Annotated in this window: 42 protein-coding genes and 1 tRNA gene; 25 read left to right on the top strand and 18 right to left on the bottom strand. The window is 39.9% G+C overall.

Going from position 1 to position 55336, the window contains the following annotated elements; all coding sequences use genetic code 11:
- Nucleotides 1-1035 precede the first annotated feature (1035 nt).
- Both QZ738_RS01645 and QZ738_RS01640 read left to right on the top strand, forming a co-directional pair.
- The gene (locus QZ738_RS01645; protein WP_293783566.1) at nucleotides 1036-1497 is read left to right on the top strand and encodes a VOC family protein; all 462 of its coding nucleotides are present in this window, start codon (nucleotides 1036-1038) and stop codon (nucleotides 1495-1497) included.
- Nucleotides 1498-1555: 58 nt separating this feature from the next.
- Nucleotides 1556-2710 carry a serine hydrolase gene (locus QZ738_RS01640; protein WP_293783563.1) on the top strand — a complete coding sequence of 385 codons (1155 nt, stop codon included), beginning with the start codon at nucleotides 1556-1558 and terminating at the stop codon, nucleotides 2708-2710.
- Here the strand turns inward: QZ738_RS01640 and QZ738_RS01635 are convergent.
- Both QZ738_RS01635 and QZ738_RS01630 read right to left on the bottom strand, forming a co-directional pair.
- Nucleotides 2693-2890 (bottom strand): hypothetical protein, encoded by a 198-nt coding sequence (locus QZ738_RS01635; protein WP_293783560.1) that lies wholly within the window; start codon nucleotides 2888-2890, stop codon nucleotides 2693-2695. The genes QZ738_RS01640 and QZ738_RS01635 overlap by 18 nt on opposite strands.
- Before the next feature lie 3 nt (nucleotides 2891-2893).
- Nucleotides 2894-3118, bottom strand: coding sequence for a DUF3606 domain-containing protein (locus QZ738_RS01630; RefSeq protein ID WP_293783557.1), 225 nt, complete (start codon nucleotides 3116-3118; stop codon nucleotides 2894-2896).
- Between the two features lie 287 nt (nucleotides 3119-3405).
- Between QZ738_RS01630 and QZ738_RS01625 the strand changes: the two genes are divergently transcribed.
- The 8 genes from QZ738_RS01625 (at nucleotide 3406) to QZ738_RS01590 (ending at nucleotide 12706) form a co-directional block, all read left to right on the top strand.
- A complete protein-coding gene (locus tag QZ738_RS01625; RefSeq protein WP_293783554.1) occupies nucleotides 3406-4617 on the top strand; it encodes a glycosyltransferase family 87 protein in 1212 nt (403 codons plus the stop codon).
- A gap of 107 nt (nucleotides 4618-4724) precedes the next feature.
- Nucleotides 4725-4898 carry a DUF3606 domain-containing protein gene (locus QZ738_RS01620; RefSeq protein ID WP_293783551.1) on the top strand — a complete coding sequence of 58 codons (174 nt, stop codon included), beginning with the start codon at nucleotides 4725-4727 and terminating at the stop codon, nucleotides 4896-4898.
- An 11-nt stretch (nucleotides 4899-4909) separates the two neighbouring features.
- The gene (gene ligD, locus QZ738_RS01615) at nucleotides 4910-7606 is read left to right on the top strand and encodes a DNA ligase D (RefSeq protein ID WP_293783548.1); all 2697 of its coding nucleotides are present in this window, start codon (nucleotides 4910-4912) and stop codon (nucleotides 7604-7606) included.
- A gap of 47 nt (nucleotides 7607-7653) precedes the next feature.
- The gene (locus QZ738_RS01610; RefSeq protein ID WP_293783545.1) at nucleotides 7654-7950 is read left to right on the top strand and encodes a Dabb family protein; all 297 of its coding nucleotides are present in this window, start codon (nucleotides 7654-7656) and stop codon (nucleotides 7948-7950) included.
- A gap of 762 nt (nucleotides 7951-8712) precedes the next feature.
- Complete coding sequence (locus QZ738_RS01605; protein ID WP_293783542.1) at nucleotides 8713-8916, top strand: hypothetical protein; 204 nt, start codon at nucleotides 8713-8715, stop codon at nucleotides 8914-8916.
- A 272-nt stretch (nucleotides 8917-9188) separates the two neighbouring features.
- Nucleotides 9189-10334 carry a PAS domain-containing sensor histidine kinase gene (locus tag QZ738_RS01600; protein ID WP_293783539.1) on the top strand — a complete coding sequence of 382 codons (1146 nt, stop codon included), beginning with the start codon at nucleotides 9189-9191 and terminating at the stop codon, nucleotides 10332-10334.
- A gap of 54 nt (nucleotides 10335-10388) precedes the next feature.
- Nucleotides 10389-11762, top strand: coding sequence for an NAD-dependent succinate-semialdehyde dehydrogenase (locus QZ738_RS01595; RefSeq protein WP_293783536.1), 1374 nt, complete (start codon nucleotides 10389-10391; stop codon nucleotides 11760-11762).
- Between the two features lie 14 nt (nucleotides 11763-11776).
- Nucleotides 11777-12706 carry an NADP-dependent oxidoreductase gene (locus QZ738_RS01590; protein ID WP_293783533.1) on the top strand — a complete coding sequence of 310 codons (930 nt, stop codon included), beginning with the start codon at nucleotides 11777-11779 and terminating at the stop codon, nucleotides 12704-12706.
- A gap of 81 nt (nucleotides 12707-12787) precedes the next feature.
- On the opposite strand, the gene QZ738_RS01585 is transcribed toward QZ738_RS01590, so the two are convergent.
- Complete coding sequence (locus QZ738_RS01585; protein WP_293783530.1) at nucleotides 12788-13729, bottom strand: cation diffusion facilitator family transporter; 942 nt, start codon at nucleotides 13727-13729, stop codon at nucleotides 12788-12790.
- Between the two features lie 220 nt (nucleotides 13730-13949).
- Nucleotides 13950-14939, bottom strand: coding sequence for an L-glyceraldehyde 3-phosphate reductase (gene mgrA, locus QZ738_RS01580; protein WP_293783527.1), 990 nt, complete (start codon nucleotides 14937-14939; stop codon nucleotides 13950-13952).
- Between the two features lie 356 nt (nucleotides 14940-15295).
- Here mgrA and QZ738_RS01575 point away from each other — a divergent pair, with 356 nt between their 5' ends.
- Nucleotides 15296-16468 (top strand): aldose epimerase family protein, encoded by a 1173-nt coding sequence (locus QZ738_RS01575; protein WP_293783524.1) that lies wholly within the window; start codon nucleotides 15296-15298, stop codon nucleotides 16466-16468.
- 70 nt (nucleotides 16469-16538) lie between these two features.
- On the opposite strand, the gene QZ738_RS01570 is transcribed toward QZ738_RS01575, so the two are convergent.
- Nucleotides 16539-17231 carry an HAD family phosphatase gene (locus QZ738_RS01570; protein ID WP_293783572.1) on the bottom strand — a complete coding sequence of 231 codons (693 nt, stop codon included), beginning with the start codon at nucleotides 17229-17231 and terminating at the stop codon, nucleotides 16539-16541.
- Between the two features lie 180 nt (nucleotides 17232-17411).
- On the opposite strand from QZ738_RS01570, the gene QZ738_RS01565 reads away from it, so the two are divergent.
- On the top strand, nucleotides 17412-18020 hold the full coding sequence (locus tag QZ738_RS01565; protein ID WP_293783521.1) for a Crp/Fnr family transcriptional regulator: 609 nt from the start codon (nucleotides 17412-17414) through the stop codon (nucleotides 18018-18020).
- On the opposite strand, the gene QZ738_RS01560 is transcribed toward QZ738_RS01565, so the two are convergent.
- Nucleotides 18017-18721, bottom strand: coding sequence for a phosphatase PAP2 family protein (locus QZ738_RS01560; RefSeq protein ID WP_293783518.1), 705 nt, complete (start codon nucleotides 18719-18721; stop codon nucleotides 18017-18019). The two genes, QZ738_RS01565 and QZ738_RS01560, sit on opposite strands and share 4 nt — an antisense overlap.
- Nucleotides 18722-19099: 378 nt before the next feature.
- On the opposite strand from QZ738_RS01560, the gene QZ738_RS01555 reads away from it, so the two are divergent.
- Nucleotides 19100-19600: a very short patch repair endonuclease gene (locus QZ738_RS01555; RefSeq protein ID WP_293783515.1), complete on the top strand. Its 501-nt coding sequence runs from the start codon at nucleotides 19100-19102 to the stop codon at nucleotides 19598-19600.
- Here QZ738_RS01555 and QZ738_RS01550 read toward each other — a convergent pair whose 3' ends face one another.
- A complete protein-coding gene (locus QZ738_RS01550) occupies nucleotides 19601-19951 on the bottom strand; it encodes a hypothetical protein (RefSeq protein ID WP_293783512.1) in 351 nt (116 codons plus the stop codon).
- 383 nt (nucleotides 19952-20334) lie between these two features.
- On the opposite strand from QZ738_RS01550, the gene QZ738_RS01545 reads away from it, so the two are divergent.
- The gene (locus QZ738_RS01545; protein WP_293783509.1) at nucleotides 20335-21024 is read left to right on the top strand and encodes a lysoplasmalogenase; all 690 of its coding nucleotides are present in this window, start codon (nucleotides 20335-20337) and stop codon (nucleotides 21022-21024) included.
- A gap of 687 nt (nucleotides 21025-21711) precedes the next feature.
- Here the strand turns inward: QZ738_RS01545 and pbpC are convergent.
- The 3 genes from pbpC to QZ738_RS01530 all read right to left on the bottom strand — a co-directional run bounded on the left by pbpC (nucleotide 21712) and on the right by QZ738_RS01530 (nucleotide 30549).
- Nucleotides 21712-24084, bottom strand: a complete 2373-nt coding sequence (gene pbpC, locus QZ738_RS01540; protein WP_293783507.1) for a penicillin-binding protein 1C — start codon at nucleotides 24082-24084, stop codon at nucleotides 21712-21714.
- 209 nt (nucleotides 24085-24293) lie between these two features.
- Nucleotides 24294-24845, bottom strand: a complete 552-nt coding sequence (locus QZ738_RS01535) for a transposase (protein ID WP_293783502.1) — start codon at nucleotides 24843-24845, stop codon at nucleotides 24294-24296.
- Between the two features lie 112 nt (nucleotides 24846-24957).
- The gene (locus tag QZ738_RS01530) at nucleotides 24958-30549 is read right to left on the bottom strand and encodes an alpha-2-macroglobulin (protein ID WP_293783499.1); all 5592 of its coding nucleotides are present in this window, start codon (nucleotides 30547-30549) and stop codon (nucleotides 24958-24960) included.
- Between the two features lie 212 nt (nucleotides 30550-30761).
- Between QZ738_RS01530 and QZ738_RS01525 the strand changes: the two genes are divergently transcribed.
- A complete protein-coding gene (locus QZ738_RS01525) occupies nucleotides 30762-31199 on the top strand; it encodes a nuclear transport factor 2 family protein (RefSeq protein ID WP_293783496.1) in 438 nt (145 codons plus the stop codon).
- Nucleotides 31200-31485: 286 nt separating this feature from the next.
- On the opposite strand, the gene QZ738_RS01520 is transcribed toward QZ738_RS01525, so the two are convergent.
- On the bottom strand, nucleotides 31486-31890 hold the full coding sequence (locus QZ738_RS01520) for a hypothetical protein (protein WP_293783493.1): 405 nt from the start codon (nucleotides 31888-31890) through the stop codon (nucleotides 31486-31488).
- Nucleotides 31891-31983: 93 nt separating this feature from the next.
- A complete protein-coding gene (gene topA / locus QZ738_RS01515; protein WP_293783490.1) occupies nucleotides 31984-34548 on the bottom strand; it encodes a type I DNA topoisomerase in 2565 nt (854 codons plus the stop codon).
- 564 nt (nucleotides 34549-35112) lie between these two features.
- On the opposite strand from topA, the gene QZ738_RS01510 reads away from it, so the two are divergent.
- A complete protein-coding gene (locus QZ738_RS01510) occupies nucleotides 35113-35625 on the top strand; it encodes a glutathione peroxidase (RefSeq protein WP_293783487.1) in 513 nt (170 codons plus the stop codon).
- 590 nt (nucleotides 35626-36215) lie between these two features.
- Here the strand turns inward: QZ738_RS01510 and QZ738_RS01505 are convergent.
- Nucleotides 36216-37052, bottom strand: coding sequence for an MBL fold metallo-hydrolase (locus tag QZ738_RS01505; RefSeq protein ID WP_293783484.1), 837 nt, complete (start codon nucleotides 37050-37052; stop codon nucleotides 36216-36218).
- A gap of 229 nt (nucleotides 37053-37281) precedes the next feature.
- Nucleotides 37282-37725: a MarR family transcriptional regulator gene (locus tag QZ738_RS01500; RefSeq protein ID WP_293783481.1), complete on the bottom strand. Its 444-nt coding sequence runs from the start codon at nucleotides 37723-37725 to the stop codon at nucleotides 37282-37284.
- Nucleotides 37726-37894: 169 nt separating this feature from the next.
- Here QZ738_RS01500 and QZ738_RS01495 point away from each other — a divergent pair, with 169 nt between their 5' ends.
- Nucleotides 37895-39124, top strand: a complete 1230-nt coding sequence (locus QZ738_RS01495) for an MFS transporter (RefSeq protein ID WP_293783478.1) — start codon at nucleotides 37895-37897, stop codon at nucleotides 39122-39124.
- Between the two features lie 117 nt (nucleotides 39125-39241).
- Here QZ738_RS01495 and QZ738_RS01490 read toward each other — a convergent pair whose 3' ends face one another.
- Nucleotides 39242-40264, bottom strand: a complete 1023-nt coding sequence (locus tag QZ738_RS01490) for a LacI family DNA-binding transcriptional regulator (RefSeq protein WP_293783569.1) — start codon at nucleotides 40262-40264, stop codon at nucleotides 39242-39244.
- Nucleotides 40265-40516: 252 nt separating this feature from the next.
- Here QZ738_RS01490 and QZ738_RS01485 point away from each other — a divergent pair, with 252 nt between their 5' ends.
- The 5 genes from QZ738_RS01485 (at nucleotide 40517) to QZ738_RS01465 (ending at nucleotide 46850) form a co-directional block, all read left to right on the top strand.
- Nucleotides 40517-42346, top strand: coding sequence for a glycoside hydrolase family 2 protein (locus QZ738_RS01485; protein WP_293783475.1), 1830 nt, complete (start codon nucleotides 40517-40519; stop codon nucleotides 42344-42346).
- A gap of 122 nt (nucleotides 42347-42468) precedes the next feature.
- Entirely contained in the window at nucleotides 42469-43641 is a 1173-nt protein-coding gene (locus QZ738_RS01480) for a glycoside hydrolase family 88 protein (RefSeq protein ID WP_293783472.1), read from the top strand.
- Between the two features lie 112 nt (nucleotides 43642-43753).
- Entirely contained in the window at nucleotides 43754-44578 is an 825-nt protein-coding gene (locus tag QZ738_RS01475) for an SDR family oxidoreductase (RefSeq protein ID WP_293783469.1), read from the top strand.
- Nucleotides 44579-44637: 59 nt separating this feature from the next.
- The gene (gene uxuA, locus QZ738_RS01470) at nucleotides 44638-45801 is read left to right on the top strand and encodes a mannonate dehydratase (protein WP_293783466.1); all 1164 of its coding nucleotides are present in this window, start codon (nucleotides 44638-44640) and stop codon (nucleotides 45799-45801) included.
- 815 nt (nucleotides 45802-46616) lie between these two features.
- Entirely contained in the window at nucleotides 46617-46850 is a 234-nt protein-coding gene (locus QZ738_RS01465) for a hypothetical protein (protein WP_293783463.1), read from the top strand.
- Between the two features lie 373 nt (nucleotides 46851-47223).
- On the opposite strand, the gene QZ738_RS01460 is transcribed toward QZ738_RS01465, so the two are convergent.
- The 3 genes from QZ738_RS01460 to QZ738_RS01450 form a co-directional block, all read right to left on the bottom strand.
- The gene (locus QZ738_RS01460; RefSeq protein ID WP_293783460.1) at nucleotides 47224-47517 is read right to left on the bottom strand and encodes a hypothetical protein; all 294 of its coding nucleotides are present in this window, start codon (nucleotides 47515-47517) and stop codon (nucleotides 47224-47226) included.
- Nucleotides 47498-47641, bottom strand: a complete 144-nt coding sequence (locus QZ738_RS01455; protein WP_293783457.1) for a hypothetical protein — start codon at nucleotides 47639-47641, stop codon at nucleotides 47498-47500. Before QZ738_RS01455 ends, QZ738_RS01460 begins: the two co-directional genes overlap by 20 nt.
- Before the next feature lie 508 nt (nucleotides 47642-48149).
- Nucleotides 48150-48223, bottom strand: a tRNA-Arg gene (locus QZ738_RS01450).
- Between the two features lie 552 nt (nucleotides 48224-48775).
- Between QZ738_RS01450 and QZ738_RS01445 the strand changes: the two genes are divergently transcribed.
- The 3 genes from QZ738_RS01445 to QZ738_RS01435 are packed head-to-tail and all read left to right on the top strand — an operon-like array spanning nucleotide 48776 to nucleotide 55224.
- The gene (locus tag QZ738_RS01445; protein WP_293783454.1) at nucleotides 48776-50011 is read left to right on the top strand and encodes an exonuclease SbcCD subunit D C-terminal domain-containing protein; all 1236 of its coding nucleotides are present in this window, start codon (nucleotides 48776-48778) and stop codon (nucleotides 50009-50011) included.
- 1 nt (nucleotide 50012) lies between these two features.
- Nucleotides 50013-53747 carry an AAA family ATPase gene (locus tag QZ738_RS01440; RefSeq protein WP_293783451.1) on the top strand — a complete coding sequence of 1245 codons (3735 nt, stop codon included), beginning with the start codon at nucleotides 50013-50015 and terminating at the stop codon, nucleotides 53745-53747.
- 25 nt (nucleotides 53748-53772) lie between these two features.
- The gene (locus tag QZ738_RS01435) at nucleotides 53773-55224 is read left to right on the top strand and encodes an AAA family ATPase (protein WP_293783448.1); all 1452 of its coding nucleotides are present in this window, start codon (nucleotides 53773-53775) and stop codon (nucleotides 55222-55224) included.
- The last annotated feature ends 112 nt before the right edge of the window (nucleotides 55225-55336 follow it).

Below are 55336 nucleotides of genomic sequence, written 5' to 3'. Positions count from 1 at the left end.
CGCCGCCGCCGAAGGGCTCTTTCTTTTTGATGTCAAAAAGAAACAAAAAACACCGGCTGAAAATTTATTCATTCGTTTTAATAGTTTTCAGCTGCATTCATGAGGGCTACGCCGTTTTCTTTCGAAGCCAGTGGGATGGCTTTGTCAGTGGAGCCCGAAAAATTTGTTAGGCCGGATTTAAGAGGAACGGAGATACGGTGCTACGGCCTAGCTACGCGGAAATGCATAGGTTTCGCAAGTCACTCATTAATAGACAATTGCAAAATAACGTCAATGGTAGCATAGCGAAGTATCTTTTTTCGTTGGGGAGAGTTTCCCAGTATAATACTTTCCGATTTTAGTGTCTCGCTAAGGCCCTTTTATTAAAAGCTTGTCATCCCGAGGAATAATTACAGTATAATCAATGACAGCAAAATTTATATGAGTGGTATCGTCCTTTCGACTGAAGCTCACCGATTTTTCATCGGTAGCGTAATGGAGAGATCGTTTAAATCGGGTTAAAAGATCTCTCTTCCGAAATTTCGCATAAGCTTCAAGCTAAGCTGAAAATAGTTGGTTTAAATTAGTTCTATTGTCTCTTTTTTCATACCTTTTAATGGTCTTAGCGTCTCGCTAAGACCTAAATTTATTAGGTAACATCCCCTTATAGATCGTCATTTCCAACTTGATCCGATAGCTATCGGATGGGAACCACGAATTACTCATGAATGCTAAAACACTAATGAATAATCTTAGTGCAAGCGTTTTAAGATTCCCGCCTGCGCGGGAATGAAGAGATACTATGGCTTTTGCGATATCGTTTCAGATGCGAAAAAAAAATATGTCGTCCTGAAAGCAGCGAAGGATCTTTTTTGCGTGTAGGAAGATCCTCATTTAATACTTTATTATTTTAGCGTCTCGCTAAGTTTTTTTAGAAAAGATCTCCGTTCCGCACCTTCCAGTCGATACAAGGATTGTCAGCTATTTCATTTGTAAATAAGCCATGACGGAAGCACTTTAATTACAAATATTCGCATTTAAGTGTGATATTTAACCATGAAACAGATTATCCTTACTATAGCTATCCTACTTTTTATCATTTCCCCAAAAGCCATGGCGCAAATTAAAACAGAAAACACAGCTGCTATCTTAAATCATATCGCTGTTTATGTGTCCGACCTGGGAAAAGCGACTGCTTTTTACGAAAGTGTATTTAACCTTAAAATTATCCCGGAACCTTTCAAAGATAACCGGCATACCTGGTTTACTTTAGGGCCTGCCGGACAGCTTCATCTCATACAAGGCGCAAAAGGAAATGAAACTTTTGATAAAAACGGACACCTGTGTTTCAGCGTTCCGTCAGTTGATGACTTTATACAGCAACTAAATGCCAAAAATATCAGTTTCGAAGATTGGGCAGGAAAAGAAAAAGGAGTTACACTTCGGGTTGATGGCGTAAAACAAATTTATTTTAGGGATCCGGATGGACACTGGCTGGAAGTAAATGACGATAAGTAAAATAGGATATCAGAACTTTTCAACTATATTAATATATTCATACCTATCTTATAAGTTTATGAAATTTAAATACTTTTATGCATTTATCTTAATCTTTGGTTTAGTTTCGACAACACATGCACAGCAAGAAAAAACTGAAGCAGATTTTAAATCTGTAATGGACAAATACAATGCTGTTGGCGCTTCAGTAGCCGTGGTAAAAGATGGTCGGATAATTTACAGTCACTCTTTCGGTTTAAAAGATTTAGCGCAACAATTACCATTAACCAACCAGGATATTTTCAGGATTGCTTCCATTTCCAAATCTTTTTCGGCAACAGCCATCATGCAGTTAGTTGAGGCAGGTAAAATTTCCCTTGATGACGATTTTGGAGATTTGGTGGGTTTTAAAATCAGGAACCCAAAATTTCCCGATCAGAAGATTACCTTGAAAATGGCGTTATCCCATACTTCCAGTTTGAACGATTCGCAGGGATATTTAAATTTCGATGTGATCAATCCTGATAAAAATCCAAACTGGGCCAAATGCTATAATGATGATGCGCCGGGAAGCAAATTCGATTATTGCAATCTTAATTTTAACTTAGCTGGTGCCGTTATCGAAAAAAAATCTGGTGAACGTTTCGATAACTACGTCAAAAATCATATCCTAAAGCCTTTGGGACTTTATGCAGGCTACTGTGTTGATTCCTTAGATAGTACACGTTTTGTAAGCCTGTATGAATATCGTCCGGATACCAAAACTTATACACTTTCGCCAACTGCCTATGCCCCAAGGCGGAGCGAGATTGCCAATTATGTAATGGGGTATTCTACGCCAATTTTTTCGCCAACAGGCGGTATGAAGATTTCTGCTATTGATTTAGCCAAATACATGATTATGCACATGAATTATGGCAAGTCAAATGGCGTAAAAATAATGACCAGGAAAAGTGCGAAATTAATGCAAACTGCCTTAACCCCTGAAGAAGGCTATGGCCTGGCCATTAGTACTGCGGATGACCTGATACCGGGCGTTAAGCTAAAGGGCCATACGGGTTCCGCTTATGGTTTGCATAGTACGATGTTTTTTAATCCTAAAGAAAAATTCGGATTTGTGATTATTACCAATGGAATAAATGCAACTTATACAAATGGTCTTCCCGATTTTAGTCGGGCAGCAATAAACAGTCTGTATCAATCATTTTTTAACGACTTAAAGCAAGTTAGATAAACCATTTTTGTGAAAAAAAACCGTTAAATTTCTAAATTCCGCTTTTGGATGGTTTAAATGATTACCCTTAACTTTCTGGTCTAAAATGCCTTTAACCGGTGGTAAATCAATTAAGTGGGTATAGTCAGTAATAGGCTGATCAACCATTACCGCATTTTTGTTTTCGTTTTTATAATCCATATTTTATGATTGATTTACAAAACGTTGGTAGGTACTTCCGGATTTAACTTTCTCCATCATGAAGTGTTCTTTTAGTTTCGAAAATTCCATGCTGTGTAACGCTTTTACCGCTGATTTAAGCCTTTCAGTACTGATGCCCAGTCTATCGGCCCAATAATTGCGATCCTGCTCATCTGCGATTTCGATAAATTCTTTCCTCGAGTTCATCGAATTAACTTGATATTCCATGTTTATGAATTTTGGTTAGTAATCATTCATTTAAACAGGTGGGATTTAATTTGGTTTTGCTTTTTTGTCATTAAAATCTCAGAAAATATATCATCTGTAATTTGGATAACCCAAAATGTTGATGATACTGAAGCTCATAGCTCATAGAATCATCTGTAAAGCCCGTTTAGATCGGCTTAAAGATAATTGAATTTTAATATTATCACTTAACGGAATATTTTCATTTATAAATCATTAGGTTTTATCAATTTACATTTATATAATTGTATTGTAATATATTTTTTACAATGTTAAGTTATTTTGTGGCTAACGGCCAAGATCTATCTCCGGGTCGTAAGTTTTACCAGGACAATCGGTTTGTTTTATTTTTATGGGTATTAATCACCCTTATTTTTGTAATAGATTCATGGATAACAAACCGTTACAATAATTATCTGATCTTCGAAAATACATTTAGAAACTTACTCCATGAACGGTCTCTTTATGCCAATTATCCGGCGTATCATGATGATTCTAATCATTACGGACCTATTTTTAGTTTGTTGATAGCCCCCTTTGCAATTTTTCATAATTGGATAGGATTATTATTATGGAACCTTTTTAATTGCTTCCTGCTCTTTAAGGCCGTGCAAACCTTGCCCTTAACAGCGGACGAAAAAATAGCTGTAGGTTATATTGCCATTCCCTGTTTAATTGAATCGATGCTTAACCAGCAGTTTAATGCAGGTGCCGGGGCACTAATGATTTTAAGTTATACCCTGCTGAATAAAAATAAGGGGATTTGGTCTGCATTTTTTATTGTATTGGGTACTTTTATCAAATTGTACGGTGTTGTGGGCTTGGTTTTTTTCTTCTTTTCTAAAGATAAGCCACGCTTTATATTATGGCTGGTTTTGTGGTCGGTCGTGATTTTTTTACTGCCTATGCTGATCGTTTCGCCTGATTATGTAGTGCACAGTTATGTGGAATGGAAAAACTCTTTAGTGGGTAAAAATATGCAAAATGTAGTTGGTGGCGGGATTGACATTTCCATAATGGGTTTCTTCAGGGAACTTTTTAATCAAAAGAAAATATCAAATTTTCTATTTCTGAGCCTTGGTGCCTTACTCTTTGTTTTGCCTTTTATAAACCTATCGGGTTTCAAAAAACGCAGATTCCAGTTAATGATCCTGTCATCTGTCATGATTTTTCCCATATTGTTTAGTACAGGTGCCGAAGACTGTACTTTTATCATTCCGATTATCGGGGTAGGGGTATGGTATGTTAAAGAGCGGAATAAGTTAATGAAAAAGGTATTATTACCTATTTTATTGGTGATTACGTGTAATTTTCCGCTATTACTATTTCCGGCTTTTGCCAAGTCACATCCATTGTCTTTGGCGATCATCAGCTTTCCTTATTTCCTGGTTTGGTTAAGGATTATTTTTCTCGCTGCCAATAATAGTTTTTCCTATGCTGAAGAAACAGAACCGGAAATGGTTACGGCGTTGACAGATTAAAATTTACAATGTTTATTTTTTTGGGTTTTAATATCGGTTTGAAAAAATGGATGTTAAAACCTTTTTTGTTATGGTACTGTTTTATCCTTAACTAATCAAAAACAGTTATGGACGACAAACAAAAAACAGGCAATGCTGATCGCGCAAGGATCAATGTTAACGAAGGTTATGAACTGGATTATTGGTCTGATAAATTTGGTGTGAGCAAAGATAAGCTGAAGGCGGCAGTTGAAACTGTTGGTAACTCAGCCAGTGCAGTCGAAGATTATTTGAAAAAATAAAAGTTAATTTTATGAGTCTGAAAAAGTATGTTTCCAAACGCGATTTCTCAAAAACCACCGAACCCAAATCAGGCAAAAGCAGCGATCGGAATAAGTTACATTTTGTGATTCAAAAACATGATGCTTCGAGGTTGCATTACGATTTCAGACTCGAAATGGAAGGCGTTTTAAAAAGTTGGGCCATACCCAAAGGGCCATCAACCGATCCTAAAATAAAACGGTTGGCCATGATGGTAGAGGATCACCCTTACGACTATAAAGATTTTGAAGGGATTATACCAAAGGGCGAATACGGTGGGGGGACCGTTATTGTATGGGACGAAGGTACCTACGAACCTATAGAGCGCATTAAAGGCAAAAAAGCACAGGAGAAACATTTGTTAAGCCAGCTAAGAGACGGCTCTTTAAAAATCAAGCTTAACGGAGAGAAACTTCATGGCGAATTTGCACTCGTTAAAACAAATGGTATGGGCGAAAACGGTTGGCTGTTGATCAAACATAAAGACGATTACGCCTCCACAAAAGATATCACCAAAGAAGATAAATCCGTGCTTTCCGGGAAAACGATCGAAAAGATGGAAAAAACTTCAGATAAGGTTTGGAAAGCCGGAAAAGAACAGGATTTAAAAAGTGAAAAAAAAAGTCCGGCGCAAAAAGCAAAAAAGGAAACTAAATCAGTGGGCGATGAGGTAACGGTAGATGTAAAGAGTATCCTGAAAAAAGCTCCGAAAACAGCTTTACCCACCGGCATAAAGCCAATGCTGGCCACATTGGTTAACGAACCCTTTGACGACCCTGACTGGCAATATGAGGTAAAATGGGATGGTTACCGTGCCCTCGCGTTTCTGAATAAAGGAAAGGTTGATCTGTTATCCAGAAATAATAAATCCTTCAATGAAAAGTTTTATCCCATTTACGATTTGCTTTCGGACTGGAAAATGAACGCCGTATTTGATGGTGAAATTTTGGTGTTGAATGAAAAAGGCATATCTGATTTTGGTTCACTGCAGAATTGGAGAAGCGAAGCTGATGGAGAACTTGTGTTTTATATGTTTGATATCCTATGGTATGATGGTAAGAACCTGATGGAGCTGCCACTTTATCAGCGCCAGGCCATATTAAATGAGGTTTTGCCTACCAATGATGATCGGGTACGTTTAGGAAAAGTTTTTAAGGCAAGTGGTGTTGATTTTTTTGATGCGGCTGAAAGGATGGGCTTAGAGGGGATTATAGCAAAAAAAACAGACAGTACGTACAGTACAAATTATAGATCCAAAGAATGGCTCAAAATTAAAGTACATAAACGACAGGAGGTCGTGATTGCAGGCTTCACGAAGAATGCCGATACCGCCAAATCTTTCAGCTCCTTGCTTTTAGGTGTTTACGACAAGGGAAAATTGCAATATGTAGGCAAAGTAGGCACAGGATTTTCAGATAAACTTCAAAAATCGATGATGGAGCAGTTTAAGCCCTTCATTGTAGATAAAAGTCCTTTTGAAAGTATACCTGACGTAAATAAACCCTCCCGTTTCAGGCCGAATCCGCCAAAGGCGAAAGCCACCTGGTTAAAACCCGAACTGGTATGCGAAGTTTCTTTTACTGAAGTAACCGATGATGGCGTTTTCCGTCATCCGTCTTTTCAGGGCATGCGCGAAGACAAAAAAGCCAAAGAGGTGGTTAGAGAAGTGGAAACACCAACTGAAAAGGTTGTAGAAGAAACCGAAGCCCCAAACCCACACGCAAAAGCAATTAAGGCACCTGAAGGTAAAGTTCGGAAGACCTTGTTAAATCCGAAAGATGAAACCCAGGTAAGAAAAATCAATGGGCATGAACTTAAGTTTACCAACCTGAGCAAAATATACTGGCCCGAAGATAAGGTGACGAAAAGAGATATGTTCAATTATTACTATCAGGTTGCTGAATATATTTTACCCTATCTGAAAGACCGTCCACAATCACTTAACCGTTTTCCGGGTGGCATACATGGCGCTAGTTTTTACCAAAAAGATGTAAAAGGAAAAGCACCGGATTGGGCCAAAACTTTTCCTTATGAAAATGGCGAAGGTGAAAAAAAGGAGTACCTGGTTGGAACAGATGAAGCTTCTTTGCTTTGGATGGCCAGCTTAGGCTGTATAGAAATGAACCCCTGGTTTAGCAGGACAAAAAGTCCCGATCATCCCGATTACTGCGTCATTGATTTAGATCCGGATAAACAAACCTTCGATCAGGTAGTGGAAACCGCGTTGGAAACCAAAAAGGTATTGGATGCCATTGATGTTCCCAGTTATTGTAAAACATCAGGCTCAACCGGAATCCATATTTATATTCCTTTGAATGCTAAATACAGTTACGATCAAAGCCAGATGTTCGCCAAAATAGTGGTTAATCTGGTGCACAATCAAATACCAAAATATACCTCTCTTGAGCGGATGATCAGTGCCCGAAAAGGGAAAATGTACCTCGATTTTTTGCAGAACAGACCGGGAGCAACTATAGCAGGGCCTTATTCGCTACGACCAAAAATTGGTGCAACGGTATCCATGCCATTACATTGGGATGAGGTTAAACCAGGCTTAAAAATGAAAGATTTTAATATCTTTAATACCATTGATCGCCTAAAGGTGGAAGGTGATCTGTTTAAGGGTGTATTGGGCAAAGGAATAGATTTGATAAAAGCTGTTGATAAAGCAAAAAGTGTTTTTGGATAAAGCCCGCTTCGTTAATCCTTTCATTATATTTGGCAAAAAATTAAAAGATGATAGCACACCACGTTTTATTCTGGCTAAAAGCCGATACCACCGATGAGCAGAAAGTTGCTTTTCGCAACAGCTTACAAACATTGGAAAACATTGAAGTAGTTAAAACTTTTCATCTCGGCGTGCCGGCACCTATTGAACGTTCGGTTGTAGACACCACCTACACCTTCAGCCTGCTTTTATTATTCGAAGATCTGGCAGCGCACGATGTTTATCAGGTTCATCCACTGCACAAGGCTTTCTTAGATGAATTTAGGCGTTATTTTGAAAAGGTCGTTATTTACGACGCCGAATAAACCACATGCCTTCGATAATCTTTAGTCATATTGCATTTGTCAATACAAAAAAAATGCCTCCGGTTACCACAATAAAAGCTAATCAATAAGCCTGTGTATTAAATCCATTTCATTTGATCTATTCAATATCCCACCTACTTCTTTTTGATATATTTATCGGGGAAGATAGGAGTGAGTTTGATTAACTAGTTTATAACTGGTATTATTTTTGGATTTGAGTTAATTAATGTTGCAACCTCGTGTTTTCAATACTTATTTGTAAGTAATTTATGATCCAATAAAACCAAAGTGTTTTTGAATGCGTAAATGCTTCAAAACGCGATCATTATGGAAAAAAAATCTACATTAATTAAAAGAGCATTACTGAATATAAACCAATTGGATAGCATAAGAATTGGCGATTTTTTGTCTGATGAATACGGTAAGTCTGGTAAAGTATGTGAAATCGAAAAGATAAAGCGACATGGTGAATATCACTATTATTTTAAATTATCCAAGTCGGGAACCATATTAATCATTGTCTGATTTATTTTTCTGGCCGTTGGCTATTTGTTTGAATAGGAATGGTATTGAAAATCTCGTCATTCCGTTTCACCGGGTGCTCGCTGCTTTAGGTTTATTTTCAAAAGGCATGCCCGGGTTATGGTGCCCAAATTATTTCTATTTTAATCCTTGCCCTGCTGTTTTATCGAAACCTAGGCACTGTAGTTCGTGGCCATCGCAGACCCACCATTTGCTTTGATTTGTCACACTAGGTACCCGTTGCTGTCAGATTTATCGCTGGAAGTTTCTTTTGGGCATGATCTTAAAAGCATAGCACCGTTGTTATTAAATCCCGGCGCTTTGAAGGTGGTTAATCAGAATGGTTCAGATCATCCACCGGAAAGAACGGCGAGCGGCGCCGACTTTACCAAAAGAAACGGACTGCTCATTTCTCTTAACCAAAAGAAAAAGTATTGTTCGTAAATGAGCGATTTGTAGTTTTTGGCGGCGATTAGCCCCCACCGTTCGCTTTATGGTGTACCGCATGTTGCTGCTGTGAGGTTTTATAACCGAAAGGTTTGCTCTGCGCATGTTGCCAAAAGCATCCAATTTTTCTTACTGCAAATCAATAACGCGTCATAAAAATCAACAATTTATAGAATAGCCAAACATTTGTGAAGTTAAACTTGTATGATATTTAGTTTATTTAATTTATTCAATATCAGCATAGCCGGGTTTTAATTTCTACTGTATATATGGAAAGTTATTCAAAAGTTTTAAGTAATGATCAGCTTTTAGAGGTCCTTTTCCTATCAAAAGATGCAACAGCCATATATACTTCACAGGATATTGTAATTGAAATGGCTAATGATGCCATGATTGATTTTTGGGGTAAAGACCGCTCTATTATAGGCAAACCTCTGGAAGACGCTGTGCCTGAATTAAAAGGGCAGCCTTTTATCAACATGTTAAAAAATGTGTTACTGACAGGAATTACAGATAAAGGTGATGCCATCCCGGCCGAAACGATGAGGGATGGAAAATTACAAACTGCTTACTATACTTACGAATACCGGCCGATTAAGAATGAATCTGGCATTCCATATTGTATTCTTCATACCGCGAGCGATGTTACTGATATGGTTAAAGCCAAAAATGCCATTAAAGAAACTGAATTACAACGCGAAGCACTGGATCAGGAACAGATTTTAATTGGCATTAAGGAAGAACAGCAAAAAAATGATTTCATCAGCATGGTAAGCCATGAACTGAAAACGCCGTTAACTTCCATAAGTGCCTACATACAATTAATGCAAAGCAGAAATTTAACCGATCTTTTTGTTGTCAATACACTGTCGAAGGTACAAAAGCAGATTCGCAAAATGAGTACGTTAATCAGTTCTTTCTTAAATGTATCGCGTTTGGAATCGGGCAAAATCCAATTGAATTTATCACACGTTGACCTTGATAAAGTAATACTTGATGTAGTGGAAGATTTACGGTTGATTTATCCCACCAACCAGATTGATTTTGAAGCAGGGAACCCTAAATTAATTTATGCCGACAAGGATAAAATTGGCTCAGTTATTTCAAATCTAATCAGTAATGCCGTAAAATATTCAGATCTAAATAGCACAGTTTTGGTTCGATCGGCAATTATAGACCATGAGGTACATGTTTCTGTAACCGACAAGGGTATTGGTATACAGGCTCATGATCTGGAAAAACTTTTTGACCGGTTTTATCGTGTAGCCAGTCAACAGACTAAAACCATTTCAGGGTTTGGAATAGGTTTATACCTCAGTGCAGAAATTATAAATCTGCATCAAGGTAAAATCTGGGCAGAAAGCGATTATGGTGTGGGTTCTACCTTCCATTTTTGTGTTCCGCTGGCTTCATAATCCGATAATATTCAAATAAACAACACAATTAAAATGCTCACTTGTTGTTACTAAATGAGCATTTCATCTATAAACCCGGTAAACGGGTCAATCATAAAACATTACCAGGAGGATTCTGAAAAAGCAATAGCTCAGAAAATAGATCAGGTGCACCTGGCGTGGTTAAATTATAAAGAAACTGATTTTCCAACCCGTTCCGGGTTACTGTTGCAGGTTTCGAAACTGTTAGCAGCGCGCAAAGATCAATTAGCCAAATTAATGGCCTTAGAAATGGGGAAACCGTTAAAAGCCGGTGTTGCCGAAATACTTAAATGTGCTTCCGTTTGCGAGTATTATGCTAAAAATGGTGCGGATTTTTTGGCCGATCAGCTCATTACAACAGATGCGACAAAAAGTTATGTGAGTTTTCAGCCTATCGGTGTGGTACTGGCCATTATGCCCTGGAATTTTCCTTTCTGGCAAGTATTCCGTTTTCTTGCTCCAGCGCTGATGGCTGGTAATGCCGGTGTATTAAAACATTCTTCGGGTGTTACAGGCTGTGCACTCGAAATAGAAAAGATCATCGGAGATGCCGGATTTCCTCAGCATATTTTTAAAACGCTGATTTGCAGCAGTAAGGCCATTCCGAAAGTAATCGAAAATCCATATATAAAGGCTATTACACTAACCGGCAGTACCGAAGCTGGTAAGAAAGTAGCTGAACAAGCCGGTAAATTGATTAAGAAAACAGTGTTGGAGCTCGGTGGCAGCGATCCGTATATCATTTTGGAAGATGCAGATTTGGAAAAAACAGCGAAGATATGCGCAGAAGCCAGGTTGATCAATAATGGACAAAGTTGTATTGCGGCGAAACGCTTTATTGTAATTGAGTCGGTAGAAGAAAAGTTTACCCAGCTTTTTAAGGCCGAAATGGAAAGGAAAAAAACCGGAGATCCACTAAAATCGAATACAGACCTTGGTCCGATGGCAAGGGCAGATCTTCGCGACGAATTACATCAACAGGTTTTAAAAAGTATAGAACAGGGTGCGAAATGTATTTTGGGAGGCGAAATTCCGGCTATGGATGGCAACCATGCTTATTATCAGCCCACTATTTTGAGTCATGTAAAGAGCGGCGTGCTCGCATATCATGAAGAGATATTCGGACCGGTAGCAGCCATTATCACGGCAACGGATACCGATGATGCTATCCGTATCGCCAACGATACCAATTTTGGATTAGGGGCGGCCGTTTTCACTGAAAATGCGTTACTGGCAGAAGATATTGCGCGAAACAGACTGGCAGCCGGCTCCTGTTTTGTAAATGAAGGTGTAAAATCAGATGCAGCTTTGCCTTTCGGAGGGATCAATCAGTCTGGATACGGCCGTGAGCTCAGTAAGTTTGGCATTCATGAGTTTGTAAATATTAAAACAGTGTATATTAAATAATAATCTAACCCGATATGAAAGCAGTAAGAATCCATGATTTTGGTGGCCCGGAAGTTTTATCAATTGATGAAATTCCTGTACCTAAACCGGCACCCGATGAAGTATTGATTAAAGTGCATGCAACCAGTGTTAATCCTGTTGACTGGAAAATTAGAGAGGGATTGCGTAAGGATAAATTTCCGGCTAAATTACCATTAACCTTAGGCTGGGATGTTTCTGGTATCCTTGAAGATATCGGTGAAAAAGTGAGCGCCTTTAAAAAAGGAGATGAGGTGTACGGAAGGCCCGATCCTACAAAAAATGGCGCTTATGCCGAATACATTACAGTAAAAGCCAATATCATTAGTGTCAAACCAACCAGCATAGGGCATACTGAGGCAGCCGCTGTACCACTGGCAGGTTTAACAGCATGGCAAGGCTTATTCGATTACGGTTTGCTAAAAGCAGGACAAAAAGTATTAATTCATGCGGCGGCAGGTGGGGTAGGTACTTATGCTGTACAATTTGCGAAATGGAAAGGTGCTTATGTAATCGGTACCGCATCAGCTAACAATGCCGATTTTCTGAAGCGTTTAGGCGCCGATGAGGTGATAGATTATAAAATGGAAGATTTTGAGTCTGTGTTGAACGATGTAGATCTTGTTTTGGATACCATTGGGAAAGAAACACAGCTTAAGTCATTAAATGTGTTAAAAGATGGTGGGAGGGTAGTGACCACTTTAATGCCTGAATTTACCGCTGAAGCAAAGGCTAAAAAAGTTCACCTGATCGGTTTCACGACACAGTCGGTTCCTGCTCAATTATCGGAAATAGCCAATCTGATCGATTCAGGAAAAGTTAAACCTGTTATTGAAAAGGTTTTGCCTTTTACCAGCGCAAAACAAGCGCAAATAGAAAGCGAACAGGGGCATACGCGAGGAAAAATTATATTGCAAGTCATTTAACACGAATTCCCGGGAAGATCTGATATAAGGAGGAGATTTTCAGCGCTTTGCTTAAGGTCTCCTCCGTAAACAAACAAAAGTCTACTGCAGGTAAATATCTGTGCTAAAATCATTTTCTTTTACTTCAGCAGACTGCGGCTGGATAATTACGAACTTAATTACATTAAATTCTGCTTTAACTTTATCTCTCAGCCTGTCAATTGCATTAGTTAAATCCGTGGTATCCAATTCTGCTCTAAAAGTAAGGATAAGTACCAATAATACCTCCTTTGGTGATTGATATTGAGATAAAATGCTGGTTACCGTAATCACATCCTGATCGTTTTCCACCAGATTTTTAATTTTTTGCTGCGTTTCAGGCGTTAAACCTTCGCCCATTAACAGGCTACGGCTTTCTCTTGCTAATATAAACGATACAAAAATTAAAAGGGTACCTACCAAAACCGAAGCCATGCCATCTAAAAAGGGTAAGTTTAAGTTATGGCTCAGCACCATGAAAATAAAAACAATTACTAATCCTAAAACTGCGGCTCCGTCTTCAAAAAGCACCAAAAAGCCAGAGGGGTCTTTACTTTTGATAATGGCTTTCCACCAGGGTAAACCTTTGCGTGTTTTGTTGAATTCTTTGATTGCAATGAGTAATGAGGTACCTTCAAAAATGAAGGATAAACCCAGTACCACATAATTCCATGTGGGATTTCCTAGAACTTCAGGCCGACGGATATGTGCAATGCCTTGCGAAATTGAAACGACACCACCTAAACCAAAAATCATGATGGATACGATAAACGACCAGAAATACAACTCTTTACCATAACCGAACGGGCGTGATTTATCAGGTGGTTTAACACTTCTTTTGAGTCCGTAAAGCAATAAAAGCTGGTTACTGGTATCTACTGTAGAGTGTATACCTTCTGCGATCATCGATGAGCTGTTGGTAAAAGCCCCAGCTATAAATTTGGTTACTGCGATTAATAAATTTGCCGCTAAAGCGCTATATATAGAATTATTGGCTCTTGCCATAAATGAAGAAATGTAATAGATTCATGTCTTAAACCTTTTTAATCTCATTTGGTTTTATAACACATGATGAAGTTGGTGTCAATCCCTATTCCATCCGATGGCTAACTATCGGATGGGAACCACGAAGTGTTCGTGAATAACGACGGGAAAAGGAAAACTTATAAATCATCTTAACTTTATCCCACAACTATCGGATCAAGATGACGTTTTTTTTTAGTTTTTAACCTAAAATCTCATCAATTAACTTAATTTCCTCTTCGTTAAATATAACATTATCCAATGCTCTAATTGAATCCGTGATTTGTTCTGGTTTACTGGCACCTATCAGTACAGTTGTAACCCTATCATCTTTCAATATCCATGATAAAGCCATTTGTGCCAATTTTTGTCCACGCGATTGAGCGAGGTCATTTAATTTGGCAATTATTGCTAATTTCTCAGGGGTGATATGATCTTCTTTCAGAAAAATGCCGCTGGTAGCTACCCTCGAATCAGGTGGAATGCCGTGTAAATATTTATCAGTAAGTAAACCTTGCGCCAATGGGGAGAACGGAATACAGCCCACGCCATTTTGCGCTAAAACATCGAGCAAGCCACCTTCTACCCAACGTTCAAACATCGAATATTTAGGCTGATGGATTAAACAGGGCGTACCATTATCTTTTAAAATCTTAATCGCTTTTTCGGCCTCGGCGGCCTGATAATTTGAGATACCCACATAAAGCGCTTTTCCTTGCTTAACTAAGAGGCTTAAAGCTCCCATAGTTTCCTCTAAAGGTGTTTCAGGATCTGGACGATGGTGGTAGAATATATCTACATAATCCAGTTTCATCCGTTTCAGGCTCTGATCTAAACTGGAAACCAAATACTTTTTCGAACCCCAATCTCCGTACGGTCCATCCCACATGGTATAGCCTGCTTTGCTTGAAATAATCATTTCATCGCGATAGCCCCTAAAATCTTCCTGAAGTATTTTTCCGAAAACTTCTTCGGCTGATCCAGGGGGCGGTCCATAATTATTAGCTAAATCGAAGTGGGTAATTCCATGGTTAAAAGCCGTGTAGATCAGGTTTTTGCTGTTTTCATAAACATTTACATGTCCGAAATTATGCCACAAACCTAGTGATATGGCCGGTAACTTCAATCCACTGTTTCCACAGCGGCGATAGGCCATTTTGTCGTAACGATTGCTTGAAATGCTATGTTTCATATTTGAGTTTCCGTTGCCGCAATAATAATCAGTTTCGGCGGATTTTTATTGATCTTCATTAAGATATTATCATCTTTAATAAGCAATTGGCGAAACATGTTGCTTTAGTGAGATTTAAATCTGATTAAAGGTTCAGCTTTAGTTAGCAGTGAAACATGAATTGCCCTATCATATTCTTTTCCCAAAACTGAAATTAAGGTTATCCTTCCACATTTTGTAATCAGGTTTCTACAAATTGTGTCGTTGCTGGCCTGTTAAGTAAATAATTGCTGTAAATATACGTTTAAGTTCATCTAAATCGTTTTATTTGTAAGATTAATTAATCTGTTATTTTAAATCTAAACCAAATATAATTTATGAAACCACGATTATTGATGAGCCTGAGCGTATTGGCTACCGTAGGATTTGCATCCTGCCAATCCGGGAACCAGAAATCTTCCACAACAGATACTTTAAAAAGTAAATCTGTAGCCGTTGTTAAATTAGCTGCCGATTCTTTTAGAAAGGAAATTGACGGTAGAAAAACAGCATTGTACACTTTGAAAAACAAGAATGGTGCAGAAGCGATTTTTACCAACTATGGCGGTAGGCTGGTTAGTTTATTAATGCCGGATAAAAATGGTAAAATGGTTGATGTAGTGGTGGGTTTTAAAAGCATAGGCGATTATGAAAAATCTACCGAACCTTATTTTGGCGCTACGATTGGTCGTTTTGGTAACCGTATTGCAAAAGGTAAATTCACACTGGAAGGAAAAACATATTCACTTTTTACCAATAACGGACAAAATACCCTGCATGGTGGGAAAAAGGGCTATCAATATGTGGTTTGGGACGCTAGTCAGCCCAATGCCAATACTTTAGTACTTCAGTATCTGTCAAAAGACGGCGATGAAAATTTTCCTGGCAATTTGGATGTTAAGGTAACCTATACCCTGACGGATGATAACGAACTGAAAATGGACTATGAGGCGAAAACAGATCAAACTACGGTGGTAAATTTAACCAATCACGCATTTTTTAATTTAAATGGAGATGGAAGCGGCGAGATTTTGAATCATGAGGTTAAGATTTATGCAGATGAATATACACCTGTTGATTCTACTTTGATTCCGACAGGGAAAATAGAAAAGGTTAAAGGTACACCTTTTGATTTTACCAAGGCAACTACTATAGGTGCACGGATAAACGATAAAAACCAACAATTAACGTTTGGTAAAGGTTATGATCACAATTATGTGCTTAATAATACCAAAGGAATGGGCATGTTTCATGCAGCCACGGTGAAAGGAGACCAGTCGGGCATCATCATGGATATTTATACGCAGGAACCCGGTTTGCAGTTTTATAGCGGAAATTTTATGCAAAGTAAAAACACCTTTAAAAGTGGCGCTAAAGATGATTTCAGGACTGCAATTGCCATGGAAACGCAACACTTTCCTGATTCACCCAATCAGCCCGCTTTTCCATCAACGGTTTTGAAACCAGGCCAGGTGTATAAAACAAGTTCAATATATAAATTTAGCAAATAAGTTATTGCAACCGTATTGTTATGAAATTTAGCTGATGGATACGGCCTGTGGTGAAAGGCCGTATCCTATCTTAAAAAAGTTTCTGTAAAACGGGATCTGTATAATCTTCTATAAAGGCAATGATGTTATGGTAAGCAGAAAATTCTTCTTTGGTGTGCATGGTAGTCAGCACAACACACTTCATTCCGGCATTTTGTGCAGCTTCAACTCCCTTTGGTGCATCTTCAAACACGATACATTGGTTAGCTGCAACACCTAAAATTTCGGCCCCTTTATTAAAGGTTTCCGGATCGGGTTTACTATTCACCACATCTTCGGCACTTACTATGGCCTCAAAATAAGAGCGGATGTGTAAGTTATCGAGCACAAAGTTAATGTTAAAAGGAATGGCTGCTGAGCCAATGGCCATTTGGATACCTGATTGTTTTGCTTTTTCCAAAAAATCATCTAATCCGGCTATTAATGCCAGATGTTTTCGATATGCTGCCTGATATCTGTGTTCTTTTTCAATGGAAATCTGATCAATTTGTTCCTGCGAGAAATGGCCGACACCAAAAACACGCTCCAGCAGATCTTGATTTTTACCATACATCTGTTTTTTAACGGCATCGAAGCTTATACTTGCACCTAAATCCTGTGTAAGTATAGTGTGCCAGGCATGATTATGAAAATCCATATCATTAATCATGGTGCCGTTAAGATCAAAAAGAAAAGCTTTGGTTTTATCGTGTATCATACCGTCAAAATTATCAGATTTTTTCATCATTACGTTAAAACCTGTTAATTCGATAGCAAATAGATAAAATTCAATGCTCAAAACGTACCAAAATCAGCAAATAAAAAAATATAATTTCAAATGTAATTTTTGGCAGTTAAGCTCGTTTTCATCTTTTGGATCATCTTAAGGATTCATCATTTCACGATTAAACCCATAATAACTAACATGACAGATGCCTATAATGAAGGTGATGCGCTTATCAGGTATTTAAATGAGCTGCAGCCCCTGAAAAAAGAAATAACTGATCTGGGGAAGAAAGCAACTTTTAAGATAGCCATGCGTAAAAATGAGATTTTAGCTAACGCCAGCCATATTTGTGAAGATTGTTTGTTCTTTATTGTTAAAGGTTTGGTACGGGCTTTTATATTTGATGAGGGAAGAGATATTACGGCAAGGTTTATAAATGAGCATCACCTGATGGGGACGATCAGAAATCATGGGACAGTAATTCCAACTTACCAGGAACATTATCAGGCATTGGAAGAGTCAGAATTACTGATTCTCCCGTATCGTTTTATTGACGATATGTATGAACAATTTCCCGAAACCAACATTTTAGCCAGAAAGTTGTTGGCTATACATTACCACCTGTCGCAAGAGCGCTCTGTCCTATCACGAATTCCTTCGGCCGAAATTAGGTACAAGCAGTTTAAAACCGGCTATTCCACAATAAATTCTAGAGTTCCGCTAAAATTTTTGGCTAGCTACTTAGGGATGAGGGTCGAAACTTTAAGCAGGATAAGGAAGAAAGAAAAATTACAGGCAAAAGCTTAATCTTTTTTCTTCTTAAAATAAAAATAGCAGAGTGGGTAAAGGCAGATCAATCCGAGCAGGAAGCCGCCAACGGTATCTGTAAACCAATGTGCACCCAGGTAAATTCTGGATGGGGCAATGCTAACCATTAAAAATGCTGAAGTGTAGGTTACTATGTTTCTAGTCAGCTTTGGCACATCTTTCAGTGTATTCATTAAAATGATCAGAAACCCAAAAAATAGTGTGTAGGAGAGTACGTGTCCGCTGGGATAACTTTGAAAACGGTTTACCTCTACCAGCCGTACGTAAAATGCAGTAGGGCGCGGACGGTTAATTACATTTTTTATGCCCAGGATAATTAATCCGGATAATAGAACAGTCGAAATGAATATTCCTTCGCGTTTAAATTGCTGTTGATAAAATACGATTGCCACTATAACGACCGATAGCAAGGAATAGGGGAGTTCGCCAAAAAAGCTGATGGCCAGCATTAATTTATCTAGCCATTCTGTGTGAAACTGCTGAATGAACAAAGAAGTTTTTATGTCAAAATCAAGTATGGGATGTTGTGCGATAAAGAAACTTAAACAGGTAAAAGCAGCAATAAGTAAGGCAAGTATAAAGAGTAGCGTATTTCGTTTCAAAGGCATAGGTATAAGTTGATAAATACCAAAACTATGGATTTTATACCAATAGATGCAAAAAGTTTTGGCTTTTGCCATGACGGTAATTGATAAACAAGAACTGTAAATTTTAATTTAAGTGATACTTAACTGAAAACTTCAAAAAGATTCATCAAGGAAATTGAACGTTTCATCAAGGAAATACACCTATCTATATAATCTATTGGGAGATCTTGAAATGAATTCTAATATTTGGTTCAGATAATAAGGATATCTATGCTTATGAGGTTGGCAGAATTGAATTCTGCCAACTGAAAAAGCTCACCTTTCGGCAATTTATTTCAAATTATACTTTTTGTATTAACGCTTCGGCCCAAGCCCACCTCCTTCAAAATAAGGAGGTGCTTAGGTTGTTACCTTTTGTTTCGTTGTAACAGCATTCTAAACAATTTGCATTTATCAAGGGTTATCATGATCATGGAGCCCAAACCATATCAGGAAGAAGATATTAAAGTTCCCCGCTTTGAAGAAAGCGCTGGTTTTTATACAACTACGCAGCGAAGCAAAAATATGGCGAAAATTAAGGCAAAAAATAGTTTGCCGGAATTAAAATTGCGTCAGGCACTTTGGGCTAAAAATATTAGGTTCAGGATTCATCCTAAAAATTTTCCAGGCAAGCCAGATGTAGTGATCAATAAATACAGGCTGGCCATATTTGTTGATGGCGATTTTTGGCACGGTTACAAATGGGATGAAAGGAAATCTACTATAAAAACAAATTCTGGTTTTTGGATTCCGAAGATTGAGCGGAACATGCAACGCGATAGATATGTTAATCAACAGCTTGAGGCTAAAGGATATACCGTAATGCGGTTTTGGGAACATGATGTGAATGAACATTTAACTGCTTGCATTAATCAGGTTTTCCTTTATATCGAAGCTGCCAAAGCGTCAACGATACCACAACTTGATAATTGATTATTTTACCACAATCTGCTTCGGATCGGTAACTAAAATCTGTTTTCTGCCTTTGAAATCCGAAACCACTCCGGTAACACAGATATTATTTCCCATAAACATACTAGCCGGCTCAGAGGGGAATTTACGCTCATCTTCTTTATTGATCACAATAGTAATTAGCTCTTTTGGGTATGCACCTCCCAAATTAATTAGCGTTAATTTATCTAAAGCTTTTGTGCTGTACACAGAATCGCAGATGGATACGTTCTTACCGATATATTGAGCCACATCTTTGGTTAATACCATTGTTTGGCTCTTAGCATAAAGTGCCGTGGCAATTAGCAAAATAAGTAAGGATAAATTCTTCATAGAAGGGAAGATTTAATGGGTGCATTTGCACATACATTAGTGATGCCTTTCAAAGTTAAGGTGAATTTGATTAAAATCAATAACTAAAGCCAAAGAAGCATAAATATTACATTGGTCAGTTTTTTGCCAGCTTTAGGTTGCCGGTTCCTCAATCTTGTTTTTATATCATAATATGTAACAGGCTTCGCTTGCTCTTGCGTTTGTTTTTTCCTTATTGGAACAGGGAGTAGGGCAAATCAGGTTTAAGGATCTGAGGTTGCTGTTTGGTGCTTTGTTGTTTTTGTTTTTAAAATTGCCGATTGGTTATCGGGTAATTTTTGTGTGTATCCAGTTAATATCCGTAATTTGGTTTTTAAATTTGTATAAGGCAAATCCCCGCACTGATGAAAACAAAATTGTTCTCCTTTATATTTTTTCTCGTATTTGTAATTCAGTTATATACAGAATATACCAATCATATTCAGCTGCGTTTTGTTAAGCTATTAATTGCAGCTGTACTGTTAATATGGCTTTATGTTGGCACAAATTTAAGAGGACGTTTTCACAAGCGGATTTTTACAGGATTAATTTTTGCGTGGATTGGCGATATCCTGCTGATGTTTCAAAATGACAAAACAAGTTTTTTTGTTTATGGATTAATAGCCTTTGTAGTTTGCCACATTTTTTACATCAGGGCATTTACGCTTGATCATAAATCAAATCCTAATCATAAAACACCTTATTTTTTATGGGTTGTAGGCGCCTTTGCCATTTTTTGTTCAGGTTTGTTCTTCTACTTACAGCCTAAATTAGGGCCCATGCAGTTTCCTGTTTTAATGTATGCCATTATCGTTACCGTTATGGCTATTATGGCTTTCAATCGCTATGGTAAGGTAAATATTTTCAGCTTCAAACTCATTTTTTATGGAGCATTATTTTTCTTGCTTTCAGATAGCATTCTGGCTATTAATAAGTTTGCTCAACCTATTCCACAGGGTGGAGCTTTAGTGATGGCAACCTATATGATTGCACAGTATCTAATGGTGTATGGAACAATTTCGCGGCAGTTGGTGGTGACCAGAACGGAAGTTTAAGATAGGTATTGAGTGATATATGTATTAATCAAGTGCTTTTCTCCAGCTTTTTTGGAACTGTTTGGCTTTTCTGAAAGGTGATTTATTATTAGGAGCGCAAGGCTTGTGCAGCATAAAAAGGATCTTCCTGTTTTTCGCTTGTACGCTTCGCTTCCTCGTGCCTCGTTGCTGCAGGGTACCGCTTCAACCAGGGCTAAATAGCCCATGAGGTATTTCATCTGTAGCTGCAGCAGGTAGCAGAAACCTTTGTTACTAAACCCCCGCCTGCAACGGGCAAGCGATAAAGCGGAATAGCCCGGATTCCAATTCCATGGGGGAGGACTATAAGCGATAGCGGGACCAAAAGTCTCTAAGAACCACGAACGCTCATTTCCTGCTATAATTAAACCGTGAAAGAAATATAAAAATCATATAGGCTTATATTTTCTACAAGTCTTATATGGTAAATCAGCTGATTTTTTTGGGGCAAAAAACATTTAATTTGTGGGATTGCAGGTTACGCAACCCTTGTTTCTACCCCCCCGCCTGCAAGGTGCAAGCGATAAAGCGGAATAACCCGGAGCGCAGGGGGATTATCTGGATATCAGTCATAATTCGGCATAAGTCACTCATTTTCAGATGTTAATATTCAATGTTATCGTTTTAGCTATTTTTTTGTATCACATCAATGAACACAAAAAAATTACCTTAATTCTTTTCTTTATCCAAAATTGTAAAAGTTTGCACCAGCCGCTCTCCATTCTCATCAACCAGGGTTAAGGTATGTTTACCAGGCGGCGGACTGATGGCCAATTGATGAAAATTGGTGGTAGTGCTTACGTATTCATTATCAATGTGCCAGTATATTTTAATACCTGGATTTCGGTGTGCGGCATTGATCACAATTTTACCTCTTGATCCATCCAGTTCTAATGGGATGTAAACGATCGCATTATTTTTAGGGTAAATAACTTCCATAACGGTATTTCCGCCCGAAAGGTTGCAGCCAGCTTTAAAAGGGGGAAGCGATTTATAGTCGCTATTTTTGATTTTGTAATAATATTCCATAGCTGGTGGTAAAATAAACCAGTTTTTATGTTGCATTTGTGTTGGACTTTCACATTGGTCTGTAACCCGGTAATTACCAGTTTTGTCTAAATGAACCAATTTGTGAAAAGGACAAACCGCTGTTTTTTCTCCGGCAACAGGAACGAGTTCTTGCATTATCTCGGTGCAATATTCTCCTGCTTTGTAGCCGCTTTGTTTACATATCTGAAGTTTTTTAAGTTTGGTGGTGGGTATTTCAAACCATTTACCACTGGGTAATAACCTAAAAATATCAAAGAGCACCGGTGCAGCCGCTTCTATTCCTACCAGTCCCGGCCTGCCTTCACCGTCAGCGTTACCTACCCAAACGCATACTACATAATCAGGTGTTAGGCCTATGGCCCAGGCATCGCGGAAACCGAAACTGGTACCCGTTTTCCATGCTACCCTTTGTGAGGAAGAAAATTGTTCCCACAACCCTTCATCACCAGGGCGCATTACCTCTTCCATGGCATTAAAGGTTGCCCATATGGCGCCATGGTCTAAGAATGAATTGCGCTGATAGTCTTTTTCTTCTTTAGCTTGATGAGTAAAGTAAGTTGCCGGTTTATAATCCTGTGGATTGTAAAGTCCCTTATAGGTGTTAAAGTGGTTCAAGGTGCGCACCATACCCATATAGGTATTGGCCAGATCCCACATCGTAACTTCGCTGCCACCTAAAATTAATGATAAGCCATAATGATCTGCAGGCTGATTCAATGTGCCTATCCCCAATTTTTTTAATTTATCGTAAAATCGTTCATATTTATATTGCTGCAACATTTTCACTGCGGGGATGTTTAAGGAACGGCTCAGTGCTTTATCGGCAGCAATAGCACCATCATAGCCCAGATCATAATTTTGTGGGGAGTAACCCGCTATTTGAGTAGGGATATCTGGAATTAAGGTATGCGGCAATATAAAGCCATCATTCATCATACTCGCGTAAAGTATCGGCTTTAAGGTGCTACCTGGGCTTCGCGGTGCCTTGATCATATCCACATGGCTTTGCAATCCGGTATTTTCCGGCTGATAGATGTTGCCTACATAACTTACCACCTGGCCGGTCCTGGTATCGAGTATCAACGCCGCAATGTTGTTAATGTCATTTGCCCGATAACGGTTCTGATATCTTTTTAACAGGGCATTAACTTTTAGTTGTATGTTTTCATCCAATGTAGATGTAATTCTGGTAGAAGGGATTTGAAGATTCCCTCGTTCCGCTTTAAAACGGTTTAACAGGTGTGGGGCATTTTGGGGCAGGGGCATAGGCTTGCCTGGAACAGGTTCCAGTTTGGATAAATTGGCTGTGGCCTGATCGATGTATTTTAACTCGGCCAGCTTATCCAACAGATCATTTCTTTTTTTGACAAGTCTGGATGAATTTTTTCCGGGATGAACCAGCGACGGACTATTGGGAAGAACGGCCAAAGTGGCCATCTCACCCCACGAAAGCGTTTTAGCGTCACGACCATAATATCGCCAACTTGCCGCTTCCAAGCCTACTACATTACTTCCAAATGGTGCATTGGCTGCGTACAGACCTATAATTTCTGCTTTCGAATATTTTATTTCCAAACGGAAAGCTAAAATTACTTCCAAAAATTTTTGCCAAATGGTTCGGTCTTTTTTTCGGGATAAACGGATGACCTGCATCGTTAATGTACTGCCACCGCTTACCACACTTTTTGCCCGCCAGTTTTGTCGCATGGCCCGGCTCATGGCCAATACATCTACACCAAAATGCTTATAAAATCTTTTATCTTCGAAAGCAATAATGCAATCCTTAAATTTTACTGGGACACTGTCTGCCACAGGGAATCGCCACTGCCCGTCGCTGGCAATTGCAGCGCTTAGTAAATGGCCATTGCTGGCCTCAATAACATAAGAGGTAGGCGTCTGGAAAAGTTTTGACGGTAATGAAAAGAGAAAAGCCAAAAGCAATGCAAAACAGATAACATCAGTAAGGAGGAAAGCTTTCGGGAGTTTGTTCATTTAATTTGAAATATAAAATTCGGCCAGTGAAGATACGGAGCGGAACTTATTTTTTAGTATTTGTTCATTATGGTGCGGATCCTCAAGCAGGTTTTTAGCATTTAATAAGCACATTATTTTGAGATATCTTGTTTCAGATCTCAAACATCGCCATGGTCCTTGTCTCTATCCTAGTCGTAGCGTCTCGCTACGACATGTTTTTTTTATTTTCATTCAATAATGATAACCTCAACCTGTCCTTTTCTAATTTGATGATAATCGCCTGCGCTACTGTTAAGCCAATCTTCTTCATTTTCTACGTATCCAGCTTTGACGGGATTTTGGTGTATATAATTTAAGCGCTGATCTAAAATTACATTATTATCTAGTTCTATTGGATGGTTATGTTGTTGCCAAAATTGAAAGTCCTTATTTCTTTCATTTTTACTTCCTGATTTTTTCATCATTTCCAGCATCCACAACTTTCGACTTTCAGTATTGCTATTTTTTATGGCCTTCCTGATATGCCTAGAAGTAAAGCTTTTGAAATCTCTTACAATACCAGATAGCGTTTCCTTTTTGGTTCCAATAATGAGGTGAATATGATTTGTCATAATACAATATGCATATAGATCTAATGCTTTTTCCTTTTGGCAAAATGTTAAACTATCATAAATAATATCTGCATATTCTTGTCTTGTAAACACATCAATCCAATCAACAACAGTGAAGGTCACAAAATAAAGTTTAGAATTATCGTGAAATTTATACTTTCTTCCCATCTATAATATACGATTAAGTCTTAGCGAGACGCTACGACCAATAACGGTGAATAATGATAGTCTCTTTTTTTAGTCGCCAGGGTTCGTGTCTCCACGAACCATTAGCAAGATCCTATTTCACCACCTGTACCCATTTTCCAGGCTCAGTGGCCGATATATCGTTGTTATACATGGCTTCACATTGAACGGCCGATAAATAGTATTTGCCCAGGTAAGAAGCATTGAGCAATACCTTATACACCAGACTTTCGCCTTCCCGTATATTAAAATAGGTAAAAACGCGATCATCCCTAATGTCCTGATAGGTAAAAGGCGATGAAGCTAAGATACTCTGATTATCATTTACACGGGTATTGATAATTTCCCATCCAGAAGGGAAAATCTGGGTTAGTGCCATTTGTTCGTAGTATCCCATCCTACCTGGATTTTTAACGGTAACTTCAGCATAAAAATCTGTTCCTTGTTTAAGCGTAGCAGGATCCAGAATTTTTCCATTTAAACGTTTGTAGGTCACGCTCATATCCAAAACATCAGGACGGTTAGGTAAGAAATTATTCTGACCAGCAACCGGTTGTCCTTCTAAAACCAAACGAACAAAAAGCACATTATTTCCATTATTAGTAACCGAAGCCGTATTTCCTTTAAAAGTTACCGGTGTGCTATTGAGATATTGATTTGAATTTACAGGTGCAGATTTTCCGTCTAGTACATATTGATATTGCAGCTTATTAGCCGATTGGTTAGCACCACAGAATTTAGCGATAGCCAACAAACTATAAGCGGTGGTTTGTGTGCTGTACCAGGTGTTTTCGCCCAATTTGGCTGCCAATGGCTGCAGTAAGCCGGCGGCTTTTGCTTTCTGACCAAGTAGGGTTAACGTTTCTAAAATCATAGCTTCGTCACGCACATCAGAACCATACGTTCCACCAAGTTGTTTGTATGGCTGAATGGTAGCATCCAAACCTCTGATCATATTTTGAGCCACGTCATTTTGGCCAGCCAGTTTATAAGCTGCTGCCAGGCGCCACTTCGCCGCTACAGATAAATATTGGAAGGCTTTTAAACGGTTCATGGCAGCCATTTCCGGTTTTTTAGCCAGTGCCAGCATGTACAAGCGATAGGCCTGCGATAAATCGCCGCCATAAAAATTATTGCTGTTTGGTGCCCAGTTTGTGGCTTTCGATTTTTGAAAGCGCAATAACTCGTCTAAAAGACCAACTGGCAAGGTGTAACCAGCATTCTGAGCCTCTATTAAAAAATGACCAGCGTAATTACTGCCCCACTCATCAGATGAGCCTTCTCCAGGCCAGTAAGATAAACCACCATCAGGAGTTTGGAAACCTTTGAGCCTGTTTATCCCAGCTTTGATATTTTTTTCTGTTTTAGCTTTCTGTTGTTCGTTCAGCGGACTCAACCGATCTAAAAATAACTGAGGGAATATGCCCGATGTAGTTTGTTCGATACAGCCATGCGGATATTGAATCAGGTAACTCAATCTTTTGCCCAGGTTAATTGCCGGGATAGAAGAGACCTCCAGCGAACCAGAGTTGGTACCCGTCATTCCGATCGGTAAATAGTTCATAGTCCATTTGGTATGAGGCTGAACGGTTGCAGAAACTACATTAGTTATGTAGGGGTTTGGATTTCTAATATCCATTTCTACATCATAAGCTGTTTTTTCGGCTCCGCTTTGTGCAATCACTTTCACTTTGGCAATACCTACGGTATTGGGTGCTTTAACCTCAAAATAGGCCATTTGTTCGCCGGTTTGCTTGTAGTAAAGTTGTTGCTTGCTGGTACCCTGAACAATTAAATTACTTGCCTGCAGTTGTACCGATACATTTTTAAGGTTTTTCTCTGTAGCAAATACGGTTACCGGTAAGGTAAAACTTTCACCCGGGCCAATAACCCTCGGCAGGGTGGCCAAAACCATTAAAGGCTTTTTAACCTGGACCGATTTTTCTGCAAAACCATATGCCGCATCCTGTCCGGCAACTACCATAGCCCTTACCGCACCAATATACTGTGGTAATTTAAATTTGTGTGTTTTACTTTCGCCTTTACCAATCGTGAATGGTCCCATAAATTTGACTACAGCTTTAAAACGGTTAGCTTTTGCCGGATTTAAATTTTTGTTGATGCTGCCATCACCGCCAATACTTAAAATTCGTTCTAAATTTCCACCCCATGCACCCAGTACGTAGTCAAATAAATCCCATGTTTTAACGCCTAAACCTTCGCGGGCGTAAAATGCAGCATGCGGATCTGGGGTTTTAAACCGGGTTAAATCAAGTAAACCTTCATCAACCAGGGCGATGGTGTAAGTCATGGCTTTGCCGTTCTGTTCGCCTACCGTGATGGTGTTTTCAGTTTCCGGTTTAATTTTATCGGCCATTTTAATGGTCGGTTTTAATATGGTTTGCGGATCTTCTATAGAAAGCGGGATAGCCCCATACATCCTGATTGGCAAATCGTTAACGGTTTGTGCGTGCGGTTGCAGTAACGTAATGTTCGCAAAAACATTAGGTGCCATCTCTTTCTCCGCCTTGAATTTAAATTGTGTCTGGCCTGCTTTCGTATCTACCCAGAACGTTTTTAATACGCGGCTGCCATTTTCAATCGAAATGAGTGCTCTTCCATTTTTACCCGTAGGTATGGTTAAGGTAATATCTTCTCCAACAGTGAATTTTTCTTTGTTAGCTGTAAAAGATAACATAGAGGCCTCTGTTGGATTACTGCCCTGTTCACGTTGTGCCCAACCCGGCCAATCGATATAAACCGACTTTCCTGTAACATGCCCGCCGTTTGCATCACGTACCAGAATTAAATAACGTCCCCATTCCGGTTCATCAACGCGCAAATTCCAGCTTCCTTTTCCGTTAAGTAAATTTACCTGATGACTTTCAATTAATTTATTGTACTGATTTTGGGTGAAATTTGCATACGTATATTGGTCATCCTGTTCCCACCACCAGCGCCATTGGGTTTTATATAATTCTACCGTAACGGTTTTGGTACCATTCAATAATTTACCGTCGGTATTTACATTTACAATTTCCACCTTGTGTTCTTTTCCGGTAACCAGCATACCACTTAATCGGTCGCCTTTTTCGGTACGGATACCTAAATAACTGTTGTACACGTGATAAGGAATACTAAAATTATCAATACTGAAATTACCTCCAGGTTCGAAAACCTTAGTGGTGAAATTCGCCCTCAACACACCAGGCGCAGTATTGTTCTCATTAAGGTTGGTATTAATCTGAGCGGTACCATTCTGGTTTAAAGTACCTTCAAAAATAGTTTTAACCTGCGATTCGAAATTAACCGTGGGGTTATCGAAACTAAAACCTTCAAAACCTTTGAACTTGGTTTCGGTGGTATTTAAGTTTACATCCACCTTAGCCTTTAAATTCTGCGCAACAGCACCAAACAGCCACCTCGCCGATAGGGTAGCGGAAGAAGTGCCTGCACTTAAATATGTTCTGTTACCAATGTTGAAATCAATTTTCAGGCGGTTTGGCATTACCGTTTCAATTTTTAGGGTTTTGCTAAAAGTAGCACCTCCGGCTTTAACTTTGGCCATCCAGTTACCTGTTGGCGCAGTGTTTTCTGTCGCGGTTTTAAAGGTATAAAACCCATTTAAAGGCTTGCCATTTATTAGTCTCTTATAAAGTTGACCTTTAGGGTTATAAAGCTCCATGGTTACCGGATAATTGGCCGGAAGTTTTTTAAGTTTATCTTCCAGAACGAAAGAAACAAATACACTATCACCTGGCCTCCAGACGCCGCGTTCTCCGTAAATAAAGCCTTTTAATCCACTTTGTACAACATCGCCGCCCACATCAAATCTGCTTAATGGCAATGAGCTGCCATCGTCTAATTTTAGGTAGCCACGTTCCGATCCATTTTTAGCAATCAATAAAAATGGCTGGCGTTTCAGGTCGAACCTGGCAAAACCATCGCCATCAGTTTTGGTGGTAAAAATGATCTGTTTCTGGTAATCCATTAATTCGAGGTTTACACTACTTAACGGTTTGGCCGTTAACAGATCGGTTGCCACAATCAGCATGCTGTTATCATTACCGCGTTTGGCCACCAAACCTATATTTGAAGCAATTAAGTTTCTGCTGGCCCAGCGCTGGCTGGTATAAAAGGATGATGTACAAGGATTGTCTTTATCATTCCACCTGTAATTAGAAGGGTAATAATTGTTGTAACGCTGCCAGAAATCATCATCCTCATCTATTTTCTCACCATAACCTTCGTAGTCATCGTATTCGCTTTCTTCATCAGTACCATTGGCCTTATCTTCCCCGGCTTTACAATTGAAGGCATTATATTCCTGCCTGAATGCAATAGTAACCCTGTACATGGCTCCGGGTTCCGTACGGATCATCTTATCAAGATCAAGTGTAAAACGGTTCTTTTTATGAAGGTTAAGCGCTTTATCTTCATCCAGGCGTACCGTTTTTTGCAGAATAGGTTTGGCCACCCGGCGTAGTTCGTTACCATCTTTGTAACTATTGGTCTGGAAAAACTGCGGAATGTTGTTTTCGTATATTTTAATCACCGTAACATCAACAGCTTTTAGATTAATCGCTTCAAAAGGTAAAACCAGCTTTCCGGAGTTCGGTAAAATGGTACCGGCACCCGCAATGGTCACCGCTGGTAGTTTATCTTCAAAAACAAGATTGGCCATTTTGCCATCAGACAGTTTTTTCCCATTGATATTCTCCACCCCGGTATTTACTTTAAGCGCATAATTGCCCTTCAGTTCTTCTGGTGCATAAACTTTAACCTGACTGGCATCAATAGTATACCGCAGATCGCTCAGATTGCCCAGGGTAATCATACCGGTTAAATCCTGTCCCACACCAATCGGTTCAGAAAACTGTACCAATGCATAATCTTCTTCTCCCTGAATAGCTTTCATATCCAGAATTTCAAATTTGTTTATTGCCGGAACGCGAACTTCTACTTCACCTTTTTGATCTGCATCAATGGCATCACCATCCCATTCTATTTTTAACGTCTGATCGCTGCCGGTCTTTTTGATGCTATCTACAGTAAATTTCGAACTGTTTTTCGCCGGATCATGTTGCCATTTAATGTTTAGTTTCTGATTAAAATCCAGTGAAAGTGTTTTTTCTATTTTACTCGTTTCTTCCACATCAGCAGTGGCTATTTCACCGCTGAGTTTCATATAATCCAATGACGTATTATTTTGAGAGACCAATCCGTTTTGAGTGAGCATCAGCCCCGGTGTAATCACTTTAAATTCGAAATCAAAATCTTCCAGACCTTTTTCTGTAGCAGAAACTTCCGAAAGTTTAAAGGTAGCCTCATAATGTTTACCTGGTTTAAGGTTTTCATCAGGTCTGAACTCAACCGTTTGCGGATCTATCCAATAGGTTTTTCCGGAGATGGAAGGGGAGAAGTCAAAAAGCTCGCGCGTCTCTGCTTTGCCCAGATCCTGCATGCCTGTTGCAGCATTAGCCAGGTGTACACGGATGAAACTTTTTTTAGAGATGGTACCAGAAGTATAAGCTTCAATGTATTTCGCGTAAGCCTGGTTTTCTTCGTTGCTTTTCTTTTTTCTATTGAAATAGATCAATGCAATTGCAGCTATTGAAACAGCAAGCAAGCCGATAAAAATAAATTTCCTTTTGGATGATGATTGGTAGGTAGATGGTTGTTCCATGTATGAAATTCGTTAAGATAAATGAGATATAATCCTGCGTTTCGAGCAATTGCTATGCCGTAATTATTCCTGTTTTTACTGAAAGACCATATTTCATCAGAAAATTAACTAAAATCAATGCTTAATGAAATAATGTTGAAAATTATAACGAATATGTTGCTCATTTAAGGGCTTTTGGATAAGTTTACAACATCAACTTTAAATGACCAGATATGATCAGGAAACTTCTAATTTTCTCATGTTTATTAATTTCTACAACTATTTGTTTTGCACAGGACACAATCGCAGAAAAAGAAGTTGACAAAGCGGTAGACAAACTTATTGGCTTAATGGTTAATCCCGATAGCTTGGGTTTGGATAAATTGTTACTTCATAATTTAAGTTATGGCCACTCCAGTGGGAAGGTACAAACTAAGCATGAATTTATGCATTCGCTGCTTTCCGGTGAATCTGATTTTGTTGGCGATATTATTTTAGGCGACCCAAAAATAATTATTCAGGGAAATACAGCTTTGGTCAGACATAAGCTAATGGCACAAACCAATGATAAAGGTGTTAGAGGGAATGTAAATCTATACATTCTTTTAATCTGGAGTAAAGAAAAAGATGGGTGGAAGTTGCTTGGCAGACAGGCGGTTAAGGTACCTTAAAATAGTTTGGAGTTTTCAGTTTGAAGTTTTCAGTTCTGGGCGCAGAACAATCCAGGTAGTTGAAACGCGTTAGTTCGTTCGAAGTATTGTTTTGGCGTTATGAGTTCTGTGCGCAGAACAATTCAGAATGTTACAATACGTCCTGTTGTTTTTGCGTTTGTAGCTTTAGATGGAATATTGTCATATCCTATTTCATCTCTATTTTATAATATAGACATAGTTCGAAATAGCAACTTTACTTTAAAACTGTGAATGAGACTCAGAACTCGCTACTCCAAACTCTCAACTATTTAATCATCACCCCGGGCTTATTTACTAAAGGTATTTTAATCAGGTTGGAATCGATAATGCTTTCAGGTAAGAAAATAAATTTTTTATCGTAAATGGTACTGCCTATATAATAGCTGAGCCAATATTCGTTGGTTAAACCAAATACTTCGGGATCAATCGACTCTACTCCTGCAAAAGAATTGGCTTCCATATGGCCAATAAAGTGTCTTAATACGGAAGTCTTGACCTGCTTACCCTCTTTTTCACCATAACCTTTAGAGCTGATCAATACATTGGTTATCGGCTCGTTTTTGAGATTAATAAGGTAAACCGTCCAGTTCTTTATTTCGGGCGTTTCACTCATCAACACCACCGCCATGGCAATATCTTCAACTGTATTTTCTGGTAAATCTGCTTTCAACTGGGTTAACTGTTTAAACTGCTTAATCGGTTAATTGTATGATTTATTTTAGGATGAGCGCATCCTGCCATCCTAAAATTATTTAATCCCGGCCTATTTTTTCTTCGCTACAGCCTTTTTTGCCGGTGCCGCTTTTTTCTTAACCGGTGCTTTTTTCTTCGTTTCGAAAGCATTTGGCACTTGCTCCACAATCATTTTCTTAACGCTTTCCAAATCGATGTCGGCCAGTTCTTCCGGCGTATATTTTTGTTTGGTTGCCTCGTTGTTCCGTAATTTAAGCATCTGTTTGCCAAAACGGATAAATGGTCCCCAACGGCCGTTTTCAATAGAAATTTTTTCGGCATCCCAGGTTTTGATATACCTGTTAGCCTCTTTTTCTAACTTTTTGCCAATTAAGGTATTGATATCTTCCTGTGTTAAATTGTCAAAATTATATCCTTTTGCCGGGATATTGATAAAAAGATCGTTCCATTTAATAAACGGACCAAAGCGGCCTTTTCCTTTTGTTACGCCTAAACCTTCGTAGAAAGCAATAGGCGCATCGGCATCCATTTTTTCTTTGATAATTTCAACCGCCCGTTCGTAAGTTACCGATAGTGGTTCTTCGTTTTTAGGAAGAGAAATGAAACTTTCGCCCCATTTAACATATGGGCCGAAGCGGCCAACCCCAACCATTACTTCTTTGCCTTCAAAATCAGGAAGCTGGAAAGGAAGTTTAAACAGTTCCAGCGCTTCCTCTAAGGTTATGGTGGCAACAGATTGCGTACGCATTAAGCTGGCATATCGCGGCTTTTCCTCGTCGTCCAATTCTCCGATCTGTACCAGCGGACCAAATTTACCAACCTTGGTATATACATTTTTACCTGTTGCCGGATCTACACCCAGCAAGCGCTCGCCAGTGGCGCGTTCTGCAGTTTCTAGTGTCGTTTCTACTTCAGTATGAAAAGGGTTATAAAACGAATGTAACATTTTGGTCCATTCCTGTAAACCCTGCGCAATTTCATCAAATTCTTTCTCCACTTTTGCGGTGAAGTTAAAGTCGACAATTCCCTTAAAATGTTCTACCAAAAAGTCGTTTACAACCTCACCAATATCGGTTGGGAAGAGTTTTGATTTTTCAGCACCGGTAATCTCCGATTTGATTTCTTTCTTTACCTTTCCATCGGCTAAAACAATGGCCGTAAAATTACGTGGCTTGCCATCTCGATCACCTTTTACCACATAGCCACGGTTTTGTACCGTAGAAATGGTTGGCGCATAGGTAGAAGGACGACCAATGCCCAATTCTTCGAGTTTTTTAACCAGACTAGCTTCTGTATATCTGGCTGGCGGGCGCGAGTAACGCTCCGTGGCCTGCATTTCTTTTAAAAATAGTTCCTGCCCTTTTGTTAAAGGAGGTAAAATGACACCGCCTTCTTTTTCTTCATTTTCCTCCTCGTCGGTCGATTCCAGGTAAACTTTTAAAAATCCATCGAATTTCAATACTTCTCCTTCGGCAACCAAATGTTCTTTTCTGGTTGAAGCAGTAATTTGGGCGGTTGTTTTTTCGAACAATGCTTCACTCATCTGAGAGGCAATGGAACGTTTCCAGATCAGCTCGTATAAACGTTTCTCTGAGATATCCCCATCTACCGTATGCCGGTCGAAATAAGTAGGGCGGATCGCTTCGTGCGCTTCCTGTGCACCTGCAGATTTGGTTTTATATACCCTTGGCTGATGATATTTTTCACCATAAGCTGACTTAATTTCGGCAGCAGCGGCGTTAACAGCTGTTTCAGATAGGTTTACCGAGTCTGTCCTCATATAGGTAATCTTACCGGCTTCATATAATCGCTGGGCCACCTGCATGGTTCTCGCCACCGAGAAACCTAATTTTCTGGAAGCTTCCTGTTGTAGGGTAGAGGTGGTGAATGGAGCTGCGGGATTTCGTTTGGCAGGCCTGGTTTCTAAACTGGTAATGTCGAATCTGGCATTTACACAGTCCTGAAGAAATTTTTCTGCATCAGCTTCATTTTCGAAGCGTTGCGGCAGTTCGGCTTTCACCATTTCTTTTCCCTTGCCCGTTGAGAACTGCGCAGTAATTTTGTAGGCAGCAGTGGCATTAAAATTTAAAACTTCACGCTCCCTGTCTACAATCAAACGTACAGCCACTGATTGTACCCGGCCCGCAGAAAGAGATGGCTTTACTTTTTTCCATAACACCGGAGATAGTTCGAAACCCACCAAACGGTCTAGTACACGCCGTGCCTGTTGGGCATTTACCAGGTTATAATCAATTCCCCGCGGACTATCAATTGCCTTTAAAATAGCCGGTTTGGTAATTTCATGAAAAACAATGCGTTTTGTTTTCTCCACTTTTAGCCCTAATGTTTCGAATAGGTGCCATGAAATGGCTTCTCCCTCGCGGTCCTCATCGGATGCTAACCATACCATTTCGGCCTCTTTAGCAAGTTTTTTTAATTCGGAAACCACGTTTTTCTTGTCGGCAGGCACCTCATAGGTTTGGGCAAAATTGTTTTCGATATCAATCGCCATATCACCTTTAACTAAATCACGGATATGGCCATAGCTAGATTTCACCAGGAAATCTTTGCCTAGATAGCCTTCTATAGTTTTAGCTTTTGCGGGTGACTCGACGATTAATAAATTTTTGGCCATGAAATACGTTTTTGTGCAAATAAAGCTATAATTAGGGCATAAATCCAAACCTGAGGAGAATTTAATACAAAAAAAATCTTAAATGCTCATAAAATCTTTCGGGTTTTACAGTGATTTTAATCTGGTTTTAATTCTTTTGAAAAGCAATTTCAGTACCGGATAGGTAAGGCCTGATCCCACCTTTTGCTTCAAATCCTCAACCTCGTTCGCCGGCCTCCGGGTTTTCCGCTCCAGTGGGGCTTAGGTGGCCTGGCCGCTGCTGCTATTGAGGTTTTAATAGCTTTGTGCTAAAACTGAATTGATAAAGCGTAACAGGCTGCTGTTCATTAAACCAGATCGCGACATTCCGTCGGGTGAAAACTATAAGCGATAGCGGGAAGGTAAATTCCTGGGAACTGCTACCCGTTCATTTCCGACTCTACAGAAATCATGATTGAGCATAAACGAACTGAGATAGCCAGAATACCTTAAAGGTGCTGAGGATGGATATCGCACAATTTATAGGTAAATCACTCCTTTAAAAACTATTTGTACCTATATTCGTATATTAAAATAAAAACAACGATGATCAGCACAATTTTAATTCTATTAAACCTATTGGTGTCGCCACCGAAAAATGTTTACGATTTCAGCTTCAAAACCATTGATGGCAAGGAAATTAAACTTTCTAAATTTAAAGGTAAAAAAATCCTGATTGTGAATACCGCATCCAAATGTGGTTTTACACCTCAGTATGAAGATCTGGAAAAACTTCAGAAACAGTATGGTCAAAAGGTCGTATTAATCGGTTTCCCGGCAGGTAACTTTGGCGGACAAGAATTTTCTACTAATGCAGAAATTAAAGAGTTTTGTACCGGAAAATATAACGTCTCATTTTTACTGGCCCAAAAAAGCAGTGTTAAAGGCGATGACATCAGTCCCTTGTTTAAGTATTTAACTTCTCAAACCAATACAGAGGAGCAAGGTGATATTAAGTGGAATTTTGAGAAATTCTTAATTAATGAAAAAGGAGAGTTGGTACACCGTTTCCGTTCCAAAACAAAACCTACTGATGAAGCCATTACTAAATTCCTGTAAAAATATTTAAATGTAGGATATAAAATGGAAGATGTGTTATCTTCCATTTTTCAAATAATTGAAGAGGTAAAATGGCGAATAGCCATTTTGCCTTTTTTTTGTTTATTAACTGAAGTTCGGTTAATGTTTGCAAAAGGTATCTGCTTTTTATCCCGCCTGGTCTGTTCGTCGCGTCATATTTTATGAGCTGTTTGTGCCGTTATCAAAGGTTTAATAGCTATTCCCTGGTCAGCATCTTTATCTGAAGAGCCTGAAATAAATCCGATCGTATCGGATCAGGGTAATGATCCGTTTATGCAGAATATCTGTACAGAACATAAAAAAATATTATTAATCGAACTAAGGAATTGTTAACGAATGATTAGGGGTTTAGAAAAAAGAAAGGGGCTTAAATCCATAAGCCCCAAATAAACCAAACAAACTATTTATGAAGTATATATATAACGCCTGTTTAGGTAAATAGTTTTCGGAAAAATTAATTAACCCGATTTTTATATCAATCAAATAATTTAATACGGGTTAATAGGCTTAAAAAGGCCATACTGTAACCTAATTGATAGAAAAATACAGGTGTTTTTGGGTTTAAGCTGTTAAAACAGGTTAAGTTGCGCCGGCTGGTACAGGCCCGGATCAAAAGAATAAGGTTCCGGCGTACGTTGTCCACCGCCAACATAATAAAGCTCCGTTTCTTCATATCTCGAAGCCACTTTGATAAAAGTATCGCCTGCTACTTTTTTAAAAAGGCTCTCCACCAGGGCTGCATCGTTATTATCTTTCGATAAATGGCTTAGCAATAAATGACTCATGTACGGCGCTTTGTGATTGATGAACAGTTCCAGTGCCTGCGCATTGCTCAGGTGGCCATGGCCATTTGTTATTCTTCTCTTCAAAAAATATGGGTATCTGCCGTTTGCCAGCATCTGTGCATCATAATTGGCTTCTAAAAACGCGGCATGGCAATTTTTAAAATGTGCAATCAGGCGATCGCATACCGAACCGATATCGGTAAAAACACCAACACGTACTTCGTTACATTCAACCGTAAAGCTGTAAGGATCTGCGGCATCGTGGAATTTAGAAAAAGCAGCTATCTTCAAACTTCCGATCTGGATATACTGCTGATGACTAAGGGAGAAGGTGTTATTTGCGTCGAGAATAAGCCTGCTGTTTTTTAAAGTTGGCGCACTGATGTAAACCGGGAGTTTATACTTTTTAGCAAAAACAGCCAGTCCTTTTATATGATCGCTGTGTTCGTGCGAAATAAAGATTGCTTTTACTTTACTTATAGACAGGCCCAAACGGTTCATACGGATTTCAACCTCTTTACAGGTCAGGCCGATATCAACCAGAACCGCTTCATGATCGTTACCAATATAGTAACAGTTGCCATTGCTGCCAGAATTAATGGAGGTGAAATATAATGCCATGTTAAGGTTGCAAGATACGGCTTATTTGGCGAAGGAAAAAAGAAAACTCTACTCTTCAGAGAAATCGCTTTTAAAACATTTGCAAAAATTAATTAGCCACTGAAAAACAGAAATCACGGAGTAAATTAAATTTTTTGCGTGTTTTTCGTGCTTCCGTGGCAAACATCATGCTCGGGCACGAAGAGAAAGAAGAAGCATAATGAGCGAAAATTTATATGCGATTTCCCTGTTATACTTTTGTGCTACTGTGTTCTACCAGGCGCGAAAGTAGAGGCAGGAAAGCCTGTATCAAATTGATTTCTTCCGAAGAGAAAATTTTTTCCATGGTTTGTACCAGCCATTCTTCTTTTATCTTTCTGGTGGCGTTAAGATGTTTTTCGCCAAGTTTGGTTAAGCCGATAAAAACTTTTCGCTTATCTTCCTCACTGGGGAAACGTTCTACACACTTAGCATCAAAAAGACGGTTAATGACCTGAGAAATGGCCTGTTTAGATACCCTTTCCATGTCGGCCAGTTCTGTCGACAGCATTTTGCCATGTTGCTCCAACAACGACATGGTTAATAATTCAGCATTGCTAAATGCTGAACTGACGTTCTGTTTGCGCAACGCCCTGGTTAAGCGGGTAACTGTGCTTCTTAACTTTGCGGCAATCTCCTGGGTTTGAGTAGACATCTTTTGGTAAATAAACTTTACAAATATAAGGCTTTATTTTTTAATCATAAATGAAGGTGGCTTTGCTGATGTTTAATTTTTGATTTTAGAATGATAAAAGTGATCTTTTTCGATTTTAATGTTGTTTTGAATTTTTGTACTTTTGTAAAGTTACTTTACTATTTTAATCATGAGTATTTTCCGTTCACTAAGGCATTATAATTACAGGTTGTTTTTTACAGGCCAGGCCATTTCATTAATTGGCACATGGATGCAACGCGTTGCCATAAGCTGGTTGGTTTACCGTTTAACCGGCTCAGCTTTTTTATTGGGATTGATTACTTTTTTAAGTTTGATCCCTTCGCTGGTACTGGCGCCATATGCAGGGAGTTATGTAGACAGGCATAATAAATATAAAGTATTGGTATTTACTCAAGTCATTCTGATGTTGCAGGCTGGCGCGCTGGCATTAATGATCTGGTTTAAAGTGTACGATATGTTCTGGATTGCAGTTCTTTCGCTGGTTCAGGGGCTGGTAAATGCTTTTGATGTAACCGCCCGCCAATCATTAATGGTAAATCTAATTGATGATAAGGAAGATTTACCCAATGCTATTGCACTCAACTCTTCGATGTTCAATGCAGCCAGGTTAATCGGGCCGGCACTGGCAGGGGTAATTTTGAGTACGCTGGGAGAGGATATTTGTTTTATCCTCAATTTTGTGAGTTTTATTGCTGTATTGGCTTGCATGGTGATGATGAAGCTTAAGCTTACCGAACATCAGAAACCGACAGAAAATATCTGGTTTGACCTTAAAAAAGGATATGACTACCTCAAATCATCTCCTGATCTGGCCGCCATGGTATTAACAATGGCCGCATCAAGTTTACTGGTTATTCCTTTTACCACTTTGCTGCCTGTTTTTGCGAAAGATATTTTCAGCGGAGATGCCACCACATTTAGCTGGTTTGAAAGTGCTGCCGGATTTGGTGCTTTTTTCGGGGCCATTTATATGGCTACCTTAAAAGCAGGTCATAATCTGCAGAAAATTGTGATCATGTCGGGTGTTTTGCTGGCTCTCTCCGTTGTGGCACTGGCCATATCGCCCTCGCTTATTCTGGCTTTAATTTGTACCAGTTTAGCTGCTTTGGGTTTAATGGCACAAAATTCATCAATCAACACTTACCTGCAAACCCACGCACATGATGAAATGAGGGGCAGGACCATGAGTTATTATATTATGGCCTACCAGGGGGTGTTGCCAATTGGCAGCTTGCTGATGGGGTATTTAGCCCATCTTTTTGGTACACAGGTAGTGGTCGCTTTCGAGGGAGTTGCAGGATTATTGATTGTTGCGGCATTTGTATATAATGAAAAACACAGGAACCAATTGAACAGAAGTGCTATGTCTTTGAATTAATATGGTTAAATGGCGTTTAAGTGGTGTAAGATGTTTCCATCTTACACTATTGGGAAGATCAGGTGTAAGATAAAGCAAAAATCAGTCAGATCGTAACATCCGACAGCACAAAAAACGCTAACCGCAATGCACCACCAACTTACAATCCACTATCACTTTCTGATGATTTGACATATCAATTTCCTGATTGATTAACCGAAGCAAAAGTTTAATGGCATTTTCTCCTACCGATTCAGGATTCTCTTCAACAGAGGCGATAGGGGGCGAGTCAAGGTAACTGATAAAAGCATTATTCCCAAATCCTATACTTTCAATCTGATCAAAGTGAGGGTGATCAGATGTTTTCAGGTATTTTAAGGCATCAAAAAGGATAGGCTCTTTAAAAGCCACCAGCGCAGTAGGACTGTTTGCCGGATCCGCAAATAATTTTCTGATGGCCGAGATGGTATTTTCCTGATCGAAATCGGTGTAAGCAACCAATGCTGATGAAAAAGGCAGTTGGTTATCTTTTAATGCATGGATATAGCCATTAAAGCGATCATGTGTAAAGTTGATCATTTTCGGACCACCCAAATAAGCAATTTTCTGATGCCCCCTGTCGATCAAAAATTGAGTAGCCTGGTAGCAACCCTGAAAAGTATTGCCCAATACCTTATGGCAGCTCAAATTAAAACTCGGGTTGCGGGTGTAGTACACTACCGGAATGCCCATCTGCTCAAACTGATCAAGGTGTGCAAAGTCTTGTGTCTGTTTTGAAATGGCCACAATCAAACCATCAACGCGGCTTTTTAACAACATATTTGCCGATTGGATTTCCTTTTCCAGCTCATCATGTGATTGACTGATAATCACATTGTACCCGTTTTGTGTGGCAAATTGCTCCACCCCATAAATGCTCCGGGTAAAAAAGTGATCTAACAGGTTGGGTAAAATCACACCAATAATACACGATCTTCTTTCCTTTAAATTAATGGCCGATTTATTGGGCGTAAAACGGAGCTCGCGGGCCATTTCCTGTACACGCTGCTTGGTGTAAGTGTTTATGGTGGGGTAGTTATTAAGTGCTTTTGATACTGTTGAAACTGACATCTTTAACTTCTCCGCCAGGAATTTCAGTGTTACAGGGGTGTGGTTCGTCATCTTTTCCAATCTCAGTACATAGTTAAGAAAAAATGCAATTATTTCAAACGTTTGAAATGTAGTTTCTTCGGATTTCAAGGCGTTTTAACCTATTTAAAACCATTTAATCGGTTCAGCTTTTCTAAATTCGCGATCAGGATTCCAATCCTACAAAAACAGAATTTTGCTCAAATTAAGGCCATTAAGAGCGAAACCGTTTGCAATTAATTGTTAGTTTTGAAACGATCAATTAATCATATTAAAATTTAAGTTATGCTAAAAACAACCTATAGCGTATTTTTAATCTGCTTTTCGCTACTTTCATCACTTAGTTACGGTCAGGTTACCGCTATACAGAACATTCAGGGCAGGAAAATCCAGAGCCTTAATGGTAAATGGAATTATATTGTCGATCCTTACGAAAATGGTTATTACGATTATCGTCACAATCCCTATGATCAATCTAAAACCGGATCAGGCGGTTTTTACGATGATAAAGTGCAGAAAGATAAATCAGAACTGATTGAATATGATTTTAATCACTCTCCGCAAATGAATGTTCCGGGCGATTGGAACTCGCAATCAGAAAAACTGGAACTTTATGAAGGTAGTGTCTGGCTCCGTAAAAAGTTTGATGCAAAACCCGAAAAGGGGAAAAAATATTTTGTCTATTTTGCGGCAGTAAATTACGAAGCCCATGTTTACCTCAACGGAAAAAAACTGGGCGTTCATAAAGGTGGTTTCACACCTTTCCAGTTTGAGGTAACCAATAACTTAAAAGCTGGTGAAAATTCGCTGATACTAAAGGTTGACAATGTCAGGAAACAGGATGAAATTCCAACGGTAAATACCGATTGGTGGAATTATGGTGGTATTACCCGTGATGTTTTTTTAGCTGAATTTCCAGATCATTTTATCAGTGACTACAAACTTCAGCTGGTTAAAGGCAACAACAACCTGTTAAGTTTTTCGGTAAAACTGGCTGATGCAAGTGCCGGACAGGAAATTACGCTTTCCATCCCGGAACTTAAGCTGGAAAAGAAGTATAAAACAGATGGAGAAGGCAAAATTGCAGATGAATTTACCTGGAACAATTTAAGTTTATGGTCGCCTGAAACACCAAAACTTTATGCCGTAAATATTAAAACCGATAAAGAAAACATCAATGATAAAATCGGGTTCAGAACCATTCAGGTAGATGGTGATAGCATCCTGTTAAATGGTAAATCTGTTTTTTTAAGGGGCATATCGCTGCATGATGAAAACCCGATTTTAGCCGGACGTTTACGTTCTGAAGGCGATATGCGCATGATGTTGCAATGGGCTAAAGATCTGAACTGCAACTATGTGCGCCTGGCACATTACCCACATAATGAAGAAATGATCCGCCTTGCTGATGAAATGGGACTGTTGGTTTGGGCCGAAGTGCCTGTTTACTGGACCATCAGCTGGACCAACCCCGCCACCTACGCCAATGCGAAAAAACAATTGACTGATCTAATTGTCCGCGATAAGAACAGGGCAAGTGTAATCGTCTGGTCGATTGGGAATGAAACGCCGCTTAGCGATGCCCGTTTGAGTTTTATGAGCAATTTAGCTGAAGCTGCCCGCGCTTTGGACGATACGCGTTTGATAGCTGCAGCTTTAGAAGTACACAGCGAAGGCAATACCATGGTTTTAAACGATCCTTTGGGCGAAAAAATCGATCTGGTGAGTTTTAACGAATACGCCGGCTGGTACTGGGGCGGTAATCCATCTGAAATTACCAAATACAATTTTGATATCAAATATAAAAAACCTGTAGTGGTTTCCGAATTCGGCGGTGATGCTCTGGGTGGATTCCATGCTGATGAAAATACCCGCTGGAGCGAAGAATACCAGGAAGCCTTGTATAAAAACCAGATTACCATGTTGAGCAAAATCGGTGCTTTACGTGGTATGACGCCATGGATTTTAACTGATTTCAGATCCCCAAGAAGACAGCATCCCATCTATCAGAATTTCTGGAACCGTAAAGGATTAATCAGTGAAACAGGTAAGAAAAAGAAAGCCTTTTTTGTACTCAAAGATTTTTACGACCAGATGCAGGTAAAATACAAGTAGTAATTCCAACAAATTGCAGCAGGCCGTTTTGAATAACTTTTGGAGGGTAAATGCGATTAAAAAGTACCGGTAAAATAAACCACTCGCCATTTGCTTATCTCTAACCCGTTAATGTTTTTCCTATGAAGCTCAAATTAATCTTTCTGGCCATAATTGTTTGGCCGATCAGTATGGTAAAGGCACAGCAGGTAGATGTGGCCGGGGCTTTTGCGTCGGCCGCCAAACAAACTGATGTATTGATCCGAAACGTAGATTCGGCCAGAAAAATGAAGCCAGAGCTGGTTTCCCCACGTACCGTAGAAAACGGGCAGTTTAAAATGGTGGGATCCAAAGACTGGACCAGTGGTTTTTTCCCGGCAGAACTCTGGTACTTCTATCAGTACACCAGGGATAAAAAATGGCTTAAACTGGCTGAAAAGTATACGGAAGATCTCAAGCCTGAACAATTTAATACCGGCACACACGATCTGGGTTTCATGATCTATTGTCCGTTCGGTAACGGATACCGTTTAACGGGCAATCCGGCTTATAAAGCCGTCATTATTCAGGCAGCAAAATCCCTAGCCACCCGGTTTAATGCTCAGGCAGGAGTAATCAAATCCTGGGATCATAATGGCGATAAATGGAAGTATCCGGTCATTATCGATAACATGATGAACCTCGAACTTTTGTTTGAAACCACCCGGTTAACCGGCGATTCCTCTTTTTATAAAATTGCGGTAAAACATGCCAATACCACGCTGAAAAACCATTTCAGACCCGATTTTAGTTCCTATCATGTGATTGATTACGATACCTTAACCGGTAAGGTGTTGCAGAAAGTTACGGCCCAGGGTTATGCAAACGAATCGGCATGGGCAAGGGGACAGGCATGGGCACTATATGGATATACCATGTGTTACCGGGAAACAAAAAATAAAGCCTATTTAGCCCAGGCCGATGGCGTTGCAGGTTTTATCTTAAATCATAACAGTACGCCGGCTGATGGAATTCCTTATTGGGATTACGATGATCCTAAAATCCCCGGGGCTTCCAGAGATGCATCGGCTGCTGCCATTACCGCTTCTGCACTTTATGAACTGGCAAAATATAGCGCTAACGGCCAAAAATATAAAGCTGCGGCCGATAAGATCTTACACACACTTAGCACAAAATACATTAATCAAACGGGCTCCAACTATGGCTTTATTTTAACGCATAGCACAGGTCATCGTCCGGCAAAATCTGAAATTGATGTACCCATCAATTATGCCGATTATTATTATCTGGAGGCGTTGCTGAGGAGCAAAAAATAAGCTTCAGGTTGAGAATAGTTGTTTTGATTACCATGATAAATACCTGATAATTAATAAATAAAATGTATGTGATTGAAGTGAAAAATTAATATAGGAACATAAGATCTAAAAAATGATAAAAGAAAGTAAAGGGCTGTTTTCATTAGAAAATAAGGTAGTCGTAGTTACCGGTGCCACGGGTGTTTTGGGCGAGGCCTTCATCAACGGTCTTTGCTCGGCCGGGGCAACTATTGTGGTGATTGGAAGAAACGAAGAAGTGGCCAAAAAAAGGGCGGCAGAGGTAATTGCAGCTGGTGGCCAGGCTATTCACATTATTGCCGATGTGTTGAATGAGCAAGACCTGATCGAGGCAAATGCCATCATCATTAAAACCTATGGCCGTATTGATGCCTTGGTAAATGCAGCCGGCGGAAATGTGGCGGAGGCCGTAATCCAGCCCGGAAGCGATGTTTTTGAGCTTAACATTCCGGCTTTAAAACAGGCCTTCGATTTAAACCTCTTCGGAACCATTATGCCTACACAGGTTTTTGGGGCGGCAATTGCCAAAAACGGAGGTAGCATTGTCAATATATCATCGGTTTCTGCCACCCAGGCGCTCACCCGGGTATTGGGCTATTCGATGGCTAAAGCAGCTGTAGAAAGTTATACCAAATGGATGGCGGTTGAGCTGGCCAATCGTTATCAGGATAAAATCAGGATGAATGCCATAGTACCTGGCTTTTTTATCACCAACCAGAACAGGGCATTGTTAACCCATGAGGATGGCTCTTTAACGGCCAGGGGGCAGGCCATTATTGCGAAAACACCATTTAAACGATTTGGTGCGCCTGAAGAATTAGTCGGTGCATTGGTTTACCTGCTTAGCGATGCCGCTAAATTTGTAAACGGCGAAAGTATTAAAGTGGATGGTGGATTTACGGCATTCTCCGGTGTTTAAATGTAACTTATATTGTAAAAATAATCTGTGTTATCCCTTAAATCAGTGTAATCATATCAATGAAAAAATTAGAACAAACCTGGCGTTGGTACGGCCCTAATGATCCGGTTAGCCTGCAAGACGTGAAACAGGCAGGTGCTACCGGTATCGTAACCGCATTGCATCATATCCCACATGGCGAAGTTTGGCCTTTGGAAGATATCCGGGAAAGAAAAGCCATTATCGAAGCTGCAGGTTTAACCTGGTCGGTAGTAGAAAGTGTTCCCGTGCACGAAGCCATAAAAACGCGTAGGGCTGATGCCGGGCAATATATCGAGAATTATAAAAGCTCTTTGCGTAACCTCTCTGCCTGCGGAATCAAGATCGTATGTTACAACTTTATGCCGGTGTTAGACTGGACCCGTACACAACTCGATCTCGAAATGGCCGACGGATCGAAGGCGCTTTATTTCAACTGGATCGATCTGGCGATTTTTGATCTCTATATTCTGAAACGGGAAGGGGCAGAAGCAGATTATCCAACCACTGTTTTAGATCGGGCGGCAACTAAATTAGCTACGTTGAGCGAACAGGATCTGGTTAACCTCCGGATCAATGTACTCATGGGCATCCCTAACGAAAAAGAAATCGAACTGGAAACCTTGCGCAACAGTATTAATGAATACAAAGCCATCGGAACACACGGCTTAAAGGAAAATCTGAGCTTTTTCCTTTCGTCAATTGCCGGGGTTTGTACCGAAGAAGGGATTAAAATGACCATCCATCCCGATGATCCGCCTTATGCCATTTTAGGTCTGCCCAGAATAGCCAGCACACTCGAAGATTTTAATTACATCATCAAAAGTGTAGATCAGGCTTTTAACGGGGTTTGTTTTTGCACGGGTTCTTTAGGTGCCGGTATGGGGAATAATACTTTAGAGATTTTTAACGCGGTTAAAGAACGGGTATATTTTGCACATTTGCGAAATGTTAAAAAGGATGAAGATGGTAGTTTTTACGAAGCCGATCATTTAGGTGGTGATGTAAACATGTACGAGATCATGAAGGCACTAACGGCAGAAAACGCACTGCGCCATCAGGCCATTCCTTTCCGTCCGGATCACGGCCACCAGATGTTGGATGACCTGGCTAAAATAACCAATCCGGGTTACTCGGCCATTGGGCGCTTAAGAGGGCTGGCTGAGTTGAGGGGCCTGGAAATCGGGGTTACAGGGAATTATTAATTTTTTTTCTTTTTGTTATCCTTCGCGATAATTTATGGACAAAAGTCAATATCAGTAACACATCATTTTGCCAGGTGATATCCCAAAAAGGAAATCCGGTAATAAGGTCGTCATTCTCGCTCATGCGGCAATCTTAATGGAACAACTTAAGCCGTAAATCGAAAGACCTGCGGCTTTTTTTTGCTGTTATCCCGATACAGTCAAGAATCATCGGTTTAGGCGCATTTGATCAGATTTTATTGGGAGCGCAAGGCCTTTGCGAAACAGGGCAGCGTGTTCCCGTCTTTCGCTTTTACGCTTCGCTTCCTCGTTCCTCGTTGCTGCAGGGTAACCACTCCAGCCGGGGCTAAATTGCTCTGCAGCATCCATATTAGCGTTTGCAGGGCATTTAATCTTTTTATCTAAGCCCGGTTAGAGCGGATAGCACGGATCCCCGACATTCCGTCTAGCGCAGACTATAAGCACAAGCGGGGCTGCAAACCGTCACGAACCACAGATCGCTCACTCCCTCATTTGTTTGAGTCGGCGTGAAATCAATTTATAGGATAATTTGATTTCAAATAACGCTATGCAGCTAAACATAAAAGGTTTATTTGCTTGTTTATTATTCATTTCTTTCCTCTGTTGATCACCCTTAATGCAATAGAATGATCTTTTACACATGATCACCATCGCTGCACATTTATCTGTACAATTTTCGCTGTGGGCCAAATTTATGAATCTCCTGCCAGCCCCTTGAAGCTTAACAACACACCCAATGGCTCCCATTTCAAAACCAGCTTTGTTTGTGGCTTGAAATTTGATTCCTTAATGATATGGAAAACAGCAACAATCCCACAAAAAAAATCTTAAAACCCTCTGTTGTACACAACGATTTACCAGAGGTAAAAAAAACTGAACACTTGCGTCAAGTGCCAGGCGATAAAAACGATACCTTACCCGAAAACCCTGAACGGAACTATCACCATGAAGAATTAAAAAGCGTAAGTTCATTCCACAGCGAAATCAGGCAGGCCGATGATGATGTGTGGAACGGGGAAGATGCTTAATCTGGGGTTTGTGTTATAGGTTTATAGATCGAGCCGTCGCCGCTTACTACCAATCGTTGATAAAAAAAGCTTCCGGTTTTAGACTGAAAGCTTTTTTCTGCCCGTTAGCAGGAACACGCTGTACACCTAAATCGCTTTATGGAGCCAATAGTTGAGGGTTTAGCAAGTACAAGACCCGATCTCATTTTAAGATTTTAAAAATCACGCTTACTTATTGTTCCTGGTGCGAAGTGATGGACATAGAATCAATAAAAAGTCTATACAAGGAGCTAAATTGATCAGTTAGCTGGTTCAGTATTTTGATCAATAATGCTGAAACCTGCTTCAGCGATAGTGAGTAGCCATAAGCAGGGAAGGGGGAAAAATTTGTGATCTATTGCTTTAAATGCTGTTCGCGTCTAAAGCGCACAAAGAAAATGGTTAATACTGATAAATAAGGAAGCGCAAATAGTATTCCCGGCCATGGCTCGTCCCACATCAACAATAAGGAGAATAATACCAGTATCAAGGGCAGCAGAAAAAAGCTTAAGCCGCTCATTAGCGGGCTAAACTTTACCGTATCATTAAGGTTAAATAATATGGGCAAGGTGCCAAGAGCCAGGCAGATATTAAAACCAACTGCAATGCCATAAGGGAGGTTCCTAAAATCAGTGTCTGCTGTACCCATTACCTTCATCGTCTGTAAAATAAATACCCCAGCCAAACTCGCCACTGTAGAGATTAGCAAACAATAAAGTATCATCATCAGGTATTTCATCATATTGTGCATTAACTTTAATTAGATTTAACATACCGTTTTAATAATTGTTTAGAGGTGATCTGGATGGTCAATAACATTCAAAAATGCCTACGCTATTTGTATTGAAAATTCATTGATTTGGTTAAACAGCCAGGTCATTAGGTTTGCATCTTAGAGATTAACTATTGGATAACCATACCAATACCATAATCACCAAGTCAATACCATTGCAAATTATGATCAGGCCATTATCCCATACCTACACCTCCCTGTTGGCACTGATTTAGGGCGTATAGACGGAAGAAGTGAGTTCAGTGATGATATCGGATAGCAAATCATTGCCTATACAAAACTAAAAACCATCCCGCCAGAAGAAAGAAATAGATTGCAATCCGGATATTCAGAAGTAATGGTATGTGTGCTCTGTCTAAGCCATCAAACCAAACCTTTCAATTTCTAATTAATTAAATAACGCTAAACTGGTGCGTAAAATTCTAAATAGAAGTAGAACACGCTAAAATAAAAAAGGCTTTCAGAACTGATCTGAAAGCCATCTTAAGTACCCCGGAAGGGATTCGAACCCCTGACCCACGGTTTAGAAAACCGTTGCTCTATCCAACTGAGCTACCGAGGCCCATTTTTTAATGAGCTGCAAATATAGAAGTTCTGTTTAATATGTAAAAATATATTTTAAACTATTTAGAACGTACTTTTTCTAATTTAAATAAGTGGTTAAAATAGAAGCAATTAAAATTAATGTATAAGGATATTAAATCAGTTTTAAATCGCAAAAGAGCCAATTATCCGACGATATTCAAAAATAATAGCAAATAGAGGATACTTTTTATTTGTAATTACCCCACCTATTATAAAAATAAACTTTCTAACCTAAAGGTTTCCCTTATTGCTATGCTGTTTGTTTAGCTTAATTTCGATCTAATATTAATAGAACTAAAAGAATTGATATGGAGGTTTAAATGATTTGAAAATTTTGTTTCTGAATTAGAATTGATTAAATTGCATTAATCAACAACGCCTCATCATGAAAAGACCAAATATACAAGCCCCTAATTTAATTCGATAAGCAGCTTTATTTAAGCATTGCTTGATTTGCCTAGCCAAATATTGGTTAAGCTTTTATGCTATAAGTTATAGGATAAATGTTGAGCGTATTAAAATCCCTATTATGAAATTTCTACACACTGCAGACTGGCATATTGGTCAGCTGTTTCACGAATATGACCGAAGCTACGAACATCAGCAATTTCTGAATTGGCTGGTTGAAACCTTGGTCGCTGAAAAAATTGAGGTGCTGCTGATCAGTGGTGACATCTTCGATAGCTCCAATCCATCAGCAGCCTCTGTGAGGATGTTCTACCGTTTTCTAAATGAAGCAAGAACTGCACTGCCCGGTCTGCAAATTATCATTACGGCCGGCAACCACGACTCAGCAGCACGTTTGGAAGCACCCAAACCATTGCTTGAGTCTTCTAATGTTCATATTATCGGCGTGGTAGAAAAAGATGCCGTGGGAAATATCGATTATGAAAAATTGCTCATCAAAATACACGATGCTGCCGGGACCATCAAAGCCTTGTGTCTGGCCATTCCTTTCCTGCGTATGGGCGACTATCCGGCCATTGCCGACTGCGCCAATCCGTATACCGAAGGCGTGGCAGCTTTATATCGGGATGCTTTTGATTATGCTCAACAACATAGCACGGAAAATCAACCCATTATTGCTATGGGACATCTGCATACCCAGCAGGCAGAGATTACTGATCTGGATAAAACCGAAAGGCTGATCATGGGCGGTGTGGAATGCATTTCAGCCACAGCTTTTCATCCCGATATCAAATATGTGGCTTTGGGACACATCCACAAAGCACAAAAAATTGGCGGAAAAGAACACATCCGTTATTCCGGCAGTCCTTTGCCAATGTCTTTTTCCGAAATTCATTACAAACATCAGGTCATTGTTTTTGATCTCGATCAGGAAATCAGCGATCTGAGAGCTATTGAAATTCCGGTATCTGTGCCATTGCAAAGAATTCCACATCAGCATCAGCCTTTGCATGAAGTCATTTCCCTTTTGGAACAATTACCAGTAGGCGATTCCAACCCCGAAAACCTGCCTTATCTGCAGGTGCGTGTGTTGCTCGATGGACCCGAGCCCGCTTTACGGCATAAAATAGAAACGGCCTTGGGTGGTAAACCCGTACGGCTAGCCAAAATCGATGCGCAGTATCCGGCTTCCACCAAAGAGGCGCAGGAGCTCATTACCGCTGAAAAGCTGAATGAACTACAGCCGATCGATGTTTTCGGTAAAGTCTACCAATCCCGATACCATAGCGGAGTACCATCGGAAATCATGCAATTATTTCAACAGGTTGCAGACGAAGTAAACCAAACCGCCGGATAACATGAAGATACTAGCCATACGCATCAAAAATTTAGCGTCTCTGGAAGGCACTACCGAAATTGATTTTACGGCAGAACCCTTATGTTCGGCGGGTATTTTTGCCATTACCGGCGCTACCGGCGCGGGAAAATCGACCATACTGGATGCCTTATGCCTGGCCTTATATGGTAAAACACCGCGATATCTGCAAGCGAGGGAAACAGGTATAGAGATTAAAGACGTTCAGGGCAGCACCCTGAGCCAGGGCGATGTACGCGGTATTTTACGTGACGGTACAGCAGACGGATTTGCAGAGGTGGATTTCAGGGGAATCGACGGGCAAAACTATCGGGCAACCTGGAGTGTACGGCGGGCTCGGAACCGCGCCGACGGAAGCATGCAGTCGGATGCCGTGACCTTAAAGAACATCTCTAACCATGTTGATCTTCCGGGAAGAAAAGCAGAAACCTATAGTGAAATCGCAAGATTGGTCGGCTTGAATTTCGAACAGTTTACCCGGTCGGTATTGCTGGCGCAAGGCGATTTTACCGCTTTTATGAAAGCCAACCGGGATGAGAAATCGTCCCTGCTTGAAAAATTGACCGGAACTCACATTTATTCCGAAATCTCCCGGAAGATCTTTGAAAAATACAAGGGAGAAGAATTACAACTGCGTGATCTCCATGTCCGTAAAGAAGGCATCGTGACCCTGAGCGATGAGGAACTGCAAGCCTTAACCGCAGATCAGGCACTTCTGGAAAAGCAGATCACAGACCTGGACAAAGAAATGGAAAGGTTAAATGCAGGAATCAGCTGGCACGAGCAGCTGGCCAAATACCGGCAAGGCCATGATGAAGCCGTTATGTCTTTACAGCTGGCATCTGAAAACAAAAATGCTGCTTTGCCAAGAAGCCAGCACCTGCGTATGGTTGAACACGCACAACAAACCCGAAGCTGGGCAGATGCTTTAGCGCAGTCACAAGAACAACATGCCGCTAAAACAACTGCTTTGGCAACGGTAAAAGAAACTCTCACTTCCTTAGAGCAGCAAAAAGAAACCCTGGAAACACAGCTTCAACAGGTTGAACACCAGCTTTCCCTTCAAAGCCAGAAACTGGCCGATGCCCTGCCATTATTGGAACAAGCCCGCAAACTGGATACCTTACTGGGAGAGAAAAAAGAACAGTTGGACGGGCTGAAAGCAGACGCTGAAAAAGCGGACGTACAAAACCGGCAGCATCAGGATATTTTAAAAGAAAAACAGCAAACCTTTAGCGATCTGGTTTCACAGATTGAAAGTATTACGCAGTGGCAAAACGAACAGGCTCACCGCAAATCGGTTGCTGAACATACAGACCTCATCCTCGCCAAACTTGAAGATGCGCAAAAACTCCTGGAGAACCTAGAAGCTTCCTCGGCAAAATTGGTCGAGGTAAAAAATAAAATCCAGACGACAGAAGTACAGCAGAAAACCCTTGAGAACAGCTGGAAACAACAGCTTCAATTGCTGGACGATACCCGGAAAACGTATGAAGCAAAGTCCGAAATGTTACGCTCCATTCCGGTTGACACTTTAACCCTCGATAAAACCGAAACTGACCAAAAAGTAGAGGAAAGCATCAGGGCACAGGCACAATGGCAGCTCTTGCATTATGCCCAAACGGAGTGGGAAAACCTGGGGCAGCAACAAATGAAGGACGAAGCCGATTATCAGGGAAAACAAGCAATTTTACAACAACTGAAGCAGGAAATCCCCTTAGCAAAAGCAGAAAGCGATACCGCGGATCAGCTCCTTCAACAAGCCCGTCTGGCATCGGCAGAAAATGTAGAAACGTTAAGGGAAGCCCTGGCGGATGATGAACCTTGTCCGGTATGTGGCAGCACCCATCATCCTTATGCCATTCAAAATCCGCAGCTGGAAAAAGTATTGGCCCAGCTGGAAAAATCCTGTCAGGAGAAAACACAACATCATCTGAGCCTCCACAGCCGTCATGATGCCCTGGAACAGGAATGTACAACCCTACAGGAAAACATCCGGCGTCTAAATGAAGAAATACAGTCTAAAGCATCAACCTTAAATCAACTGCGACAGACCTGGGCGCACTTTGACATTGCTAAAAATAGCCAAAACATTCCCGATCACGAAAAAGCAGACTGGATCGCAGCACAATTAGAAGCCCTTAAAACGAGACAAGCCAGTTTATCTGCCCAATTAAAAGCCTATGCCGAGCAGAAGCTGGAACTCGAAACCGCTAAAACCGGGATCGATCAGCTCAAAGAAAGTACCGATGTGCTTTCCGGACAACTCAAAGACCTTCAAAACAGCTTGTCGCTTTATAACGAACAGCAAAGCCAGTCTGAACGCGAACAGAAAATCGCCACCGCCCACCTAAGTGAAATTGAACAGCTTCTTACGCCTTATTTTACAGCATCCGGCTGGATAGACAAGTGGAAAGAAAACCCTGAAGCATTTGTGGAAAGCATCACCCACTTTGCCCGGCAATGGAAAGAACATGCCGAAAAACTGGAAGTTTATACCCGGGAAAAAACAGCCTTAGAAGCTACGCTGAAAGAACTTAAAAGCCAGGCCGAAAATATGGCAACGGAAGCCGGCAGGAAAACAGAAATCCACCTGACGCAACAGCAATCGTATCTGGATCTGGTTCAACAACGGAATGTGCTCTTCGACGGTCAGTCTGCTGATGAGACGGAACATCAATTCAAACAGGCAGTTGCCCAAGCACAGGCGGATTTGGAACAGGTGAAAATCAAGCAACACCAGCACGCCATAGAGCTTATTAAAGTCCTGACCCAGCAGCAGGAACTCACGAATGCCCTGGCCACATTGGAAACGGCCATCCGAAAAATTTCCGGGCAAATGCAGGACTGGCTGAACAATTATAACCAGAAAAACGGTCAATCCCTAAACCCGGAAGACCTTTACCGCTTACTGGCTTCAGGAAATGACTGGATCGAAAATGAACGGATGGTATTGCAGGCCATTGACGAGGAACTGACCAAAGCCAACAGCATTCTGACCGAACGGAAACAGGCTCTGGACCGTCATCAGGAAAACAGTAAGTCGGAAACAGCACTCGAAGAACTGATGACCCTGCAAACAAATATGCGGTTGGAAGTGGAAGAAAAGAAGCATAAAAAAGGCGAAAACAGCTTCCGGTTGCAACAGGATGAAGCCAACAAAAACCGGATCGGCAACCTGCTGCAAAGTATCGCAACACAGGCAGCCATCACCGAAAACTGGGCCAAGCTCAACGAGATTATCGGTTCGGCCGATGGGAAGAAATTCCGCCAGATTGCCCAGGAATATACGCTGGATGTGTTGCTCGGTTATGCCAATATCCATTTGCAGGCTTTAACCAATCGTTACCGGATCGAACGCATTCCCGCATCACTGGGCCTCCAGGTGGTAGACCAGGACATGGGCGATGAAGTGCGTACGGTTTATTCGCTTTCGGGTGGAGAATCTTTCCTCGTGTCGCTGGCCCTGGCCTTAGGATTGGCCTCGCTCTCGTCCAGCCGCATGAAAGTAGAATCTTTATTTATTGATGAAGGCTTCGGCTCGCTGGATCCCGCTACCCTCAACATCGCTATGGATGCCCTCGAACGCCTCCACAACCAGGGCCGTAAAGTAGGCGTGATCTCGCACGTGCAGGAAATGACCGAACGGATTCCGGTGCAGATTAAAGTGAGCAAGCAGCAGAGCGGAAAGAGTAAGGTGGAAGTGATTGGAGTTTAACTATGAAAGACAAAATTAATTTAATATGGCTATTAAAAAAATCAAGAGTATTAAAAATCTTGCTGTATTTCAAGATTTCAATTGGGATTCAGCAATGCGAGATACACATGGTACAATTACTGAATGTAGTACTGTGAATATCTTATATGGTAGAAATTATTCAGGCAAAACAACACTGTCCAGGATAATTAGAGCGCTTGAACTCGGCAAAATATCAGACAAATATGAAAATCCTGAATTCACACTTTCTTTTTCTGACTCACCAGATATAAATCAATTAAATCTGTTAGGTCATAATAAAAAAATAAGAGTCTTTAATGAAGATTTTGTTAAAGAAAATTTAAGATTTATATCTAATGCTGATGAAAGTATTGTTCCCTTTGCAATATTAGGTGGGAATGCTAATATAGAAGAGGAAATAGAGATTCTCAATAACGAACTAGGTCAGAATGATGACGAGACGCCAACTGGTTTTTATTTAGAGCGAAAAAATATGCTCGAAGTTTACAATATAGCAAAATCAGCATTTGATACAGCATCCAAGCAATTGGATGCCAAATTAACTCAAAAGGCAACTAGCAGAGATATTGGTATAAAATATAAGCCTGAAAGATTTGGAGACCAAAACTATAATAAGGCAAAACTTGATGCTGACATTGCTTTAACCTTATCGGAAAACTTTACGCCAATTAATGATGAAAAACAACAAGATCTTTTAAATCTTTTAAACGAAAAGCCTAATGCAAATATTTCGGAAACATCAAACCCCAATTTTCAATTTGCAGAATTAAGTGCACAATGTGAACAGCTAATAAATAAATCATTAATAAAATCTGGCAAAATTGAGGAATTGGTTAAGAATTCTATTTTAAATAGATGGGTTAAGGAAGGGAAATTGCTGCATGAACATAAATTAGAAGATTGTTCTTTTTGCGGAAATAGAATTACCAATGAAAGATGGTCAGCCTTAGAAAGCCATTTTGATGAGGAATCAGAAAAACTAAGTAAAGCAATTGACATACTTTTGAATAAAATACAGCAAGAAATACTCTCTGTATCTGACATTTTATCTTTTGAAAATAATAAATTTTATTCGAAGTTTCACAATAGTCTTAATCGACTAGCGGTACTAAGAGATCGCATACTTGGACAATATATTGAATCATTAAATTCTTTAAAAGAACAACTTGATTCTAGAGCTAACGATATTATAACAACAGGCAAGTTTATCCCCCCTTATGATGTCTCTGCTAGACTGTTAAAGATATTTGATTTTTATGATAGCATCCGTAGAGAATCTAATGCCTACACAGACACATTAGCAACTGATCAATCCAATTCTAAAACTGCACTAAGATTAAAGGAAGTTCATGATTTTGTGAAGAATATACAATACGAAGATGAAGTGAAAAATATTGGAAAACTAAAAGATGAACTTGATGAGAAGATTGAAATTGGAAAAGCTGGGGCTGACTAAAAAGGGTATAAAAATTACAGCCGTTGCTTTAAAAAGCAGCGGCTGTTTAGTAAATTTAATTGCGAAAGAAATTTACTATGGCTAAGATACAAAGTTCAGCACAATTCAAAAA

It is taken from the genome of uncultured Pedobacter sp. (genome assembly GCF_913776295.1).
Lineage (GTDB): Bacteria > Bacteroidota > Bacteroidia > Sphingobacteriales > Sphingobacteriaceae > Pedobacter.
This window is presented reverse-complemented; position numbering and strand designations above follow the sequence as displayed.

Bases quoted from the DNA above. Each gene is read 5' to 3' on its own strand.
- QZ738_RS01600 (WP_293783539.1), top strand. From the start codon at position 9,189: ATGGAAAGTTATTCAAAAGTTTTAAGTAATGATCAGCTTTTAGAGGTC.
- QZ738_RS01480 (WP_293783472.1), top strand. From the start codon at position 42,469: ATGAAGCTCAAATTAATCTTTCTGGCCATAATTGTTTGGCCGATCAGT.
- QZ738_RS01455 (WP_293783457.1), bottom strand. From the start codon at position 47,641: ATGTTAAATCTAATTAAAGTTAATGCACAATATGATGAAATACCTGAT.
- QZ738_RS01620 (WP_293783551.1), top strand. From the start codon at position 4,725: ATGGACGACAAACAAAAAACAGGCAATGCTGATCGCGCAAGGATCAAT.
- QZ738_RS01500 (WP_293783481.1), bottom strand. From the start codon at position 37,725: ATGTCTACTCAAACCCAGGAGATTGCCGCAAAGTTAAGAAGCACAGTT.
- QZ738_RS01445 (WP_293783454.1), top strand. From the start codon at position 48,776: ATGAAATTTCTACACACTGCAGACTGGCATATTGGTCAGCTGTTTCAC.
- QZ738_RS01610 (WP_293783545.1), top strand. From the start codon at position 7,654: ATGATAGCACACCACGTTTTATTCTGGCTAAAAGCCGATACCACCGAT.
- QZ738_RS01560 (WP_293783518.1), bottom strand. From the start codon at position 18,721: ATGGCAAAAGCCAAAACTTTTTGCATCTATTGGTATAAAATCCATAGT.
- QZ738_RS01640 (WP_293783563.1), top strand. From the start codon at position 1,556: ATGAAATTTAAATACTTTTATGCATTTATCTTAATCTTTGGTTTAGTT.
- QZ738_RS01595 (WP_293783536.1), top strand. From the start codon at position 10,389: ATGAGCATTTCATCTATAAACCCGGTAAACGGGTCAATCATAAAACAT.
- QZ738_RS01645 (WP_293783566.1), top strand. From the start codon at position 1,036: ATGAAACAGATTATCCTTACTATAGCTATCCTACTTTTTATCATTTCC.
- QZ738_RS01525 (WP_293783496.1), top strand. From the start codon at position 30,762: ATGATCAGGAAACTTCTAATTTTCTCATGTTTATTAATTTCTACAACT.
- QZ738_RS01575 (WP_293783524.1), top strand. From the start codon at position 15,296: ATGAAACCACGATTATTGATGAGCCTGAGCGTATTGGCTACCGTAGGA.
- QZ738_RS01460 (WP_293783460.1), bottom strand. From the start codon at position 47,517: ATGGGTACAGCAGACACTGATTTTAGGAACCTCCCTTATGGCATTGCA.
- QZ738_RS01570 (WP_293783572.1), bottom strand. From the start codon at position 17,231: ATGAAAAAATCTGATAATTTTGACGGTATGATACACGATAAAACCAAA.
- mgrA (WP_293783527.1), bottom strand. From the start codon at position 14,939: ATGAAACATAGCATTTCAAGCAATCGTTACGACAAAATGGCCTATCGC.
- QZ738_RS01530 (WP_293783499.1), bottom strand. From the start codon at position 30,549: ATGGAACAACCATCTACCTACCAATCATCATCCAAAAGGAAATTTATT.
- QZ738_RS01485 (WP_293783475.1), top strand. From the start codon at position 40,517: ATGCTAAAAACAACCTATAGCGTATTTTTAATCTGCTTTTCGCTACTT.
- QZ738_RS01590 (WP_293783533.1), top strand. From the start codon at position 11,777: ATGAAAGCAGTAAGAATCCATGATTTTGGTGGCCCGGAAGTTTTATCA.
- QZ738_RS01625 (WP_293783554.1), top strand. From the start codon at position 3,406: ATGTTAAGTTATTTTGTGGCTAACGGCCAAGATCTATCTCCGGGTCGT.
- QZ738_RS01465 (WP_293783463.1), top strand. From the start codon at position 46,617: ATGGAAAACAGCAACAATCCCACAAAAAAAATCTTAAAACCCTCTGTT.
- QZ738_RS01635 (WP_293783560.1), bottom strand. From the start codon at position 2,890: ATGGATTATAAAAACGAAAACAAAAATGCGGTAATGGTTGATCAGCCT.
- QZ738_RS01490 (WP_293783569.1), bottom strand. From the start codon at position 40,264: ATGACGAACCACACCCCTGTAACACTGAAATTCCTGGCGGAGAAGTTA.
- QZ738_RS01510 (WP_293783487.1), top strand. From the start codon at position 35,113: ATGATCAGCACAATTTTAATTCTATTAAACCTATTGGTGTCGCCACCG.
- QZ738_RS01550 (WP_293783512.1), bottom strand. From the start codon at position 19,951: ATGAAGAATTTATCCTTACTTATTTTGCTAATTGCCACGGCACTTTAT.
- QZ738_RS01435 (WP_293783448.1), top strand. From the start codon at position 53,773: ATGGCTATTAAAAAAATCAAGAGTATTAAAAATCTTGCTGTATTTCAA.
- QZ738_RS01475 (WP_293783469.1), top strand. From the start codon at position 43,754: ATGATAAAAGAAAGTAAAGGGCTGTTTTCATTAGAAAATAAGGTAGTC.
- QZ738_RS01440 (WP_293783451.1), top strand. From the start codon at position 50,013: ATGAAGATACTAGCCATACGCATCAAAAATTTAGCGTCTCTGGAAGGC.
- QZ738_RS01555 (WP_293783515.1), top strand. From the start codon at position 19,100: ATGGAGCCCAAACCATATCAGGAAGAAGATATTAAAGTTCCCCGCTTT.
- QZ738_RS01565 (WP_293783521.1), top strand. From the start codon at position 17,412: ATGACAGATGCCTATAATGAAGGTGATGCGCTTATCAGGTATTTAAAT.
- QZ738_RS01585 (WP_293783530.1), bottom strand. From the start codon at position 13,729: ATGGCAAGAGCCAATAATTCTATATATAGCGCTTTAGCGGCAAATTTA.
- QZ738_RS01545 (WP_293783509.1), top strand. From the start codon at position 20,335: ATGAAAACAAAATTGTTCTCCTTTATATTTTTTCTCGTATTTGTAATT.
- QZ738_RS01535 (WP_293783502.1), bottom strand. From the start codon at position 24,845: ATGGGAAGAAAGTATAAATTTCACGATAATTCTAAACTTTATTTTGTG.
- QZ738_RS01630 (WP_293783557.1), bottom strand. From the start codon at position 3,118: ATGGAATATCAAGTTAATTCGATGAACTCGAGGAAAGAATTTATCGAA.
- uxuA (WP_293783466.1), top strand. From the start codon at position 44,638: ATGAAAAAATTAGAACAAACCTGGCGTTGGTACGGCCCTAATGATCCG.
- topA (WP_293783490.1), bottom strand. From the start codon at position 34,548: ATGGCCAAAAATTTATTAATCGTCGAGTCACCCGCAAAAGCTAAAACT.
- QZ738_RS01495 (WP_293783478.1), top strand. From the start codon at position 37,895: ATGAGTATTTTCCGTTCACTAAGGCATTATAATTACAGGTTGTTTTTT.
- pbpC (WP_293783507.1), bottom strand. From the start codon at position 24,084: ATGAACAAACTCCCGAAAGCTTTCCTCCTTACTGATGTTATCTGTTTT.
- QZ738_RS01505 (WP_293783484.1), bottom strand. From the start codon at position 37,052: ATGGCATTATATTTCACCTCCATTAATTCTGGCAGCAATGGCAACTGT.
- ligD (WP_293783548.1), top strand. From the start codon at position 4,910: ATGAGTCTGAAAAAGTATGTTTCCAAACGCGATTTCTCAAAAACCACC.